The sequence below is a fragment of the Rhodanobacter umsongensis genome (assembly GCF_042654965.1).
Classification (GTDB): domain Bacteria; phylum Pseudomonadota; class Gammaproteobacteria; order Xanthomonadales; family Rhodanobacteraceae; genus Rhodanobacter; species Rhodanobacter umsongensis.
The window spans coordinates 340,720-394,692 of the sequence record NZ_JBHSMK010000002.1 but is presented as its reverse complement, the minus strand read 5'-3'; the positions used below and the strand labels follow the sequence as shown (position 1 = coordinate 394,692).

At 66.3% G+C, this 53,973-nt stretch carries 60 protein-coding genes (2 of these 60 cut by a window edge); 35 read left to right on the top strand and 25 right to left on the bottom strand.

Going from position 1 to position 53,973, the window contains the following annotated elements; genetic code table 11:
- Positions 1-127: the end of a TonB-dependent receptor gene (locus ACFPME_RS01900; RefSeq protein ID WP_377301455.1), read on the top strand. It extends 242 nt beyond the left edge of the window; only the last 127 of its 369 coding nucleotides appear in the window; its start codon lies beyond the left edge, outside the window; it ends in the stop codon at positions 125-127.
- Positions 128-372: 245 nt separating this feature from the next.
- Here ACFPME_RS01900 and ACFPME_RS01895 read toward each other — a convergent pair whose 3' ends face one another.
- The 3 genes from ACFPME_RS01895 to ACFPME_RS01885 form a co-directional block, all read right to left on the bottom strand.
- A complete protein-coding gene (locus ACFPME_RS01895) occupies positions 373-612 on the bottom strand; it encodes a hypothetical protein (RefSeq protein ID WP_377301453.1) in 240 nt (79 codons plus the stop codon).
- Positions 613-923: 311 nt separating this feature from the next.
- A complete protein-coding gene (locus ACFPME_RS01890) occupies positions 924-1,601 on the bottom strand; it encodes a hypothetical protein (protein WP_377301451.1) in 678 nt (225 codons plus the stop codon).
- 493 nt (positions 1,602-2,094) lie between these two features.
- Positions 2,095-3,330, bottom strand: coding sequence for a TolB-like translocation protein (locus ACFPME_RS01885; RefSeq protein WP_377301449.1), 1,236 nt, complete (start codon positions 3,328-3,330; stop codon positions 2,095-2,097).
- Positions 3,331-3,791: 461 nt separating this feature from the next.
- On the opposite strand from ACFPME_RS01885, the gene ACFPME_RS01880 reads away from it, so the two are divergent.
- Together ACFPME_RS01880 and ACFPME_RS01875 are read left to right on the top strand one after the other, a co-directional pair.
- Positions 3,792-5,186, top strand: coding sequence for a cytochrome C (locus tag ACFPME_RS01880; protein WP_377301447.1), 1,395 nt, complete (start codon positions 3,792-3,794; stop codon positions 5,184-5,186).
- A 230-nt stretch (positions 5,187-5,416) separates the two neighbouring features.
- Positions 5,417-5,650, top strand: a complete 234-nt coding sequence (locus ACFPME_RS01875) for a DUF2188 domain-containing protein (RefSeq protein ID WP_377301445.1) — start codon at positions 5,417-5,419, stop codon at positions 5,648-5,650.
- Positions 5,651-5,717: 67 nt separating this feature from the next.
- Here ACFPME_RS01875 and ACFPME_RS01870 read toward each other — a convergent pair whose 3' ends face one another.
- Together ACFPME_RS01870 and ACFPME_RS01865 are read right to left on the bottom strand one after the other, a co-directional pair.
- A complete protein-coding gene (locus ACFPME_RS01870) occupies positions 5,718-7,532 on the bottom strand; it encodes a peptide-N4-asparagine amidase (protein WP_377301443.1) in 1,815 nt (604 codons plus the stop codon).
- Between the two features lie 189 nt (positions 7,533-7,721).
- Positions 7,722-8,741 carry a zinc-dependent alcohol dehydrogenase family protein gene (locus ACFPME_RS01865; RefSeq protein ID WP_377301441.1) on the bottom strand — a complete coding sequence of 340 codons (1,020 nt, stop codon included), beginning with the start codon at positions 8,739-8,741 and terminating at the stop codon, positions 7,722-7,724.
- 106 nt (positions 8,742-8,847) lie between these two features.
- On the opposite strand from ACFPME_RS01865, the gene ACFPME_RS01860 reads away from it, so the two are divergent.
- Positions 8,848-9,708, top strand: a complete 861-nt coding sequence (locus tag ACFPME_RS01860; protein ID WP_377301439.1) for a LysR family transcriptional regulator — start codon at positions 8,848-8,850, stop codon at positions 9,706-9,708.
- A 155-nt stretch (positions 9,709-9,863) separates the two neighbouring features.
- Here the strand turns inward: ACFPME_RS01860 and ACFPME_RS01855 are convergent, their stop codons facing one another.
- The 7 genes from ACFPME_RS01855 to ACFPME_RS01825 all read right to left on the bottom strand — a co-directional run bounded on the left by ACFPME_RS01855 (position 9,864) and on the right by ACFPME_RS01825 (position 14,183).
- A complete protein-coding gene (locus tag ACFPME_RS01855; RefSeq protein ID WP_377301437.1) occupies positions 9,864-10,004 on the bottom strand; it encodes a hypothetical protein in 141 nt (46 codons plus the stop codon).
- Positions 10,005-10,033: 29 nt separating this feature from the next.
- Complete coding sequence (locus ACFPME_RS01850; RefSeq protein ID WP_377301435.1) at positions 10,034-10,378, bottom strand: hypothetical protein; 345 nt, start codon at positions 10,376-10,378, stop codon at positions 10,034-10,036.
- Between the two features lie 77 nt (positions 10,379-10,455).
- Entirely contained in the window at positions 10,456-11,109 is a 654-nt protein-coding gene (locus ACFPME_RS01845; protein WP_377301433.1) for a glutathione S-transferase family protein, read from the bottom strand.
- Between the two features lie 90 nt (positions 11,110-11,199).
- A complete protein-coding gene (locus ACFPME_RS01840) occupies positions 11,200-11,862 on the bottom strand; it encodes a VOC family protein (protein ID WP_377301431.1) in 663 nt (220 codons plus the stop codon).
- A 146-nt stretch (positions 11,863-12,008) separates the two neighbouring features.
- Positions 12,009-12,488 carry a VOC family protein gene (locus tag ACFPME_RS01835; protein WP_377301429.1) on the bottom strand — a complete coding sequence of 160 codons (480 nt, stop codon included), beginning with the start codon at positions 12,486-12,488 and terminating at the stop codon, positions 12,009-12,011.
- Positions 12,489-12,706: 218 nt separating this feature from the next.
- Entirely contained in the window at positions 12,707-13,273 is a 567-nt protein-coding gene (locus ACFPME_RS01830; RefSeq protein WP_377301426.1) for a DUF1579 family protein, read from the bottom strand.
- An 82-nt stretch (positions 13,274-13,355) separates the two neighbouring features.
- Positions 13,356-14,183 (bottom strand): helix-turn-helix domain-containing protein, encoded by an 828-nt coding sequence (locus ACFPME_RS01825; RefSeq protein ID WP_377301424.1) that lies wholly within the window; start codon positions 14,181-14,183, stop codon positions 13,356-13,358.
- A gap of 362 nt (positions 14,184-14,545) precedes the next feature.
- On the opposite strand from ACFPME_RS01825, the gene ACFPME_RS01820 reads away from it, so the two are divergent.
- From ACFPME_RS01820 to ACFPME_RS01810, 3 genes are all read left to right on the top strand, one after another.
- Positions 14,546-14,971, top strand: coding sequence for a hypothetical protein (locus ACFPME_RS01820; protein ID WP_377301422.1), 426 nt, complete (start codon positions 14,546-14,548; stop codon positions 14,969-14,971).
- Positions 14,972-15,051: 80 nt separating this feature from the next.
- Positions 15,052-15,507, top strand: coding sequence for a nuclear transport factor 2 family protein (locus ACFPME_RS01815; protein WP_377301420.1), 456 nt, complete (start codon positions 15,052-15,054; stop codon positions 15,505-15,507).
- Positions 15,468-15,743, top strand: coding sequence for a type 2 periplasmic-binding domain-containing protein (locus ACFPME_RS01810; protein WP_377302864.1), 276 nt, complete (start codon positions 15,468-15,470; stop codon positions 15,741-15,743). The genes ACFPME_RS01815 and ACFPME_RS01810 overlap by 40 nt, the downstream gene beginning before the upstream one ends.
- 104 nt (positions 15,744-15,847) lie before the next feature.
- Here the strand turns inward: ACFPME_RS01810 and ACFPME_RS01805 are convergent, their stop codons facing one another.
- The 3 genes from ACFPME_RS01805 to ACFPME_RS01795 form a co-directional block, all read right to left on the bottom strand.
- Positions 15,848-16,693: a diguanylate cyclase domain-containing protein gene (locus ACFPME_RS01805; RefSeq protein ID WP_377301418.1), complete on the bottom strand. Its 846-nt coding sequence runs from the start codon at positions 16,691-16,693 to the stop codon at positions 15,848-15,850.
- 212 nt (positions 16,694-16,905) lie between these two features.
- Positions 16,906-17,538 (bottom strand): Vgb family protein, encoded by a 633-nt coding sequence (locus tag ACFPME_RS01800; RefSeq protein ID WP_377301416.1) that lies wholly within the window; start codon positions 17,536-17,538, stop codon positions 16,906-16,908.
- A 10-nt stretch (positions 17,539-17,548) separates the two neighbouring features.
- Positions 17,549-18,769 (bottom strand): helix-turn-helix domain-containing protein, encoded by a 1,221-nt coding sequence (locus ACFPME_RS01795; protein ID WP_377301414.1) that lies wholly within the window; start codon positions 18,767-18,769, stop codon positions 17,549-17,551.
- Between the two features lie 113 nt (positions 18,770-18,882).
- Between ACFPME_RS01795 and ACFPME_RS01790 the strand changes: the two genes are divergently transcribed.
- Together ACFPME_RS01790 and ACFPME_RS01785 are read left to right on the top strand one after the other, a co-directional pair.
- Complete coding sequence (locus ACFPME_RS01790) at positions 18,883-19,647, top strand: DUF899 domain-containing protein (protein WP_377301412.1); 765 nt, start codon at positions 18,883-18,885, stop codon at positions 19,645-19,647.
- Between the two features lie 38 nt (positions 19,648-19,685).
- Positions 19,686-19,994 (top strand): hypothetical protein, encoded by a 309-nt coding sequence (locus ACFPME_RS01785; protein ID WP_377301410.1) that lies wholly within the window; start codon positions 19,686-19,688, stop codon positions 19,992-19,994.
- Positions 19,995-20,031: 37 nt separating this feature from the next.
- Here the strand turns inward: ACFPME_RS01785 and ACFPME_RS01780 are convergent, their stop codons facing one another.
- The 3 genes from ACFPME_RS01780 to msrA form a co-directional block, all read right to left on the bottom strand.
- Positions 20,032-20,190, bottom strand: a complete 159-nt coding sequence (locus ACFPME_RS01780) for a VOC family protein (protein ID WP_377301408.1) — start codon at positions 20,188-20,190, stop codon at positions 20,032-20,034.
- Between the two features lie 231 nt (positions 20,191-20,421).
- A complete protein-coding gene (locus tag ACFPME_RS01775; RefSeq protein WP_377301406.1) occupies positions 20,422-21,219 on the bottom strand; it encodes an NAD-dependent protein deacetylase in 798 nt (265 codons plus the stop codon).
- A 163-nt stretch (positions 21,220-21,382) separates the two neighbouring features.
- Positions 21,383-21,889, bottom strand: coding sequence for a peptide-methionine (S)-S-oxide reductase MsrA (gene msrA / locus ACFPME_RS01770; protein WP_377301404.1), 507 nt, complete (start codon positions 21,887-21,889; stop codon positions 21,383-21,385).
- A gap of 208 nt (positions 21,890-22,097) precedes the next feature.
- Here msrA and ACFPME_RS01765 point away from each other — a divergent pair, with 208 nt between their 5' ends.
- The 3 genes from ACFPME_RS01765 (at position 22,098) to ACFPME_RS01755 (ending at position 23,737) form a co-directional block, all read left to right on the top strand.
- Positions 22,098-22,574 (top strand): YybH family protein, encoded by a 477-nt coding sequence (locus ACFPME_RS01765; RefSeq protein ID WP_377301402.1) that lies wholly within the window; start codon positions 22,098-22,100, stop codon positions 22,572-22,574.
- Positions 22,575-22,726: 152 nt separating this feature from the next.
- Positions 22,727-23,302, top strand: a complete 576-nt coding sequence (locus ACFPME_RS01760; RefSeq protein WP_377301400.1) for a TMEM175 family protein — start codon at positions 22,727-22,729, stop codon at positions 23,300-23,302.
- A 207-nt stretch (positions 23,303-23,509) separates the two neighbouring features.
- A complete protein-coding gene (locus ACFPME_RS01755; RefSeq protein WP_377301398.1) occupies positions 23,510-23,737 on the top strand; it encodes a tautomerase family protein in 228 nt (75 codons plus the stop codon).
- 8 nt (positions 23,738-23,745) lie between these two features.
- Here ACFPME_RS01755 and ACFPME_RS01750 read toward each other — a convergent pair whose 3' ends face one another.
- Positions 23,746-24,762, bottom strand: a complete 1,017-nt coding sequence (locus ACFPME_RS01750) for an AraC family transcriptional regulator (protein ID WP_377301396.1) — start codon at positions 24,760-24,762, stop codon at positions 23,746-23,748.
- Between the two features lie 315 nt (positions 24,763-25,077).
- Between ACFPME_RS01750 and ACFPME_RS01745 the strand changes: the two genes are divergently transcribed.
- Positions 25,078-25,242, top strand: a complete 165-nt coding sequence (locus tag ACFPME_RS01745; protein ID WP_377301394.1) for a hypothetical protein — start codon at positions 25,078-25,080, stop codon at positions 25,240-25,242.
- Positions 25,243-25,566: 324 nt separating this feature from the next.
- A complete protein-coding gene (locus ACFPME_RS01740) occupies positions 25,567-26,667 on the top strand; it encodes a DUF1615 domain-containing protein (protein ID WP_377301392.1) in 1,101 nt (366 codons plus the stop codon).
- Positions 26,668-26,728: 61 nt separating this feature from the next.
- Here the strand turns inward: ACFPME_RS01740 and ACFPME_RS01735 are convergent, their stop codons facing one another.
- Positions 26,729-28,132, bottom strand: a complete 1,404-nt coding sequence (locus tag ACFPME_RS01735) for a cation:proton antiporter domain-containing protein (protein ID WP_377301390.1) — start codon at positions 28,130-28,132, stop codon at positions 26,729-26,731.
- 294 nt (positions 28,133-28,426) lie between these two features.
- Between ACFPME_RS01735 and ACFPME_RS01730 the strand changes: the two genes are divergently transcribed.
- The 3 genes from ACFPME_RS01730 to ACFPME_RS01720 all read left to right on the top strand — a co-directional run bounded on the left by ACFPME_RS01730 (position 28,427) and on the right by ACFPME_RS01720 (position 30,352).
- Entirely contained in the window at positions 28,427-29,131 is a 705-nt protein-coding gene (locus tag ACFPME_RS01730) for a glutathione S-transferase N-terminal domain-containing protein (RefSeq protein ID WP_377301388.1), read from the top strand.
- A 126-nt stretch (positions 29,132-29,257) separates the two neighbouring features.
- Positions 29,258-30,133 carry a class A beta-lactamase gene (bla, locus tag ACFPME_RS01725; protein ID WP_377301386.1) on the top strand — a complete coding sequence of 292 codons (876 nt, stop codon included), beginning with the start codon at positions 29,258-29,260 and terminating at the stop codon, positions 30,131-30,133.
- Positions 30,134-30,202: 69 nt separating this feature from the next.
- Positions 30,203-30,352: a hypothetical protein gene (locus ACFPME_RS01720; protein ID WP_214557193.1), complete on the top strand. Its 150-nt coding sequence runs from the start codon at positions 30,203-30,205 to the stop codon at positions 30,350-30,352.
- 105 nt (positions 30,353-30,457) lie between these two features.
- Here ACFPME_RS01720 and ACFPME_RS01715 read toward each other — a convergent pair whose 3' ends face one another.
- A complete protein-coding gene (locus tag ACFPME_RS01715; RefSeq protein WP_377301383.1) occupies positions 30,458-32,698 on the bottom strand; it encodes a penicillin acylase family protein in 2,241 nt (746 codons plus the stop codon).
- 289 nt (positions 32,699-32,987) lie between these two features.
- Here ACFPME_RS01715 and ACFPME_RS01710 point away from each other — a divergent pair, with 289 nt between their 5' ends.
- The 5 genes from ACFPME_RS01710 to ACFPME_RS01690 all read left to right on the top strand — a co-directional run bounded on the left by ACFPME_RS01710 (position 32,988) and on the right by ACFPME_RS01690 (position 39,099).
- Positions 32,988-33,683, top strand: a complete 696-nt coding sequence (locus ACFPME_RS01710; RefSeq protein ID WP_377301381.1) for a VIT1/CCC1 transporter family protein — start codon at positions 32,988-32,990, stop codon at positions 33,681-33,683.
- Positions 33,684-33,959: 276 nt separating this feature from the next.
- Positions 33,960-34,760, top strand: a complete 801-nt coding sequence (locus tag ACFPME_RS01705; protein WP_377301379.1) for a TenA family transcriptional regulator — start codon at positions 33,960-33,962, stop codon at positions 34,758-34,760.
- Positions 34,761-34,824: 64 nt separating this feature from the next.
- Positions 34,825-37,581 (top strand): putative bifunctional diguanylate cyclase/phosphodiesterase, encoded by a 2,757-nt coding sequence (locus ACFPME_RS01700; RefSeq protein WP_377301377.1) that lies wholly within the window; start codon positions 34,825-34,827, stop codon positions 37,579-37,581.
- A gap of 224 nt (positions 37,582-37,805) precedes the next feature.
- Positions 37,806-38,147 (top strand): carboxymuconolactone decarboxylase family protein, encoded by a 342-nt coding sequence (locus tag ACFPME_RS01695; RefSeq protein ID WP_377301375.1) that lies wholly within the window; start codon positions 37,806-37,808, stop codon positions 38,145-38,147.
- 1 nt (position 38,148) lies between these two features.
- Positions 38,149-39,099 (top strand): PLP-dependent cysteine synthase family protein, encoded by a 951-nt coding sequence (locus ACFPME_RS01690; RefSeq protein WP_377301373.1) that lies wholly within the window; start codon positions 38,149-38,151, stop codon positions 39,097-39,099.
- A gap of 9 nt (positions 39,100-39,108) precedes the next feature.
- On the opposite strand, the gene ACFPME_RS01685 is transcribed toward ACFPME_RS01690, so the two are convergent.
- Positions 39,109-40,908 carry a M24 family metallopeptidase gene (locus ACFPME_RS01685; protein WP_377301371.1) on the bottom strand — a complete coding sequence of 600 codons (1,800 nt, stop codon included), beginning with the start codon at positions 40,906-40,908 and terminating at the stop codon, positions 39,109-39,111.
- 161 nt (positions 40,909-41,069) lie between these two features.
- Between ACFPME_RS01685 and ACFPME_RS01680 the strand changes: the two genes are divergently transcribed.
- The 8 genes from ACFPME_RS01680 (at position 41,070) to truD (ending at position 48,965) form a co-directional block, all read left to right on the top strand.
- The gene (locus tag ACFPME_RS01680; RefSeq protein ID WP_377301369.1) at positions 41,070-42,740 is read left to right on the top strand and encodes a CTP synthase; all 1,671 of its coding nucleotides are present in this window, start codon (positions 41,070-41,072) and stop codon (positions 42,738-42,740) included.
- Positions 42,737-43,576: a 3-deoxy-8-phosphooctulonate synthase gene (gene kdsA, locus ACFPME_RS01675; protein ID WP_377301367.1), complete on the top strand. Its 840-nt coding sequence runs from the start codon at positions 42,737-42,739 to the stop codon at positions 43,574-43,576. The genes ACFPME_RS01680 and kdsA overlap by 4 nt, the downstream gene beginning before the upstream one ends.
- Before the next feature lie 101 nt (positions 43,577-43,677).
- Positions 43,678-44,976, top strand: coding sequence for a phosphopyruvate hydratase (gene eno / locus ACFPME_RS01670; protein ID WP_377301365.1), 1,299 nt, complete (start codon positions 43,678-43,680; stop codon positions 44,974-44,976).
- Positions 44,977-44,994: 18 nt separating this feature from the next.
- Positions 44,995-45,327 carry a cell division protein FtsB gene (gene ftsB, locus ACFPME_RS01665; RefSeq protein WP_377301363.1) on the top strand — a complete coding sequence of 111 codons (333 nt, stop codon included), beginning with the start codon at positions 44,995-44,997 and terminating at the stop codon, positions 45,325-45,327.
- A complete protein-coding gene (ispD, locus tag ACFPME_RS01660; protein WP_377301361.1) occupies positions 45,324-46,022 on the top strand; it encodes a 2-C-methyl-D-erythritol 4-phosphate cytidylyltransferase in 699 nt (232 codons plus the stop codon). The genes ftsB and ispD overlap by 4 nt, the downstream gene beginning before the upstream one ends.
- The gene (gene ispF / locus ACFPME_RS01655) at positions 46,019-46,492 is read left to right on the top strand and encodes a 2-C-methyl-D-erythritol 2,4-cyclodiphosphate synthase (protein WP_377301359.1); all 474 of its coding nucleotides are present in this window, start codon (positions 46,019-46,021) and stop codon (positions 46,490-46,492) included. The genes ispD and ispF overlap by 4 nt, the downstream gene beginning before the upstream one ends.
- Positions 46,489-47,883 carry a magnesium transporter gene (gene mgtE, locus ACFPME_RS01650; protein WP_377301357.1) on the top strand — a complete coding sequence of 465 codons (1,395 nt, stop codon included), beginning with the start codon at positions 46,489-46,491 and terminating at the stop codon, positions 47,881-47,883. The genes ispF and mgtE overlap by 4 nt, the downstream gene beginning before the upstream one ends.
- 53 nt (positions 47,884-47,936) lie before the next feature.
- Complete coding sequence (gene truD, locus ACFPME_RS01645; protein ID WP_377301355.1) at positions 47,937-48,965, top strand: tRNA pseudouridine(13) synthase TruD; 1,029 nt, start codon at positions 47,937-47,939, stop codon at positions 48,963-48,965.
- A gap of 29 nt (positions 48,966-48,994) precedes the next feature.
- Here truD and ACFPME_RS01640 read toward each other — a convergent pair whose 3' ends face one another.
- Positions 48,995-49,540 (bottom strand): Smr/MutS family protein, encoded by a 546-nt coding sequence (locus tag ACFPME_RS01640; RefSeq protein ID WP_377301353.1) that lies wholly within the window; start codon positions 49,538-49,540, stop codon positions 48,995-48,997.
- A 161-nt stretch (positions 49,541-49,701) separates the two neighbouring features.
- Between ACFPME_RS01640 and surE the strand changes: the two genes are divergently transcribed.
- From surE to ACFPME_RS01620, 4 genes are read left to right on the top strand one after another with little or no spacing between them, the layout of a single operon-like run.
- Entirely contained in the window at positions 49,702-50,499 is a 798-nt protein-coding gene (gene surE, locus ACFPME_RS01635) for a 5'/3'-nucleotidase SurE (RefSeq protein ID WP_377301351.1), read from the top strand.
- 3 nt (positions 50,500-50,502) lie between these two features.
- A complete protein-coding gene (locus ACFPME_RS01630; RefSeq protein ID WP_377301349.1) occupies positions 50,503-51,198 on the top strand; it encodes a protein-L-isoaspartate(D-aspartate) O-methyltransferase in 696 nt (231 codons plus the stop codon).
- Complete coding sequence (locus ACFPME_RS01625; protein ID WP_377301347.1) at positions 51,198-51,806, top strand: YqaA family protein; 609 nt, start codon at positions 51,198-51,200, stop codon at positions 51,804-51,806. Before ACFPME_RS01630 ends, ACFPME_RS01625 begins: the two co-directional genes overlap by 1 nt.
- A 47-nt stretch (positions 51,807-51,853) precedes the next feature.
- Positions 51,854-52,861: a peptidoglycan DD-metalloendopeptidase family protein gene (locus ACFPME_RS01620; RefSeq protein ID WP_377302815.1), complete on the top strand. Its 1,008-nt coding sequence runs from the start codon at positions 51,854-51,856 to the stop codon at positions 52,859-52,861.
- Between the two features lie 15 nt (positions 52,862-52,876).
- Here ACFPME_RS01620 and ACFPME_RS01615 read toward each other — a convergent pair whose 3' ends face one another.
- The gene (locus ACFPME_RS01615; RefSeq protein ID WP_377301344.1) at positions 52,877-53,254 is read right to left on the bottom strand and encodes an Mth938-like domain-containing protein; all 378 of its coding nucleotides are present in this window, start codon (positions 53,252-53,254) and stop codon (positions 52,877-52,879) included.
- A gap of 22 nt (positions 53,255-53,276) precedes the next feature.
- Positions 53,277-53,573: a ribosome assembly RNA-binding protein YhbY gene (gene yhbY, locus ACFPME_RS01610; protein WP_377301342.1), complete on the bottom strand. Its 297-nt coding sequence runs from the start codon at positions 53,571-53,573 to the stop codon at positions 53,277-53,279.
- 82 nt (positions 53,574-53,655) lie between these two features.
- Between yhbY and rlmE the strand changes: the two genes are divergently transcribed.
- On the top strand, positions 53,656-53,973 hold the start of the coding sequence (gene rlmE / locus ACFPME_RS01605; protein ID WP_377302813.1) for a 23S rRNA (uridine(2552)-2'-O)-methyltransferase RlmE. The gene runs 333 nt beyond the window's last position; only the first 318 of its 651 coding nucleotides appear in the window; it begins with the start codon at positions 53,656-53,658; the stop codon falls past the right edge of the window.

Genomic DNA, 53,973 nt, shown 5'->3' with positions numbered 1-53,973 from the left:
GACCGTGGGGCTGGTGCTGCTCTACGCCGGCGTGTTTCCCGAATCGACGCTCGCGCCGCTACTCGGCCCGATGTCCGTGGGCGTGTTGATCGCCGTGGTCTTGATGGCCTGGCTGGTCATCCGGTGAAGGAAGCGCAAGTGCCATGCACGTCAGGGGCCATTCCGAAACGGCCGGGGAAGTAGTCAGTTGCCCCTGAAGACTCATGTCGCCGCCTCCAGCGCTCGCCGGCCGAAGTGCTGTGCGGCGACAACCCCGCGTTGCAGCGCGTGACTGAAATCGCTGGACGCGCATCCGGCAAGCTCTCGCGTACGCTCGCGCAGAGCGCCGCGCTGCATTGACCTGGTCCGGAGCGCCGCGGGCAGGGTTCCGCTTCATCCGGAGCAGCCGCCGCAACATATGGTCGGCAACTGCGCCACCTGTTGCGGCGCCACGGTCCAGCCGGTTTGCCGCAGTATCTCGATCAGGTCCGTGACGGTCACGTAGGAGGATATCCGCATCACCAGGCCGCTCATGTCGAGATCGACCACCGCGTTCGGATCGACATCGAACATGGCGTCCTGGATGACGTCGGGGCCGGGGCAGGCATCGGTGAGCGCGATATGGAATTCCATCGTATGGCCTCGTTTCATGCCTGTCGTGGTGGTGTTGCGATATCGCATGTTTGCCGAGCAGCGCCGGTGCCGTCTTGATCCTGGTCAGGTGAGGGATCGGGGGCCGAGGTTTTCTTGCGTCCATGCAGTCACGATCAGTTGATCCAGCCACGGGCATCAAAGGGGACGTGGCCCATGGAATCCCACCGACACCATCCTCGCCGTGGTGTGGGGGAAGGCCGGGCTCGATGGGCCACGTCCGCTCTTCTTCGGTTCTGGTCGCCATGTTGCGAGTTGCCGTTCGCCGCATGCTGCCTGGCGCAGCACCCCTGTCAGCCGTGCAGCTTGACCACCCGCAGGATGTCCCGGGCGTTTCTGGTGTGCACCTGCGCATAGATCTTCCAACCCCCTCCGCGCCTGACGCCGACGATCGTCACATCCTCGAGGACGTGGTCGTATTCGTTGCCGCCGCCACCGAAGACCAGGCCGTAGTGCGGATGGAGTCCGTTCCGGAGAGCGGCCGAGGTGGTGCCACCCGTCGGCTGGATGTGCCGCACGTGGGGATTGGCGCCGTCGACGATGAACGAGCAGCCATTGAGCAAGGTGGTCACCGCGAAGTTGCAGTTGAGCGCGGTTCCCAGGTCGTCCAGCGCGATGCCCGCGTAGTTGCCGTTGAGTGTCGCGCTGTCGAGCACCGGAATGTTGATCGCCAACGCGGTCACGCTGGTGCCGACGAAAGCCGCCTGGCCTCCGGCACGATCAAACGTGAAAGCGCGGCGGTCGGTGCCGGTCCACGGGCCGAATTTTTTCGCCGTGCCGGGGGAACGGTCGAAGACATTGCCACCCGCCACGCCCACGAGGCCGGCGGCGTCGACGTAGCCCGTGTTGCCGAAATGGGGCTGCTGTGCGGAGAATGTCGCAGGTACGCCGGCATAGGCTTTCAGGTAGTGCTTTTGCAGCCACTTGCGCGGGTGTGCCCGTAGTTCAATCAGTGCCTGAGCTGGTGTCATTTTCTGCTCCTTGATGCCTTGTCGTGTCTCTGCGGCGATGAAGAAACGGCTTCACCCAGGGAGCGGGGCAGGTTCACGCATGCTCCGTTCGGAGCTGAACCTGACCCGGTTCCCGGCACGACAAACGAACCGGGCGGGGGAAGTTGAGCACCGGATGGTACCGGGCCAGAGCCACTTGTGGCCCCAGGCTCCCGAAGTCGATTGATTGATCGGTGGGTTCTGCCAGAACCAGCGCTGGCCCGCTTGCTCCAGAGGAGGTTGACAGATGGCCCGCAGACCGATCATCGACCAGTCGCAGCAAGACCGTGCGCCGATGGCGATCATGATCGCTTTCGAAAAAAAGGGGAGAGTCGATAATGGTCGTTGATACAACGGACACAGGAGCATGCCGGCGCCTGCAACTGGGGGCAACCTGACCGCTGCCGGCGGAAGGGACCAGCACGTGCTTCCTTAGAATTGGGCGCAACTTGGAAAGTCGACGCTGGCCGGTTTTTCAGGGCTGGAACCAGGCGCCGTCGCCGGCTTTGCCTTTGGCGCTCTTGAGAATCTTCGTTGTATGGGTAGCAAGAGTGACTACCTCCAGCAAGGGATGTCCGACATATTCTTCGCCGTTTTCCACGCGACTGGAATCGGATCGGTTGAGCAGGATGCGGGAGTCATCGCTGGACCAATCAGCCACCGTCATGAAAACCACCCGATCCTGCGAAGCCGGCAGGAAGGGTTCCTTGGTGATCAGGCGTACATGACTGCCATCGGCGTCCATCACATAAAGGCCAATGTAGGCGATGTAATCAAGTTTGCCTTTGCAATAATTCAGCTCGACCGTGATGTGCGTGAATGCGATCTGGCGACCATCGTGGGACCACTTCGCTGTGTATGAGGCGCCATCGCCGGCTCCCCTCAGGTCGATGTATTTTTGTTCGCCTGTTGCAAAGTCGGCGAGGAAGATCCGGCCACCCCCTCCGCCCGATTGGGAGTACAGCCCCCTCGTCCCGTTGGGCGAAAACTGCATCGATATCATCCGTTCTTGCGAGAAGTAATCCAACGTGGATTCCCCCAGGTTTGCCAGCAGCGTGACGTGCCCTGTGGCGACGTTTACCCGGTAAACCCGCGAACGCAAATACAACGAGAGGCCTTGCTTGTAGTACTGACTTACTTCGAGGAAGACACTCTTGCCATTCTTTGACCAGTGCGGTGTCGACCATTTGGGTGGGAAGCGCATCTGGTCAAACATCGGGCAGAGAAGAGTGCGCAGGCGCTGTCCATCAGCCTGGACTACGGAGAGACAGTTGGTTGTACCGTCGACAAAAGCGATCGACGCTCCTGGCCCCCAAACGGCTTGTTGATGCAAGCCGAGCACAGGCGTGATTCGACGCATCCGGCCCCCGTCTTGATCCATCGTGTAGAGCTGCGATCGGTCCCGCGTGGCCTCGCTAGCGCGCTCGTAGACGATTCGTTGCCCGCTTGGGGACCATCGGCCATCTCTGTAATGCGTGCCTGCGATCTGTGGAGTCAGCTGGGTCACAAGGCCATTGGCAAGGTTTGCCCGCAATAAGGCTGTGCTTTGCAAGTTTCCGCTCGCATCGAACTGAGCGTGGGTGAACAGTATGGCGGCATTGGCCCAGTACGATTCCGGTATGGGGGCGCTGGCGGGCGCAGCTACCGCGCCCACGCTGAATGCCACAAGCAGAACAACGAACAGGGGGGCAGTGAGTTGGCGCTGGTCCATGGGAATGCTCCACGATTGTCCGCGAGTTACAGCCGGGTATGGTCAAAGCGCATTTACGCCCGTGCACGGAACGCTCTGGTACAGGGTCCGTGAAACGGCAACTCACGTACCGCAACGCCAAACCGAAACGGAAGATCACATAACGGCCGTCGGCACGCATGCGCGGCTTGGGCTGAGTTGGATTAAGCGGTTACAGCGCAGCGGTGCTGGCGCTGCAGATGCACGCGGATCGTCACGATACAAGCCGGGGCAATGTGCGCTCTGGGCCGATTCGTGCGGGAGGTTTTCCCGGCAGGGGCGACGGGCAGCGGCAAGATCGAAAGTATTTGCGCGGTAGTGCCCCGCCGGCATCGAGGTGCCGCAAAGAATGCGGCAACGCTGGTGGCTTGATCGAAATCAACATGCCGCGCACGCATCGGCTCAGGCTGGCCGCATGACTGGCAGCCAGGGAGCGCATACACATGAGCCGTTACTGCAAGAGCCCCGAAGCGGGCCGGTCCACCTTCATGCCTCGGCCTCGGCAGTGGCGCTGGCTGCTGCTGATGCTGGTGACCTTGCTGGGCGCGATGCCCTCGCTGGCGCTGGCGCTGCCTTCGTACGCCCGACAAACCAAGCTTGCCTGTGTGGCCTGCCACGTTGGCGCCTTCGGTCCGCAGCTCACCGAGTTCGGGCGGCAGTTCAAGCTGATGGGCTACACCATGAAGGTCGGCGACGCGAAGGAGTTGCCGCTGTCGGCGATGCTGGTGGAGTCGTTCACGCACACGCAGAAAGCCCAGGCCGACATTCCTGCCAAGGGCTTCGGCCGCAACGACAACGTCGAGCTGCAACAGGCCTCGGTGTTTCTGGCCGGGCGGCTGAGCGAGCACATGGGCGTGTTTGCCCAGGCCACCTATTCGGAGAACGGCGGCCTGCTTGGCTGGGACAACATCGACGTGCGCTACGCGCGCATGTTCAGCCGCGGCAAGCACACCGGCATATGGGGCATTTCGGTCAACAACAATCCCACCGTCAGCGACGTATTCAACACCGCACCGGCCTGGATGTATCCCTTCCTGTCGGCGGATCTGGCGCCAGGCGCACCGGCGCAACCGATGCTGTTTGGTGGCCTCGGTGGCCAGTCCATCGGTGCCAGTGCCTACGTGCAACTGGATGGCGCCTGGTACCTGGAGGCGGGCGGCTATCGCTCGCTGTCACCATCGTTCCTGCGTCATGTCAACGCCGACTACGACGGACGCGTGAGCGGCATCGCGCCGTATGCGCGTGCAACCTATACGTGGCATATGCCCACCGGCGATTTCTCCGTTGGCGGCTTCCTGCTGAGCGTGCGCCGGGGCCTGGTCGGCACAAACGCCGCTGGCGATGCGGTGGCTGTGGCCGGCCCCTCCGACCGCTTTCGCGATATCGGGCTGGATTCCAGCTACCTGTACACCAGGGGCGATCACAGCGTCACCGTGGAGGCGTTGTACGTGCGTGAGCAGCAACGCCTGGACGCCACCTACGCCGACGGCGGCGCCGATCACCTGCACAACAACCTGCAGGCGTTCAACCTCAGGGGCAGCTACTGGTATCGCAATACCTATGGCGTGACCCTCGCGGCGTTCGCCGACAACGGCAGCAACGACGTCACGCTGTACGGCAACGACGGCTCGCCGGATACCCGCGGCGAATCCATCGAGCTCAACTACAACCCGTTCGGCCAGTCCACCTCGTGGCGCCAGCCATGGGCCAATATGCGGCTGGGCTTGCAGTACACCTATTTCAACCGTTTCAGCGGGCGGGTGCACAACATCGACGGGGCGGGGCGCAACGCCAGCGCCAACAACACGCTGTACTTCTACGTGTGGCTGGCGATCTGAGCACGCGGCCGTCATGGCCGGCACGGCCTGCGCAGGGGTCGCCAAAGGTGCAGGCCGCGACGACGGGCTGCACGTCCGAAGGTCGGCTGGGGCGCTGGTTGCACTTCATCACCGATCACGCGCAGGCGTGCCGCGGGCGATCGCCCGCATGAGCCGGCCATCCGACCTTCCACCCATTGTTCACAAGCAGGCACCTAACGTGCAGTCGTGCCGAACGCGCGGGTGAGCCTGTGAAACTGATCGAAGTTCCGTTCCGGCCAGACCAGGATAACGGCTGGACGATCCCGATACCGGGCGGTGGCGAGAAGCAGTTCAAGTCCCGCGACGAAGCGTTGGCGTTTGCGCTCAAGCTCGCCAAACAGCAGCAGCGAGGCACGAACGCCACGTCCAGGTATTTGTGCGTGGAGGGCGCCGATGGCCAGTGGCGGTTGTTCACGTCGGACCTGCTTCCGGTAAGAGTCTGATCGAGGGTCAGGCCCACTGTCGCACGCGACGGAAGTAAACCTGACCCTCCCTTGGTTCGGCCGCCGCTCAGCGCCACCAGCCGAGCGTGTCCGGCGAACCGTCGGGATGCGTGAACCAGCGCACCCAATTACGCCCCTCCGGGCAGGTCGTACCCTTCGCCAGGTGCACTATCGCGCCGTTGCTCGCACCCAGTTCACCGTGATGGCAGCTGCCGAAGTTGTCCCGGTAGTCGCTCGTGGTGTAGCTCGCCCAGCGCGGGACCGGCTGTTGACTGCCACCTTTATTCACCGAATAGAAGCGGCTAACGGCATGCGTCGTGAAGTGGCCGAGGCCGGGTCGGTAGTGGTCGCCGTCCACCACGCGGCTCTGCAGCACCGTGACGTTGGTGCGCTTGAAGTCGATGATCCATCCGGCATCAACGGTGACATGCGTGGCGATGCTGTAGATCATCTGCAGCGGATAGCTGGTGCTCGTGCGGTCCCAGGCGATCAGGCGCTTGCCCAGGACACGGCTGCTGGTCTGCTGCACCGTGTTGCTCAGCTCGATATTCTGGTCGTAGAGCTTGTCGGCATCGTCAAAAAACACGTCGGATGATGGACCCTCCAGGTGAAACGCCTGCACGTTATGGAACTGGCTGGTCTGGTGCACGCACGAGTCGATGCGCCCGTGCGAGGTGGTGGCGCAACCGCATATCTTGAAATCGCGGTGTTGCCCCGTCTTGATATGGCCACGTGTGGTGAGGCCGGCCCGCTTCAGGGTGTTGGTTTCGGAGGGAGTACCCTTTTCCGTGGCCAGCGTGTTGAGGGTCACGGTGCCGGTTACCTGGTTTCGGCCCCGGTCCAGATACAGCAGCAAGGTTTCGGCGCCGCCGGGGCCTTCCTCGGGGGAAGGGGGGGGATTGTCCGCCGTGACGCTATGCGGGCCGGCCGCGCTGAGGATGGCCGCGAACGGCGTGAGATCGACCCGGTAGGGCCGGAAATTGAGCATCTCCAGCGTCGGGATCGGCAGGTCGGCGCTATTGCGGTGATACCACCAATTGAGATCGGCGACGACGCGCGGGAATGCCGGCGCGATGCCGGCCGCGGTCCCATCCACCGCGATCTTGATTTCACGAAAGCTGCCGCCGCCGCAGCCTTGGACGGGTGCATTGATCGTTTCCTTTGGGAGCCCACCAGGCGCTAAGACGTCTCCGAGCGGAATGTTCCCCACGTTTCCGACGCAGGTGTACCAGAACGGATTGTCCAGATAGTCGGCCTCGACGTCGAGGTAAGCGCGCACGATGTTGTGGGGCAGAGCGACCGGCGCGTTCGAATCAATCCCGACGACGGCATCGGGCACCCGTGGTGCGGGCGTGGCGGCGCTGGCCGGATAGAACAGCAGTTGCGCATCGGCGTTGTAAATGGGCTGGAGCTGGTCCCAGCCCCAGTCGATGGCCTCCGAGTTCTGCGCGCTCCAGATGCTCCCGGCGTGCGGTTCCCTGAACAGCGCGCTGTAATCGGTCAGGTCGCGTTCGACGTGCCAGCGGGAAAGGCCGTTGTAATGTGGCGCGGCGCTGCGGAACAACCGCACGCCGGCGAGGTCCATGCCCAGCGTTTCCACCACTGAACGCTGGGTGGTACGCATGTCAATCTTCAGGATGATCTTGGCCCATGGCGGCGGGCAGGACGCCGGCGGCATGTAGGTGATGTTCGGGTCGATGTCCATTTGAATGCTTTGTTGCGGCCAGGGGCGCTGGTGCAACAGTTCGACCACGCATGGCTGCCCGGCCGCGCGTGGCACGCGCGGGTCGACCGATACGACCGGGTTGGTCGGCGCCACCTGCGGGTTGACGGCGGCCGGGCCTTGCGCCTGCGCACTTGCGGCGAAGACGAACGGCAGCATGACCTTGGCACCAACGAGAGCTCGGCAAGGAATGTCGTTTCGGATTGTCATGGGGAATCTCCGCACATGCGGCCAATCCCGGCTTCCCCGCCAACCTTTTACCCGCGCGTCGCCCGATGGAGTTGACGCAGGTCAATAGCCAGCCGCGGCATCCGCGCAACCCGGATCACGACAATGACGCTGCTTGCGCTACGCCTGCGTTGCAGCCGCCACGTCCACCACGACCTTGCCGGTGGCGGTAGCGTTCTCGATCAGCTGGTAAGCCTGCTCCGCCTCGGCCAGCGAAAAACGGCGCGGGTCGAGATGGGTGCGCAGCAGGCCAAGGTCGGCCAGCCGGGTCGCCTCGCGCAGGATCTCGCCGTGATGTGCCCGGCCTTGCCCGGTCAGCAGCGGACGCAGGGTGAACACGCCGGAGTAAGTCGCGGCGCGGAACGACAGCGGCGCCAGCGCGTGGGTGCCCCAGCCCAGCGCACTGACCACGTGGCCGTGGTACGGCCGCACCGCTTCGAACGAAGCATCCAGCGTGGCGCCGCCCACGGTGTCGTAGATGACGTCGAAGCCCTCGCCGCCGGTGTGCACCTGCACGTAGTCCGCCACCGGGGTGCTGCCATAGTCGATCGCGGCGGCGCCGTAGTTTTCGATCATCGTTTTCTGCCTGGCGCTGCCGGTGGCGAATACCTGGGCGCCATGGGCACGGGCGAGCTGCACGGCGAGATGCCCGACGCCGCCGGCGCCGCCGTGCACCAGCACGCGCTGCCCCGCATGCACGTGCGCCCGATCGACCAGCCCTTCGTACGCCGTGATGAAACCCAGCGGCAGCGCGGCTGCCTCGAGCATCGACAGATCCTTCGGCTTCGGCGCCAGCAGGGCGGCGTCCACCGCCGCGTATTCGGCCAGCGAACCCTGCACGCCGCCGACGCCGCCGGTCATGCCGTACACGGCGTCGCCGATGCGCAAATCGTCCACGTCAGGTCCCAGTGCCACCACGGTGCCGGTCAGGTCGATGCCCAGCACCGCCGGCAGCGGGTGGCGCGCGTGGCCGGCGCTGCCGGCGCGGATCTTGGTGTCCAGCGGATTGAGGCCGGCCGCAGCCACGCGCACCAGCACCTGGCCCGGGCCGGGTACCGGCAGCGGGAGTTCGCTGAGGCGAAGCGGCGCGCCGATCTGTTCCAGCACGGCAGCTTTCATGGTGGCGGGAAGCGTGTTCATGGCGAGGTGTCCGGCAGGGAAGGTGCGTCCACGGTAGACCCGGTTGCGATGCATGGAAATCGACGTTTTCGTTTTACTTCCATGCAAAAATGCATGAACCGGAACCATGGAGCAGATCGTGGAGTGGAGCGACGTACGCATCTTTCTTGCCATCGCGCGCGAGGGTTCGCTTGGCGCCGCCGCGCGCGTGATCGGGCAGACCCAGCCGACGATGGGCCGGCGTTTGCGCGCGCTGGAGGCCGCACTTGGCCAGGCCCTGTTCCAGCGCACGGCCGACGGCTTCGTGCTCACCGACGAAGGCGCAGCCGTGATGGCCAGCGCCGAACGCATGGAGGAAGAGGCGCTCGCCTTCGAGCGCCGGCTCGCCGGCCGCGAGAGCATGCTCGGCGGCCAGCTGCGGCTGGCCGCCTCGGACTGGTTCGGCAGCTACGTGCTCACGCCGGTGCTGGCCGAGTTCTCGCGCAGGCATCCTTCGGTCACCGTGGAACTGCTCACCGACGCGCGCCTCTACAGCCTGGCGCGTCGCGAGGCCGATCTGGCGTTCCGCATCAAGGCGTTCGACGAACCGGACGTGATCTCGCGCCGCCTGCTGCGCATGCCTTACGCGCTCTACGCCCGCCGCGGCCTGCCACGCCCGCGCAAGGACGGTCGCGGCGCCCGCCTGGTCACCATGAACGCTGCCTTCGGCGGCATGCCCGATGTGACCTGGCTGAAAAAGCACTTGCCCCAGGCCACCGTCGCCTTCACCAGCAACAACCGCGAAGCGCAGGCCCGGATGTGTGCCGAAGGCATCGGCGTGGCCGTGCTGCCGACGGCACTCGGCGACGCCTTTGCCGAGCTCAGGCGGATCGACCTCGGCGACCCGCCACCGTCACGCGACACCTGGCTCGGGTATCACAAGGATCTGAAGCGACTGAATCGACTGCGCAGCCTGCTCGAACTGCTCGCCGATCGATTCCCGACCTGATTCCGCCTCTCCGGCCTGCCAAGGCGTGGCGCTGCCTTCCATCGACTGCCTCACCGCAAAATCGAACGGGTTCGCCTGGATCGACGTCCTTCATTCCGGCGATCCGGAAGAGTCCGGCGCCCGGGTCGCACCGGCTTTCGGCCCGCACTCGGACCCTACGGGCCGGTAACGTCAATGACGATCTTCCCGCCGGGGGAGGGCTTGCGTCCGCCCTCCAGCCAATCGTGGCCGCTAATCGCCTCGGTCATCGGCAACACCAGCTCGATACGTGGCTTCAACTCCGCGGTGTCGATCAACCGGGTGACTTCGGTGAGCGTGGAAGTATTTACCCTGACCAGAAAGAATGAGGTTCGAACGCCGCGGCACTCGGCTTCCTCGTTGTCGGTCGGCTCACCGTGGAGACCAGGATGCCGCCTGGCTTCAGCACGTTCATCGCGAGGGACTGCGACGGACCACCGATCGTGTCGATGACGGCGTCCACCGGCGCGATCCGGATCAGCCCGTCGTGCAGTAAGTCTTCGCTACCGACGTGGCAAACCATGCCCGCAACGGCATCGCCGACCGTTTGATTCCGGGAGGACAGATCCGAATCATGAAAGCCCGTGGCGGACGCGTCGTTGATGTCGACATCGGCGAGCTTGATGCGTCCTCCACGGCCGCTCTTGCCCAAACGTGCCGCGGATTGGCGAAATGGGGTGTCTTCCGGGCGGCGCGCACTCTCCGGGTTTCCGGCCGGACGAGTGCTTGTCAGCCGGTCGGGGCCTTGCCCGTGAACACCGCCAGCTGCGCGGCGAAGGCACGCTTGAAGGCGGGCCGCGCCTCGCCGCGGGCGACATAGGCGGCGAGGCTCGGGTATTCGTCCAGCATGCCCGACGGCTTCAGCCGGAGCAGCGCGTGCACCATCATGAGGTCGCCCGCGCTGAACGCGCCATCGAGCCAGTCGGCCTCGCCAAGGCGGTCCGAAAGTTCGCCCAGCCGGGTACGGATGCGATCCTTGACGAGCGGCAGGCGTTGCTCGGACCAGGGCTTGTCGCCCTCCACAAACCGGGCAATGACGAGTTCAAGGATCGGCGGCTCCACCGTGCTGACCGCGGCAAACATCCACGCGATCGCGCGCGCCCGGGCATTCGCATCGACCGGCAGCAGGCCCGCGTGGCGCTCGGCGACATGCAACACGATGGCCCCCGACTCAAACAGGACGAGGTCGCCGTCTTCATAGGTGGGAATCTGCCCGAACGGATGCAGCGCCCGATGCGCGGGCTGCTTCATCGCGCTGAACGACACCAGGCGAACCTCGTAAGGCTGACCTGCTTCTTCGAGCGCCCAGCGCACGCGCATGTCGCGCGCGAGCCCCATGCCGCGGTCGGGCGAACTCTCGAACGCGGTGATGGTGAGGGTCATGGGACGGCTCCAGGTGATTGGACAGAAAACATGGATGGGAACGGATCCAGACCGGGGTTTTCGCTTCCGCAGGTCTGCGCGTTGATTCGCTCAGCCCGGCTGATCGCCCGAGGGAATGGCGGCCGGGTCCATCCACAGGGCCTCCCAGACATGCCCGTCGGGATCGGCCAGGCTGCGGCTGTACAGGAAACCCAGATCCTGCGCGGGATTGATGTCGGCGGTTCCGCCGTTGGCCGCCGCTGCCTCGCTCATGACGTCGACGGCTTCGCGCCCGGGGAGCGAGATCGCCAGCATGACTTCGCTTGAGCCGGGCGGCGGGATCGGGCGATTCGTGAAGGTACGCCACTTGGCATGCGTGAGAAGCATGACGTGGATGGCCTCGCTCCACACCATGCAGGCGGCCGTGGCGTCGGTGAAGTGCGGGTTGTTCTCGAAGCCGATGGACTTGTAGAAGTCCATGGACGCGTCGAGATCGCCAACAGGAAGGTTCACGAAGATCATTCGAGGCACGGGGATATCCTTCAGCTTGGTTGAAAGGGAGTGGGACAGGGATGCTGCTTCCATCCGACGAACGGCACGCGGTGTTTTCGACATGGGCGCACGGCCATGCCGAAATCCGCTGAACGGCGCCGCGCGCTTGTACCGGATGCCGCCGATGATGGGCGCAGTGCCGCCCGCCAAGGCCCTGGGAATGGTGCCGTCGTCACCGGCGATACCGATCCGTTGCGCCGTGATGCGATCGCGGTCCACCATCTCCTCGTTCGGGACGGTGGTCGACGATGCTTCTGTCCAGCGCCTCGATGGTTGGGCACGGCAGCGGATCGAACGGCAAGCTGGCTCGCCGCCAGCGGCCTGCCGGCGAGAGGGGCCCCCTGCCAGGATGGCTGCCGGTGCCATCGTCAGCCACGCCGGGCGGCGTCGATCGCGGCGATGTCGATCTTCGTCATTCCCATCATCGCGTTGAACGCGCGCTTGGCGGCGGCTGGATCAGGGTCGGTGACGGCCGCCGTGAGGACGCGCGGGGTGATCTGCCAAGACAGCCCCCACCGATCCTTGCACCAGCCGCAGACGCTGGCCTGGCCGCCATTACCGATGATCGCGTCCCACAGGCGGTCGGTTTCGGCCTGGTCGTCGGTGGCCACCTGGAACGAGAACGCGTCGGTGTGCGCAACCCCGGGGCCGCCGTTCAACCCCAGGCACGGGATGCCCATGACGGTGAACTCGACCGTCAGCACGTCGCCCTGCTTGCCCGCCGGATAGTCGCCCGGTGCACGATGGACCGGGCCTACGGCGCTGTCCGGGAATGTCTTGGCGTAGAACGTGGCGGCGTCCAGCGCGGTACCGTCGTACCAGAGGCAAATCGTGTTCTTGCTGACCATGTCGGTTCTCCTGGTTCAGGGCGGCGGAAGCGCCCTTCAAGTTCCTCGACGAACGAGGAGCTCGCAGATCGACACCCGAGAGAGGGGGGGACAGGGTGACATGCCACGGCTGGGACCGCAGTGTTCACGCGCGTGCCGGATTCGAACGGGACCACGCCATGCTGCCCCCATGGCGCGCCGGCACGGGCGCCATGGATGGCGGGGAAACGGATTTTCCTTCAGTCCACCCGCGTGTATTGCAGGCTGACGGCGAGGGCTTCCTTGCCGTTGCGGGTCTCGTAGTATTCGTACACGAAGTGATCGTTGTCGGCGATGCGCATGACTTCGCGCACCGGGATGGGCGCGCCGCCCTTGTTCGCCATCTCCCCGGCGAAGGTATAGCTTCGGCTGCTCGCGTCGTAGTCGCCGCGCACGAGAACGATGCCGGAGAAATGGGTATCCATCCAGCTGCTGTAATACTTGCCGGTGGCGTCTTCGTAACCGATGAAGCCCAGACCTTCGAAGGGCTTGTCCGATGCGATGCGAAGATTCTGTTGCAGGTGGTGGCCGCCGAGCACCATCGCATAGGTGGCGGCGCCATGGTCGATGACAGGCGGTGCGGCCGGGTCGGTCCACATCGATTGCCGCACGGTCCAATGCCCTGACAGGCTGGCGAGCCGCGTGCAGGGTGAATCAGTGCGCGGTGTGGCTGCCGACGTGCCGGCCCTGGCGACGGCCAGCCCGGTGGCGAGTGCCATGGCGGTGGCCAGCACCCAACCCCTCGCCGTTGCGGAACGCTTGTTCATCGTGACCATCCTGACGGTTCAAGTGCATCGAGAATGCGTGACCGATCGCAGGCGCTCAATGACCTGCGAGGTCATGGCCGGGTCAGGCGGAAGCGGCCAGGTCGGCGCAGACCGCGGCCGTGTGGTCGTCGGCAGGAAAGGCGCACTCGATCCGCAGTTCGTCCAGCGTGACGTCGCGTGGCATCGAGAAGGTGGTGATCGTCTCGAAGAAGCGCAGTTCGCCCCGGCGGCTGCGAAACGCCAGCGTGAGCAGCGGCGCGGGCCCGTTCTCCAGGTCGCGGATGCGCCAGTGCCGCGGCACGTCGGGGTAGCCCAGCACGTCGGCCAGCAAGGCCTGCAGCGCGCGATCCGTGGGAACGGCGGCGAGCTGCTCATGGACATGGCGGATGAACTTCTCCGCGACCTCCGGCCAGTTGATGATCACCGGGCGGAAGTCGGCCGGGTCGAACACCTGGTGCAGCAGGTTGGCGTGCCGGCTCTCGCGGCCATCCATCAGCAGGCGATTGACCCTGACCGCGGCCTCGTTGGCCATGAGCACGTTCCATTGCCGATCGATCACGAAGGCCGGGTAGGGCTCCTGGTGCGTGATGATCAGTTCGATCGCCTGCCGCATCCGCTCCATCGCGGGCATGGCCAGCGCGTTCTCCTGGTACTGCGGCGCGTAGCCGCCGGCGAGCAGCAACGCGTTGCGCTCGCGCAACGGCATGCCGAACACATCGGCCAGCCGGCAGATCAGTTCCCGGCTGGCTTGTGCCTTGCCGGTTTCGACGTAGCTCAGGTGCCTGGCGGACATGCCGGCTTCCAGCGCGAGATCGAGCTGGCTCATGCGCCGCACGGTGCGCCACTCGCGCAGCAGCGCGCCGATCGGTGGGTGCGAAAGAAGCGGGTCTGCCTGCGCCGAAGATCGCATGCTGCTGTCTGCTGCAGTGGAGGTCTGCGCATGCTACTTGAGCCGGGACAGGGCCGGGCGTGCCGCCAAGCGGGAGCGGCGACATGAGTCTGCAGTTTCACTTGTCCGCGGATCGCGGTCCGCCGCGGTTACCGATGCGGCGTTTTATCGTGCAGAATCGCACGCGGCGCTCGGCGCAGCCTTCATCCAGCTAACGGCGGAGAACACACAGCATGGGGTCCATCTCATTACGTATGCTTCTGGTGCCTTGCGCGCTGGCCTTCGCAGGCGGCTCGCCGCTGCCTGCTGCTGCGCAAACTGCTGCGGCATCGAGCCAAGCTGCAACGAGTACGCCTGCCGCGAAGCCCGGCGATGTCGCCTCGATGGACGCGATCATGCAGGCGGTCTACGACGTGATCTCCGGCCCCAGGGGTCGGCAGCGCGACTGGAATCGCCTGCGTTCGCTGTTTGTCCCGGGCGCGCGGCTGATTCCCGTGCGTGCCGGCAAGGACGGCACCGTCGAGGCGCACGTCATGAGCGTGGAGGACTTCATCCGCCGCGCCGATCCCGCCATGGCGAAGGAGGGCTTCTTCGAACGCGAGTCGCACCGCACGGTGGACCGCTATGGCGCCATCGCCCAGGTGTTCAGCACCTACGAATCGCGTCACGCCGCAGCCGATGCCAAGCCATTCCAGCGCGGCATCAACAGCTTCCAGTTGATGTTCGACGGCCATCGCTGGTGGGTGGTGACGATCTACTGGCAGAGCGAGGGCCCCGGCGCGCCGATCCCGAAGCAGTACGGCGGTTGATCCCTGTGCCGGATGCGCGCAAACGGATCGGCCCCTTCCGTTTCAACCAACCCTATTGACGTCGAGGAGATATCCACGCCATGCCCAAACTCAACTTGAACGGTGGGAAACACTGGTTGCTGGCATTGCTGATGGTAGCGGCGAGCACTGCGGCGGCGGCCGAACCGAGTCGGCTGACGCGCGACCTGCTGCATGCCGAGGCCGATGTGTGCCAGGCCTTCGAAGCCGGTCATGCCGATGCCCTGCGTCGCGCGCTGACGGCGGATTTCACGCTCGTCGATTCGCACGGCAACGTGACAAACCTCGAGCAGAACCTCGGCGAGGTCGCCACGCGCGAGCCGCACTATGAGGTGTTCCACAACCACGACCAGCAGGTGCGTCTGTACGGCGACACCGCGCTGATCGTCGGCATCACCAGCATCCGTGGCCGTGCCGGCGGGAAACCGTTCGTCGCCGATTTCCGGTACACGGACACATGGATCCGCCGGCGCGGCGCATGGCTTCTGGCGGCAAGCCACGCCAGCCGGTTGCCGTAGCCCGTCATTCCGGGATGTCCGGGTCTACGACGCGCTTTCCCGACAGCACGCTGGCGGTACAGGCCGCCAGCGCCGGCCACCGCATCGCGATCGTCAGCCTGGCGCTCGTCGCGGACACATTGGATGCAGGTCTGCTGGTAGCGCCGTTCGCCCAGGCTCCCGGCGGCGAGGCCTGTCGCGCTGGCGGCGCGCACGATATGGAGGCACGCCCTGATATCGCGGCGTTGAGAGCCTGATCCCCGAGTGCCATGTCGCACCCCCGTTGGCCTATGCCTGGCGTTCGAGCATCGTCCGGAGTGCGGTGGCGGAGCGGCCCGATGTGGCGGATGCCTGGCCGTCGTTACCGTTTGCGCTTGGTGGCATACATCGCGCGGTCGGCTTGCGCCAGCAGCGTCTCCGGATCGCTTCCGTCTGCCGGGAAGCAGGCGATCCCGACGCTGGCGTCCAGTCGAAACAAGCCGTCGGGCAGCGCGAAGGGTGGACTCAGCCGCGAGCGCAAGCCATCGGCGATGGCCCGGGCGGCCTCGGCATCGCGACAGCCGGGGAGCACGGCCACGAACTCGTCGCCACCGACGCGAGCCACCAGGTCACCTTTTCGCAGGCCTTGCTGCAAGCGCTGGGCGACTTCGCACAGCAGACGGTCGCCGGCGTCGTGCCCGCCCCGGTCGTTGACTTCCTTGAAGCCGTCAAGGTCCAGGTAGAGCACGGCCAGGCCGTCGTGGGTCTGCACTGCATGGGCAATGGCGTACTGCAGTTCGTACTGCAGGCGATGCCGGTTGTACAGTCCAGTCAGCGCATCATGGCTGGCGCGGTACTCGAGCTCGCGCTCGGCACGTCGCAGTTCGGTCACCTCATGGGCTACCCCGATGCGCACGCCGTAGTCGGGTACCCAGCGCGCCGACCACTGAATGTCCACGGTGTGGCCGTCCTTGTGCACGTAGCGATTGCGGAAATGGTGCTGCAGAGCGCCACCCGTCACCCGCTCGGCCTGCTCCACGGTCGCCGCACGGTCATCGGGGTGGACCAGATCGAATATTCGCTGGCCCAGCACTTCGTCGGAGGTGTAGCCGAAGATGCGTTCGAAGCTTGCGCTGACATACAGGAAACGCCCCTCGGCACTGACGACGCACACTGCGTCGGGCAGCAGATCGAGTACGTCGGCGAGGGGAGGCAGCTTGGAGATCATGGATGCCGGTTCCTGGTGCCGCTCATGGCGGCACGCGCAGGTAATCCTGGCATGGTAGCGCCTGCAGGAGCAGGACTCAGCCATGGCTGCGGTCACCGCCCTCCGCCAGGGCCTGGTGGGTCTCTCCTGGCGAGCGTGTCGAGCGGCATCTTCCCAGGCGTCACATGGCCGGCAAGTTCCACCCGCACTTCGGCGGGCTCGGTGCGGCTGAGCTATCCGGGTCGGCGGATGGTGACGATCCTGCCGCTGCTTCCGCCGCCGCAGAAGAACCTTCCGCCGCCATCGGATTCGAGGCCCGACACGCCGACACCGGATGGCATCTGCAGGCTCTCGAGAACCTCTCCGGTAACGGGGTCGATGTGTCGAACATCGCTTTCGCCGTCTTCCCAGGTGCCGTGCCAAAGCTCGCCGTCGACCCAGGTGACCCCGGTAACGAAGCGGTCGCAGGCGATGGTGCGGAGAATCGCCCCTGTTTCGGGATCGATCTGATGAATCCTGCGGTCGCGGTACTGCCCGACCCACAGCGCGCCTTCGGCCCATGCGAGCCCGGAGTCGCCCCCGCCGCCCGGCGCCGGGATGGTGGCGAGCACCTGGCCGGTCGCCGGGTCGATCTTCTGGATGCGGCTCTCGGCGATCTGGAAAAGGTGGCGCCCGTCGAACGCCGTACCCGCCTGGGCGGCGACGTCGATGATGCGCTGCACCGCTTCGATCGTCGGGTCGAAGGCGGCCAGCTTGTCGCCGGCGGCGAACCAGATGCGCTCGCCGTCGTAGGTGACGCCGGCCACCTCTTCGACACCCGGGAAGGGACCGTACTCGCAGATGACTTCAGCGTTTGATCGTTTCATGTTGCCCATTCTAGTCGCCGGGGAAGGGCGCCGGGAGTAACAAGCTTGTCGGGAATCCCGGGACGGGCGGATTCATCCAGCGGCAGGCCCGACCGCGGCCGAACGAGTCCACCTTGCCTGCCTTCGCCAGCGCGTCGAGCGTCCGCTGCACGCCGCGCTGGCTGGTACCCAGCGCCAGCGCCAAGGCCGAGCTCGACCACGATTCGCCGTCGGCCAGCAGCGCCAGCACCGCCGCATGGGCGTCGTCGACGGGCCTGGCCAGCACCACTACCGCGCTTGCGTGATGCGGTACCAGCGCGAAGCCGTGCTTCGTCGCGCTGATGCCGGCGACGGTCCGGAGCAGCGCGCGCAGTCGTCCGATTTCCACCCGCAACCGAGCGCGATGCGATTCGTCGGCGTGCTTCGCGCGGAAGGTTCGTGCGATGAGCGTGGCCCGCGATACGTCGCCGGGCCACGCTTCAGCGAGAACCCGCGCGAGCGCGAACAGTACCGGACGACGCTCCAGCGAGATCAGCGAGCCCGCGTCGCGGACCGCGTAGCGGCAGGCATCCACGATGAGTGCCGTGGAGCCCAGCAATGCCTCGACCTCGTCGAGCTTGAGCAGCCGCTCGTCGCCTTGCGCGATCAGGCGTGCGGCGGGCCGGTCCAGCACGAGGAATGTGCTCTGGATCTCCGCCATCAGCGCCGGAATGCGGGCCTGGCGCGCCGCCTGTTCGGCCCGGATCAGGGCTGCGCGCGCCGTTGCCGCGCGCAGCCGGCGCATGGCGATTCCCGCGATGACCAGCTCGCAGGAGGCGCGCGAGGCGGGTGGCAGGGCGGCGGCATCGAGTGGGGCAAGCGCGCGTTCGGCCTCGTCGAGGCGGCCGATCAGCAGCAGGCGCCGGGCCTGCAGATACTGCGCATACGCGGCATTCGCGTGATCACCGTGGGCTTGCAGCACCGCCCGCGCCGCATCGAGCGCCTTCGTGGACCCGCCGAGGTCGCGCGAGAACAGCGCGACTTCGGCCTCGGCGACGGCGCAGCGCGCGCGCGCCATGGCTTCGTCCGGACCGAAGCCGCGCGTGGCTCGGTGCAGCAGCAGCTTCGATCGTGCGAAATCGCCGAGCTGAGCCATCGCGATGCCGCGCAGCGCAAGCGCCGGCGCATCCTCGCGCAGCGCCACCCGCTTCAGCGCGCCGAGCGGATCGCCCGCCGCGAGCGCGAGCGCCGCCGCCGTGATCAGTGCATCCATCCGAATCCCGCCAAACTTGTCACTCCCACCTTCGGTGCCCGGTTCCTAATCTATCGCACAACCACTCACCCACATGGCGTGACCACACAAGGCGGACGACAGGAGACGCAGCGATGACGACACATGAAACCGGGACACGCGACGAATGGCTGGCGGCACGGCTCGCACTGCTGCAGGAAGAAAAGGCCCTGACCCGACGCAGCGATGCGTTGGCACAGCAGCGGCAGGCGCTGCCGTGGGTGCGGGTCGACAAGGACTATCGCTTCGACACCGAGGAAGGCAGCGTACCGCTGGCCGAACTGTTCCGCGGATGCTCCCAACTGCTGATCTACCACTTCATGTTCGGGCCCGACTACGCGGCCGGCTGCCCGTCGTGCTCGGCGATAGCGGACGGCTTCAACGGATCGGTCGTGCATCTGGCCAATCATGATGTCGCGCTGTCCGCGGTATCGCAGGCGCCGCTTGCCAAGCTGCAGGCGTACAAGCGGCGGATGGGGTGGACATTTCCCTGGGCGTCCTCGTTCGGCAGCGATTTCAACTTCGACTTCAATATCTCGTTCACCGAGGAACAACAACGTGCCGGCCTCGTCGAGTACAACTACGTCCGCGGCGGACACGCCATGGATGCGGTGCCCGCCCCGGAACCGGTTGCCCAGCTCGCAGCCACCTGCGGAACCGACGCGCCCACGTATGCTCGCGACCGGCCTGGCATGAGCTCGTTCGTGCTGGAGGACGGCGTGGTCTACCACACCTATTCCACCTATGCCCGCGGCGTCGACGGCATCTGGGGCATGTACCCGTGGCTCGATCGCGCCCCCAGGGGCCGCAACGAGACCGGCATCTGGTGGCGCCGCCACGATGAGTACGGCAAGCAGTGAGCCGGTTGGCGCGGGTGGTCCACGCCAGGAGAAGCGGGGTGCGCATTAGCCATGTCCACGCAGGCACCTGCCACGCGGGCCACGGGAATCGCAGCGCGGCTGGCCGCGGCGTGGCCGGCTGGCTGGCCCTGGCTGCCACTCCCACCTTCGCCCTGATGGCGGTGCTGGCCGGCGCGCACGACGGCGGCCCGATGGACATGCCCTGCTCGGCCGCGCACGGCGCATCGCCGCTGAGCGGGATGATCCCGATGTACGTGTTGATGAGCGTGTTCCACGGCGGACCCTGGCTGAGATGGATCGCGGAACGCCGCCGGCAACGTACCGGCGGCCCTGCCGCCGATGGCTGATCCGATGCCTCGGACACCGGCACCGTGCTGCCGGCTTTCAGGCGACCGAACCGGTCACCGCTGCGAGCTTGTTGCCGTGCGGGTCGCGGACGAAGGCTCCGTCATCGTTGGGGTTGCAGTCCGGCCGCCGGCCTGGCGCACCGTCGCTGCTGCCGCCATGCTCCAACGCCACGCGATGGAACTCGTTCACCATCATGCGGCTGCGGCAGCAAAGGCCAGGTGCTCGCCATTGCGGCGGGTGCGGGGCTGCATGGCGCAACCGTGACCGGATCGGTTCCGATGCCATAGCCCGTGGCCGTGGAAGTGGCGCCGATGCCTTGAACAGTGGACGTATCTTTCCGCTGGCCCACGACGACCCGTGCGTGCGCAGGGCCGATCACCGGCGCCACCCTTGCGCCACTTGCCAGCGGGTCGGCAGGCGCGTCGTTCACAGGAATGCGAGCGCCTCCTGGCATGGCGCGTCGACCTTCAACGTGAGCAGCGGGTCGGCACGGGTGCGCCCCAATGTCACGGCGGCCACCGGCTTGCCGGCGCGCGCGGCGGCGTCGACGAAGCGGTAGCCGGAGTAAACCATCAGCGAAGAACCCACGACGAGCACCGCGTCGGCGGCCTGCCAGGCGCGCGTAGCGATGGTCACGCGGTCGCGCGGCACGGACTCGCCGAAGAACACCACATCGGGTTTCACGATGCCGCCGCAAAGCGGGCAGGGTGGCACCTCGAACTGCGTGAAATCGTGGCCGACCAGATCGGCATCGCCGTCCGGCGCATCGGCGGCGTCGAGCTGTGCCCAGTTCGGGTTGCATTTCACCAGCCACTGCTGGAACGCGCCGCGGGGCAGCCGCCAGTCGCAGCCCATGCAGCGCACTTCGTCGAGGCGGCCATGCAGGTCGACCACCTGTTCGCTGCCGGCGCGCTGATGCAGGCGATCCACGTTTTGCGTCACCAGCAGCTCGACCTGTCCGCGCTGCTCCAGCCGGGCCAGCGCGTGATGCGTGCCGTTCGGCAGCGCGCACCCGAAACGCCGCCAGCCGATCATGCTGCGCGCCCAGTAGCGCCGGCGCGTGGACGCATCGCCCATGAAGACGCCGTAATTCACCGGTGGCGCGCGTTTCCACTGACCGTCGCGATCGCGGTAGTCGGGGATGCCCGAGTCGGTGCTGCAACCGGCGCCGGTCAACACGAACAGGCGGGGATACGCGTCGATGAACTGCTGCAGCGGGGTCATCGGCAGCATATGGGGGCGAAGCGGGACCGGGAGAAGTGGCGACGCAGCCCTGGATCTGCCTGGACGAGCGTTGTCGGCAGCAGATCGTGGCCGCGGTGCCGGGTTCGCGCATGACGCCAACGCCATCGATCCGCAACGGTGACGGGACGACCGGCATCCGCGGCTACGCGCGCCGCGGCAGCTTCCATTCCGGCCGGATGAAGTGGCAGGTGTAGCCGCTGGGGTAGTGCTGCAGGTAATCCTGGTGCTCGGGTTCCGCTTCCCAGAAATCGCCTGCTGGCGCCAGTTCGGTCACTGCCTTGCCGGGCCACAGGCCGGAGGCATCCACGTCGGCGATGGTGTCTTCGGCCATCTGCTTCTGCGCTTCGCTCGTGTAGAAGATGGCCGAACGGTAGCTGGCGCCGCGGTCATTGCCCTGGCGGTTGGGCGTGCTGGGGTCATGGATCTGAAAGAAGAATTCCAGCAGGGTGCGGTAGCTGATCACCTGCGGATCGAACATGATCTCGATGGCCTCGGCATGCGTCCCGTGGTTGCGATACGTGGCGTGGGGTACGTCACCGCCGGCGTAGCCCACGCGGGTGGACAGCACGCCCGCTTGCTGGCGGATCAACTCCTGCATGCCCCAGAAGCAGCCGCCGGCGAGGACGGCACGTTCAGTCGTTGCGGTCATGGTTGTCTCCGAGGTGGTAATGGCTGTCCGTAGATGGGGACGATGCCTGCGTTTGTCGAGGCTGTCGCACTCGGCGCCCGTCGCGGCCATGCAGCCCCGCCATGGCTCGGTCGCTCCTGCCTCAGCCTGGAGAACCGCCGGGCATGCAGCGAGCGGGAACCGCGCAAGTCACTATGATGCGCAATCACGCCTCACCATGGACTATGCGATGACTGCACGGCGGTTTCACCTTCTGCTCGGGACCCTGCTCGCGTTGACCGGGCTTGGGGGCGTCGGTTCGAGCATGGCGGCGGCAGCCGATGACGCCGCCGCGATCCGCCAGGTGCTGCATCGACAGGAGGTCGCCTGGAACCGCGGCGACATCGTGGATTTCATGCATGGCTACAAGGACGCGCCCGACACCACGTTCGTCGGCAGCAACGTGCGCAAAGGCTACCGCGCGATTCTCGACAGCTATCGCAAGCACTACGCCACCCGAGAGCAGATGGGGCAACTGACGTTTTCCGATCTGGATGTGCGCCTGTTGCCAGGCGCAGGCGGCGAACTGCGCTATGCCGTCGTGACCGGACGCTTTCATCTCGACCGGACTGCCCATGGCGAAGCTGCCCAGGACGCTGGCGTGTTCTCGCTACTGTGGGAGAAGACGGCCGAAGGCTGGAGGATCATTCTCGATCACACCAGCTGAGACGTCGGCTGATGCAACGGCCGCGCCATTCCCGCCGACGCGTTGAGGCCAGGCCGGGCGAGCGGGCGAATGGAAAGCGGCCATCGACTGTGCAACCGCGCAAGTTCTGAGTCAAGCTGGCGGCTCGGGCGATCGTCGTCGGGAGGCGGCACATGGGCAAGGGGCGGCTGGAAGCATTCAGCGATGGCGTCATCGCGATCATCATCACCATCATGGTGCTGGAGCTGAAGGTGCCGGGCGAGCACTCGCTCGCCTCGTTGGCTCCGCTGGCGCCGGTGCTGCTCAGTTACGTGCTGAGCTTTGGGTACGTGGGCATTTACTGGAACAACCACCACCACATGCTTTCCACCATCCACAAGGTGTCCGGCGCCGTGTTGTGGGCAAACCTGCACCTGCTTTTCTGGCTGTCGCTGTTTCCGTTCACCACGGCCTGGATGGGCGAAAACCACTTTGCTGCCGTGCCGACGGCCGTGTACGGGCTGGTGCTGCTGATGGCCGCGCTGGCCTACCTGATACTGCAGCAGGCGCTCATCGCGGCGGATGGCCAGGGCTCGGTGCTCCGGCGCGCGGTCGGATCGGATTGGAAAGGCAAGCTCTCGCCGGCGCTTTACCTTGCGGGAATCGCACTGACGCTCTGGCGGTCGTGGGCCGGACAGGTGATCTACGTGCTGGCGGCCTTGCTGTGGCTGATCCCCGATCGCCGTATCGAGAAGGTCGTTCATGACTGAGCGCGGCAGCTACGGAACGATGGCCTGAACCGAGAACGCGGCCGATGGTGGATCGCCCGCGCCGGACACGAGGCGCTGTACCTGCGGCCGCGGTGTTGCGGCGAAGTTTGGCGGCGCCTCGATCATTCCGCGCCTGACTGTGGCTGCGTAGAGTCCATCGCGTGGCCGGCACTCCTGCCGCGCGTCACGCAACCTCGGAGAGACACCATGCCTTTCATCAATGTGAAACTCATCGAAGGCGTCTTCAGCGCCAGCCAGAAGCAGCAGCTCGCCACGCAGCTGACCGACGCCATGGTCAGCGTCGAGGGCGAACACCTGCGCCCGGTAACCACGGTGGTGATCGAGGAAGTGAAGAGTGGCGACTGGGCGATCGGCGGCAATCCGCTATCGACCGAGGATGTGCTCGCGATGGCGGCGCGGCGCGAGGCTGCCTGAAGCGCTACTCAGCTTGCCGGCGCTGCCGGGGCAGTGGCGGGCGACCCCGGCGAGGCGCCCGCCACATCGATCGCCTCGCGTTTGCGCCACGCCGCAGGCGGCAGCTCGAACTCGCGCTTGAATGCGCGCGTGAAGGCCGCCTCGGAGCCGTAGCCCACGTTCGCCGCGATGCTGGCGATGCCATCGCGACCGCTGCGCAATGCCTGCGCAGCCAGCGCCAGCCGGTAGCCGGTGAGGTATTGCATCGGCGATTCGCCGGTGAGGCGCGTGAAGCGCTCGGCGAGCACCGACCTGGACGAGGCCACCGCGCCAGCCAGCGCCTCGACCGTCCACGCATGAGCCGGCTGCCGGTGCAGCAGCGCCAGCGCACGGCCCACGATCGGATCCTGCAGGCCGGCAAGCCAGCCCTGCTGCCCCGGCTGGCAACTCGCGTAGCGCCGCAATGCCTCGGCAAACAGCAATTCGGACAACTTCGCCAGGATCGACTGCGCGCCGGGCCGCTGGGCCGACGACTCGTTGACTCCGTGCAACAGCAGCTCGAACAGCCAGGTACCGGTCAGGTCGTCGCGCAGCGGTATGCGCAACATCTCCGGCAGGGCCGCCAACAGCGCCTTGCTGACCCGCCGATTGCAGGCGAGATAGCCGCACACGAAACGGGTCGCGACGCCGCCACCGCCGTGCCTGAGCTGGATCAGTTCGCCCGCGGCCGCCTTCGGCGTGACGCTGTCCGCATCGACCGGTGGCAACTGCAGATCGCTGCCGAGCAGGTGCCGATGGTCGTGCGGGAACAGGATCAGATCGCCGCTGCGCAGCGACAAGGTCTCCTCGCCATCGACCAGGCGCGCGTTGCATTGGCCTTCGGTGAGGCAATGGAAGAACACGATATGGTCGGCGCCAGCGGTCTGCGCCGTCGCCCTCGGCAGCCCGTAGCTCGCCGCCGCGCACCATGGCGCCGTGAACTCGGCGTTGATGTACATCGCGCCATCGAGCCGTATGGTCTTCAGCACTTCAGAAAGCGCATCCACCGCACGCGTTCCGGGCATGCCGGCAAGGCCGGCGGTACGCGCAGGTTACTCGCATGACTGCAGCTGCGCGGTGGCCGGGCATGCTCCGCAGCATGGTGGGCATGCGCGCTCATCGCATCATTCCCCGTCTGCACCGTGTCCGCCGTCCGCCCGCATTGACCGGACAGATCGCCATCGTCCGCGGACACCTGTCGTCGCGCCATGGCAAACGAAGGGATGGCCGGGGAATGCGGTTTGCCGGTCTATTCGCGGTTGGCACGACGTTTGCCATCCCATTCTCGAAAGCTTCATTCCGACGCCCACGAGAGAACGACCATGAAATTCGAGACCCTGATGCTGCAAACCCTCTTCGGTGCTTCCCTGCTGGTATGCCTGCTGGTGCTGGGCGCCATGCTCACCTCGCGCGCGACCGTGGCCAGCGTCGCCGCCGGCGATGCCCCGACGGCCGTGGCGGCCGTGACGGCAGGCACGGCTGGCTGAAGCCGCGGATCCGCGCGCGTGCCATGGGTGGCCGCCGCAAGTCGCATGCTTCGTCATGCGGCAACATGCGGGCACTTCGCGGTCGAGGCGGCGGCTTTTGTCCGCATGGGAGTGGATACGCGTGCCAACGGAGCGCATCCACCGATGGCGCCATTCGCGCAGCGGCCGCCGCGGCGACCTGGGCGCGGGGCAAAGGCATGATGCCGGGCCGGGCTTGTCAAATGATTTACAAGGCAGCTGGCAGAGTGGTGGCCATGATCTCAAAGGGCAACCGTGACGTGGCTCCGATCCATCTCCTCAAGAAAGGGCGGCGCCGAAGTCTTCATGCGTAGTCGCATCGTTGCGCCGTGGCTGGCCATTGCCGTTCTGCTTGCCGGCTGCGCCGCGCAACGCCCGCAGGAAGCGCCGCTGCGCCGCCCGGCCCAGGTGCGCGCGGAGATCATGCGGCTGATGCCGGCCGGGGCGGACGATCGCGAGGGCTGGGCCACCGACATCCAGGCAGCTTTCGCGGCGCAGGGCATCGCGCCGACACCGGAAAACTTGTGTTCGGTGCTGGCGGTGACCGGGCAGGAATCGGGTTTTCAGGTCGATCCGGCGGTTCCTGGGCTGGGCCGAATCGCCCGCCAGGAGATCGACCGGCGCGCGGCGTCGCGGCATGTGCCGGGTTTGCTGGTGGATGCTGCGCTGTGGCTGAAGTCGCCTGACGGCCGCCGCTACAGCGAGCGCCTGCAGGGTGCACGTACCGAAAGGCAGCTGAGCGAGATCTTCCAGGACTTCATCGGCATGGTGCCGCTGGGCCGGCGCCTGTTCGGCGACCTCAATCCGGTGCACACCGGTGGACCGATGCAGGTGAGCATCGCCTTTGCCGAAGCCCACGCGCGTGGCTATCCCTATCCGGTGCAGGGTTCGATCCGCCACGAGGTCTTCAGCCGGCGCGGCGGCCTGTACTTCGGCGTCATGCATCTGCTGGGTTATCCGGCGAACTATCCGCAGCCGCTCTATCGATTCGCCGACTTCAATGCCGGCTGGTACGCCAGCCGCAATGCTGCGTTCCAGAACGCCGTGAGCCTGGCCTCCGGCATCCCGCTCGCGCTGGACGGCGATCTGGTCCAGCCCGATGCCGGCATGGGCGATCCCGCTGGTGCGACGGAACTGGCGGTACGCGCCCTGGGCCCGCAACTTGGCATGAGCGACGCGGTGATTCACCGCGCACTGGAGCAGAGCCAACGCAGGGAGTTCGACGACAGCCAGCTCCATGCCCGCGTGTTCGCGCTGGCCGAACGGATCGAACGCAAACCCCTGCCGCGCGCGGTGCTTCCAGGGATCGTGCTGAAGAGTCCGAAGATCACGCGCAAGCTCACCACGGCGTGGTTCGCCAGGCGCGTCGACGAGCGCTGGCTGCGCTGCGTGCGGCGGGCCGGCTAGGGGCTTCGCCGGCGCAGGCGCGTCTGCGTGCCGGCGCATCTCATGGTCGATGCCGTCGGCTCTATGGCGGGGTTGGCGTTGTACGGCGATTCGAATCGCCACTGCCCTGCCGGCGTGCAGTCATCCTGGCGCGGCGCCATGCCATCAACGGCTGCGCGGTGATGCCGTGCACCAGGACGCTCAGCACCACAATGGTGATGGCAAGCTGGGCGGCCAGCATCGACTGTGCTTCGTTCATGCCATGGGTGAGCGCGTAGGCCAGATAGTTGAGCGTGCCGATCCCGCGTATGCCGATCCAGCCGATCAGCAGGCGGCGAGCTGGCGGCGCCGCGGAGCCGAGCAGGGCGATCCCTACCGACAGCGGCCGTATCAGCACGAACAGAAGGCCGGCCAGGATCACGCCATCGAGGCTCCAGTAGCGCGCGCACACCACGCCCGCCAGCAGCACCAGCGCGAAGGCGATGAGCCGCTCCAGCGTGTCGCCGAAGGAGAGGGCGTCCGAAACCATCAGTCCCACCGACGCGGCCGGCTGCTCGACGTCACGGTGTTCGCGCCGGTTGGGATTGACCAGCATCTCGGCGGGCGGATGTGTCTGCTCGATCTCGCCTTTGCCGGGAGCATCGGTGAAGTGCGGATGCGGATGGTGCGTGACCACGTACAGCTCGGCGCTGCGCAGGCCGAGGCCGGCGGCGAACGCGGCGAGGAAGCCGGAGGCCGAGAGCAGCCCGGCGCCGGCGTAGGCCAAGGCCATCAGCGCCAGCGCGAGAAAGTCGCCCGGCGCCAGATCCTTCGATGCGGTTCGCAGCCAGGTGCCCAGCAAGCCGACGATCCAGCCCAGGCCAAAACCCAGCGTCAGTCCCGCCGCGAACGACCACAGCACGTCCACCAGCAACCAGTGCATGGTCATGGAGAAATCGAGTGAACCGGGCGACGCCATCAGCATCAAGGCAAGCATCAGAAAGGGCAGGGCGGAGCCGTCATTCAGCCCCGCTTCGCCGGACAAGGCTGCACGCATCTGGTCGGCGTCACGGGCATCGTCCACCGCAACGATGCTGGCCAGTACCGGGTCGGTCGGCGCCACCAGCGCACCGACCAGCAGCGAAAAGCCCCATGGCTGGGCCAGCCAGAAGTGCACCGCCGCGCCGACGCCGGCCACGGTCAGTGCCATCGCGGGGAACGCCAGCCGCACCGCATCGCGCCACGCGGGATTGCGAAAACCCAGCCGCAGCTTGAGACCGGTGATGAACAGCGACACCACCAGCGCCATCTCGGTGACGCGGGAAAGCCAGGCGCCGTGTCCACGCAGATCGATGTACACCAGACCCAGGCCCCAGGGACCCACCGCCATCCCCGCAAGCAGGTAGATGGCGAAATGCGTGATCGGGGTATCGTGGATCCAGCCGGACAGCAGCGAGGTGAGCAGCAGCAGGCCGCCGATGGCTCCGATCCAGGCAAGGTAATCCATGAGTCGCCATGTCCTCGATGCGCAGGCCGTGCCTGCGGTGGTGGGATGCCGGGACGACGGTGGGCATCGGCCAGGCCAGCGAGTGCCAGCGTGACCCGGCGCGGGTGAATGCCAGGTTGATCGGACGCGGGTCATCCCCGTTCAGGCGCGGGCCGCGGGATCGCCGCCTGCATGCGCGCGGCGTGGTGAGCGCGCCACGTTGCAATGCCCGGGTCGTCCCTCCATATGGCTGTCATGCGAGGTCGAGACAGGCCGGCATCATTCGCCATCACCCCTGACAGACAGGAGCAAGACGTGTCCCAGCTTTCCCGTTTTCCCATCGCCACCCGCTGGCCGCCCCGGCATCCCGATCGCATCCAGCTCTATTCGCTCAACACGCCCAACGGAGTGAAGGCATCGATCATGCTGGAGGAGACCGGGCTTGCGTACGAGCCGCACCTCGTCGACATCATGAAGGACGAGAGCCACACGCCGGAGTTCCTGTCGCTCAATCCGAACGGCAAGATCCCCGCGATCATCGATCCGGATGGCCCGGGCGGCGAGCCGCTGGCGCTGTTCGAATCCGGTGCGATCCTGCTGTACCTGGCGGACAAGACGGGGCAGTTCATCCCGGCGGACGCCGCGCGGCGCTGGGAGACTATCCAGTGGGTGTTCTTCCAGATGGCGTCGATCGGTCCGATGTTTGGCCAGCTGGGCTACTTCAACAAGTTTGCCGGCAAGGACATCGCCGACAAGCGGCCGCTGGAGCGGTATGTCAACGAATCCAGGCGCCTTCTCGGCGTGCTGGATGGCCGTCTGGACGGCCGTGACTGGATCATGGGCGACGACTACAGCATCGCCGACATCGCCACCCTCGGCTGGGTCAACAACCTCATCACGTTCTACGAGGCTCGCGACATCGTGCAGTACGACAGCTTCGGCAACGTCGTCGCCTGGCTGGAGCGAGGGCTGGCGCGCCCGGCGGTGCAGCGCGGGTTGATGATTCCGCGACGCGGCTGAGCCGCCTCGATGGGCGGTTGCCACGGCATAGCCCTGTCCGCCGCTGCGAAAAGTCATCGATGATGGATAGGCTGGGAGGGCTGGCGCAGTCGTGCGCCAGTCTCCCCCGGCCACACGCGGTGACCCATGAATCGTCGAGATCTTCTGAAGGGCGCCTTGTTGGGCGCCTCCGCCATGGCTCTTCAACCCTTGCCATCGCTCGCCGTCGATAGCGGTGGCGATGCGCCGGCGCGGCTCGCTGCGCTGGAGCGCCGCCACGGCGGGCGATTGGGCGTGGCCGTCCTCGACACCGGCAACGGGCGCCGAACCGTGCATCGCGCCCATGAACGCTTTCTGATGTGCAGCACGTGCAAGCTGCTGATCGTGGCTGCGGTGCTGGCATGTGTCGATCGCGGTGCAGAACAACTGGAGCGGCGCATCGTTTTCGACAAAGGTGCGCTGCTGTCCTACGCGCCGATATGCGAAACCCGTGCAGGCGCGCCAGGCATGACCGTGGCCGAACTGTGCCAGGCGGCGATCACGGTGAGCGACAACACCGCCGCCAACCTGCTGCTGGCCAGCCTGGGCGGGCCCGCCGCTGTGACGGCCTACGCGCGCAGCCTCGGCGATGACATGACCCGGCTCGACCGGATCGAGCCCGGGCTCAACCTGGCCAGCCCCGGCGGCCTGTTCGATACCACGACGCCAAGCGCGATGCTGGCCGATCTGCAAACGCTGTTGCTGGGCCACTCGCTCTCCGAGGCGTCGCGCCAGCAACTGCTCGCATGGCTGCGTGCCACCACGACCGGCAACAGCCTGCTGCGCGCCGGCATCCCGCACGCCTGGCGTGTGGGCGACAAGACCGGCCGCGGCCCGCGGTTCGAAACCAATGACATCGCCATCGTCTGGCCGCCGCGACGCAAGCCGCTGCTGGTGACGGCGTACTACGCAGAGTCCACCGCGACCGACGACGAGCGCGATGCCGTGCTCGCCGAGGTGGGTCGCATCGCTGCCGCGATCTGACCGGCGTCCAGCCGTCCATCACTTTCTCGCGACCCACGCGCTGCGAGTCTGTGCATGGAGGTTGCCCGCATGATCCGAAAACTGAAATCTGGCGAATACCGGCTCTACTCGCGCAAGAAGGATCCCGACACCGGCAAGCGGCGCAACCTCGGTACGTTCAAGACGCGCGAGGCCGCCGAGAAGCATGAACGCGAGGTGCAGTACTTCAAGCGGCATTGAAGGCCGGGCGGTGCGCCGACGACGGAGGCCAGCCGCCTCTCGTCGCCTGAAGGGCTTCGGGAGCATCGGCGCGGCATCCCCGGCGCGCCGATGAAGCGCATGGCGTCACGGGCCGGGGTGATAGGCGCGCTCGGTGTGCCCCTTCAGTTGCTCGGGCCAGAAGTAGACCTCACGCAGATTGCCGGTGGTATAGCGCTCGGCCTCGTCGTTGAAGTGCGGCGAATCCGGGTGACCGCTTTCGCCGCCCGCGGTGATCGCCCGGGCGCGTACCTTCGGGCCGAACTCGACGACCGCCACGAAACTGTTGCCGCCGGTGCCGTAATAGCGCTTCGTGCCCGGCCAGCGATGCGCGCCGAATGACGCGAGCGAGCCCCAGCGCGACGACACGAACGGCACCGGGATGCTTGGTTTTGCATCGTCGAACGGTTGCACGATATCGCCGTTGAGGCGCTGGAACCGATTGATCTCGCCCCATGGCACGCCCCAGCTGCCGAAGTCCTTCGTCAGCCGGTCGGAGGCTTCGACGAGCGCTCCCAGGCGTGCCTTCGCACCGGCCTTGCGGGCCATGATGTCGTAGACCGAAAGGCTTTCGGAGGTATCGGCCTTGTCGACCTCGTCCCACAAGGTGTCGCCCCAGAACACCGCCAGCGAGGTCGGCATCGAGGCGATGCCCCAGTGATAGTCCCAGTTGCGCAACATCGCGATCTGGCCTTTCAGCCTGGGCCTGAGCGGATCGTCGGCGGGCAGGGCGTCGTAGTCGGCGATCAGAATCGGCAACTGCCGCGCGAACGCGGGCAGGTACGAGTCGAATGCCTTGGTGATCAGCCCGGCCATGCTGAGGTCGTGCGCGCCAGTCAGCAGGCCGGTGGCATGGATGCCGCGGGGGTTCTCGCCGAAGGTGTCCATGTAGCGCGGATAGTCCGCCCGCTTCGGGCTGTATTTGCCGGCCGCGGAATAGGGCCAGTCGTTGGTGTTCATTGCCCAGCCGTTCGGCGGGTTCAGCACGTGCGGCGCCTTGTCCAGCGGCAACAGGCCCTGCCAGTCGGTGGCCGGGTCGCTGCCATCGACGGGCTTGGTATAGTCGAAGCGGTCGTCGCGCCCGGGAATGAACTGGGGATGCAGATAGGCGATCTCGCCCTTGTCGTCGGCAAACAGGGTGTTGTTGGACGAGTTGGCCTTGAGCTCCGCCACCTTCATGTAGCTGGCATAGTCGTTGGCCTTGGTGCGCAGCCAACTCTGTTCGAGCGCTTCCATCGGCTTGTTCATCAGCGCGGTGGCGATCCACTTGCCGTCCTTCTCGCGCACGACCGGACCGTGGTGAGTGAAGAAGGCGGTGAAGCGGCGCGTGGCCATCGAGCCGTCCTTCGCGCGATAGGGCACGTCGATGCTCCGCGTAGTGACCGGTCGCAGTGCCTTGCCGTAGCGATAGAACGGCTTGCCGTCCTTGTGCACGATGGTTTCGGCGAACTCGTCGACCACGTCGGCGCCGGTGGAGGTATGCATCCAGCCGATGTGGTGGTTGAAACCCTGATAGATGAAGAACTGGCCCCAGGTGACGGCGCCGTAGGCGTCGAGCCCGGCGTCGCTGGTCATCTGCAGCTCGGAGCGGAAGAAGAATGACGTGTGCGGGTTGATCAGCAGCAGGGCGTGGCCGTCGGCGGTCAGCTGGGGCGCAATGGCGATGCCGTTCGATCCGGTCGGTTCGGTCCAGCTCGATGGCGGCTCGACGCGTGCGAGGGCCGGACGGCCATGTCCGTAGAACGCTTCGAGCTGGTCGAGCGAAACGCGCTCGATATCGCCGCCGATGCTGCCTTCGGAGAAGCTCAACGCCATCCACGGCTCGAAATGCCTGATGACGCGCGGGTGCACGTCGGGATGCGTGGCCAGGTAGTAGTTGAGGCCGTCGGCCCAGCTGTTCATCAAGGTCTGCAGCCAGGCTGGGCTCTTCGCGTAAAGCGATTCCAGCACGACTGGATCGATGAACAGCTTCTGGCGCAGATCCTGCCAGATCGCGGCCTCGCCCTCGGTCTCGGCGAGCCGGCCAATCGAATTGAGGTAGTTGGTCTCGACCCGGTTGAAATCATCCTCGGCCTGCGCGTAGGCCATGCCGAAGACGGCATCGGCGTCGGTTTTGCCGTGCACGTGCGCGATGCCCCAGTCGTCTCGGGTGATCGTGACCGCCTGCGCTTGCCGCTGCCAGCGCGCCTGATCGGACGTGCTGGCCCCGGCGCGGGCGCTGGCGCAGATCAGCAGCAACGCGACGGCCTGCAGCAAAGCGGGCAGGCGCACGCGCTGCAGGGAGGCGCGGATCGGCCAACGGATTTGTCTTGCTGCATGTGCCTGCATCAGTCGTTCCCTTTCGCGTTCATGGCGGTGCGATGCTGCTTCGGGCGCCAGCGGGTCAGCCCGTCGGGCGCATGGCGTACCCGCCAACACTAGCAGGACCGTCCCCTGCACCGCAGGCCAGCGCTCAGTGCGGGCCGACCACGCCCGGGTCGGAAAGCATTTGCGCGGTGCGGGCAGCCGGCGTACACATTGTCGCCGCGGCTGCGCTCGCCGCTACGCTTCGTATTGCCGGAAGCGCAACGCGGTCAGCGATTGCGCAATTTCCTCCAACCTATCGGGAAGATGGCCCATGCGCCGACGTCACCATGAAAGACACCGCACCAGCAACGTCGCATGGCTGCGCGCAGCCGTGCTGGGTGCGAACGACGGCATCGTCTCGACCGCCAGCCTGGTGATGGGCGTGGCCGCGGCGCATGTCAGCGGACAGAGCGTCCTGGTCGCCGGAGTTGCCTCGCTGGTGGCCGGTTCCATGTCGATGGCAGCTGGCGAGTACGTGTCCGTGCATTCGCAGGCCGACAGCGAGCGCGCCGAGCTTGAACGCGAACACCACGAGCTGCAGACCGACACCGAGGGCGAGCATAAGGAGCTGGCCGCGATCTATGTGGGCCGGGGGCTGGATTCGGCGCTGGCCGGGCAAGTCGCCAAGCAGTTGATGGCGCACGACGCGCTCGATGCGCATGCGCGCGACGAGCTGGGCATCACCGAGACGTTCAAAGCCAGGCCGCTGCAGGCTGCCGGGGCATCGGCATTGAGTTTTGCGGTGGGCTCGGCCCTGCCGCTGGCGGTGGTGGCGTTGAGTCCAGAGGCCGTCCTGTTGCCGCTGGTGTTCAGTACTTCGCTGCTGTTCCTCGCCGCACTGGGCGCGCTCTCGGCGCGCACCGGTGGCGCGAAGGTGGGCACGGCAACCCTGCGCGTCACGTTCTGGGGCGCGCTGGCGATGGCGGTCACCGCGGGCGTCGGCATGCTGTTCGGGGTGAGTGGCTGAGCCGCCCCGAATCGTGGCGCATCTGACTGCCGACACAGGGTTACCCTTGCTGGGCAGAGCGTGACCCGTCTGGCCATCGTTGCATGTGGGTGCAAATAGCAGGAGCGCGCGGCCCTTACAGGCGCGGGCGCCACTGCGGCTATCGGTAACGGGCACGATTTCAGGGATTCCGGCATCGCATCGCGGTACCGGACAGGGCCGGTAGCGGGCTATGGCTGCGCGCCGGCAACGCGAAAGCAGCAATCAACTGAAGCGCCCAACTCCGAGGAAAATCCCATGAACCATTCCAACCATTCCAGTCATTCCAATCATTTCGAGCGCAGCGGCCCGCTGACCGAACTGACCAGCTATCCGCAATGGGCCCAGCAAATGGTGGCCGATTGCGAAAGCGCCAAACGAGGCGTCGTGGAGCACGAGCTGTGGGACCTGATGGGCTCAGCCAGCCTGGATCGTGTCTCCACCGCCAATTTCATGATGGGCATCTGGCCGGTCATCGAGCGCTTTCCCGCCTATATGGCATTGAGCCTGCTGAAAACCCGCTTCGGCCGCAGCCCGGGCGACAATCTCGCGCGGCGCTGGCTGGTGCGCAACATCCGCGTGGAGCAGAACCATGCCGAGTACTGGCTGGCGTGGGCCGAAGGCGAAGGCGTGGAACGCGACGTCGTGCTGCACGGCCGGGCGCCGCACGGCACGGGAACGCTGGCCAGCTGGTGCGAGGAGATCTGCACCACTGGCTCGCTTGCCGCCAGCATTGCCGCCACCAATTACGCCGTCGAGGGGGCCACCGGCGAGTGGTCGCAGAAGGTGTACGAGAGCAAGGCCTATGCCGAAAGCTTTCCGTCCCAGGTCAGGGTGGGCAGCTTGAGGTGGCTACAGTTGCATGCCGCGTATGACGATACCCACCCATGGGAGGCCCTGGAAATCGTCTGCACCTTGATGGGAACCGCGCCGGCCGCGGAGGAGGTGGCACATGTGGGCGACTGCATCAAGCGCAGTTACGTCAGCATGCGCATAAGCATGGACCGCTGCATGGAAGCCCGTCACGAAATGGAGGTCATGAGCGAAGCTGCTGCATGAAGAAACGGGACACGGTCGCGGCAAAGTGCGACGATAGCTTCACGACGCAGTCGCGAGAGGGATGATGCGTATCGCCACAACCACCTTGCAACGGCCGTTGTCCCGACGCTTGATGCCGTTGGCCTATGCATTGATCGCCATGATAGGGCTGATTCTTGCCCTGACGTGGGGCACGCTGCAGGTCCAGATCACTCTCGCCGGTTTCTTGAACGGCGAGAGCCTCTGGTCGAAGGCACAGAAGCAGTCGGTCATCGACCTTGAAGCTTACGCGACCGGCGGCCACGCCGCGGACCTCGCCAGTTTCAAGCAGCACTACGCGGTGCTGGAGTCCGACCGCTGGGCCCGGGACGCCGTGGCGTCAGGCAACTTCGACCGGGGAAAAGTGGCGCAGGCGTTCGGTCGCGGCAGCGTGATACCGGGCGCCATTCCCGGAATGATCTTCATCCTTCAACATTTTCCGTCCGCGCCACACATCAGCGCGGCGTTGCAGGCGTGGTACTCGACCGACGATTCGATCGCCGAGCTCGGCGATATCGCCGGCGAGCTGCAGGATGCGCGTGCGGGCGGCAGGTTGTCCGACGCGGAAATCGGTCGGCAGCGGGGGCGGATCCATGCACTCAGCCAATACATCGAGCCGCGCACCAACGTATTTTCGCTGGAGATCGCCCACGGTGCGGCCTGGGTCGGCAGGATACTGTTCGGAAGCGTGCTGGGCGTCGCCTGCATCGCGATGCTGATGTGGCTGAGCATGGCCCGCCGCATCCTGGCCGGTGTGCGCGGCACCGAGGAGCGCTACCGCCTGCTGTTCGACAGCGCTGCCGATGCGATCGTGATGATCGACGAAACCAGCGGGCGGATCGTCGACGCCAATCGCACCGCGTCGGTGTGGACCGGCCGCGAGGTGCAGGGGCTGATCGGCGACCGCTTCGTGCACTTGTTCATGCAATCGCTGTCCCGCCAGGAGGCCGGCCGGGCTGCCACCAACACCCTGCTGGGCGCCAACGGTGGCACGCGGCCGGTGGAGACGCAGACCAGCCTCGTCAACTGGGGCGATCAACCGGTGCGGCAGGCGATCATCCGCGACATTTCCGAACGGCTGGCGATGGAGCAGGAGCGCCGCGTCGCTGCCGAGGCGCTGGCCAGCATCGCCGAGGGTGTGATCATCGCCGATGCCGACCGTCGCGTGATCTCGACCAATGCCGCGCATGTCGAACTTACCGGCTTCACGATCCATGCCTTGCAGGGCAAGCGCCTGGACGAGACTCGTCGCCTGCCGGATGGAAGGCCGCTGCCGCAATCGATATGGAACGATGTCGCGGCGGGCCACAACTGGCTTGGCGAGGTGCAGAGCGGCCGCAGCGATGGCACCAGCTATCCCGAACAGCTGAGCATCAGCGCGATCCGCAATGCGGGCAATCAGGTGGTCTATTACGTGGCGGTGTTCACCGACATCCACGAGGCGAAGACCAACCAACGCCGGCTGGAGCACCTGGCGCGGCATGATCCGCTGACCGGCCTGGTCAACCGGGCGGAGTTCGAACGGTATTGTACGGAGGCGCTCGCGGTTGCCGAGCGCGAACGGCTGGCGGTGGCAGTGCTGTTCATCGATCTGGATGCATTCAAGATCGTCAACGACAGCTACAGCCATGCCATCGGCGACCGGTTGCTGATCAAGGTGGGCGAACGCATCCGCCGGCAACTGTCCGAGGGCGACGTGGCCGGCCGCATCGGCGGCGACGAGTTCACGGTGCTGATTCCGCGGCTGATCCTGCGCGAGGATGCCCGGGCCATCGTCAGCCGCCTGCTGGCCGCGCTGTCCGAACCGCTGCTGGTGGACGATTACGAAATCGTGCTCAGCGCCAGCATCGGCGTGTCCGGCTATCCGCTCGATGGCGACAACGCAGCGACCCTGATAGCGAACGCCGACGCCGCCATGTACGCCGCGAAGACCGAGGAGCGCAACGCGTTCCGGTTCTACACGCCGATGATGCACGCCGATACCCGCCAGCGGATGCAACTGGCCACCGAATTGCGGCAGGCGCTGGCGCGCAACGAGTTTCAGCTGGTGTTCCAGCCGAGCGTCGAGCTCCGCACCGGGCGGATCGTGGCGGTCGAAGCCTTGCTGCGCTGGCAGCACCCGGAACGCGGCGAAGTGTTTCCCGCAGAGTTCATTCCGGTGGCCGAAGGATTGGGCCTGATCCGGCGCATCGACGAATGGGTGATGCAGGCGACCTGCGCGCAGATCCAGGCGTGGGACCTCGCTGGCGTGCCACCGATCCGGGTGGCGGTGAACATTTCCGCGCGCTGGTTCGGCCATCCGGCCTTCGTCGAAGAGGTCAGCCGAACCCTGCAGTCGCGGCAGTTGCCTGCCCAGCGGCTGCTGCTGGAGATCACCGAAAGCGCGATGCTGCAGCTGGGCGACGACACCGAGCGCACCATGCGAACCCTGCATACGCTGGGCATCGCGGTGGCGATCGACGATTTCGGTACCGGCTATTCCTCGATGGCTTACCTCAAGCTGCCGGCGGTGGCCTATCTGAAGATTGATCGATCTTTCATCACCGGCCTGCCCGGCGACACCAACGATGCCGCCATCACCGCCGCCATGCTGGCGATGTCCCGCAGCCTCGGCCTGATCCCGATCGCCGAGGGCATCGAAACCGAGGCGCAGCACGACTTTCTGGTGCGTGCCGGTTGCATCGAAGGGCAGGGTTACCTGTACTCCTATCCGCTCAGGCCGGAAGAGGTCCAGCATCTGCTGTGCCCGAGCCAACCCCAGGCGGCGCCCAGGCTCAAGCTGGTACCGCCCAACCGGGGGTGAGCGCGATATGGGCCGAGCCCGCTGCGCTTGATATGCATCAGTGCAGGCCGCAGACCGGGGATACAGACTGGGAGCCACGTTGTCCATCCTCATGCCGCATGTCGAACCGCGGCTGCGTCGGGGCCTGCCTGCCGCGACAGGCCGATGCCACGATCCGACCCGCAGAAGGCTGCGCGGCCAAATGTCGAGATGGTCACGCAGTGCCCTTTCCGAGGAGTCGCGCCATGGATACTTCCCTTTACCCGCAAGCCACTGCGGAGCTGGCGCGCAAGCGCCGTGAACTGGCACCGGAACCGCTGAAGGCGTTCAAGGCGTTCAGCGCCGCAGTGTTCGCCGATGGTGCCTTGCCGGGCGTCACCAAGCAGCTGATCGCCGTGGCGGTGGCGCACGTCACCCAATGCCCGTATTGCATCAAGGGGCACACCGCCGAGGCGTTGAAGTGCGGTGCCAGCGAGCCGCAGATCATGGAAGCGATATGGGTCGCCGCGGAGATGCGGGCTGGCGGCGCCTATGCGCATTCCACGCTGGCACTGGATGTGATGCAGCACGCGCACGAGGCCGTTTGAGATGGCTCCGCGCTACACCACGGTATCAGGCAGCATTCTCGAGGCAGTGGGCGATACCCCGCTGCTGGAGATCGAGGGCATCTACGCCAAGATCGAGTTCCTCAATCCCTCTGGATCAATCAAGGCACGCATCGCGAAATACATGATCGAGCGGGCCGAGCAGGAGGGTCTGCTCAAGCCGGGCGACACCATCGTGGAGGCGACCAGCGGCAATACCGGCAACGCGCTGTCGATGGTGGCCGCGGTGAAAGGCTATCGCATGCTGGTGGTGATGCCCGAAGGCATGTCCAGCGAACGTGTGGCGATTTCGCGCGCGTTCGGCGCGGACGTCGTGTTCTGCGGCAAATTCCACGTCAACGATGCATTGCAGCGGGCGCGGGAGCTGGGCCAGCAGCCGCACCATTTCGCCCCGAGCCAGTTCGAATCGGAATGGAACGTGGAGGAGAACCGGTTGATCCTAGGGCCTGAAATTCTGTCGCAGTTGCCGTCCGGGCGCGTCCCCGATGCGCTGGTGCTGGGCGTGGGCACCGGCGGCACGCTGATCGGCGTGGGCCAGGCCTTCCGTGCGGTCAATCCGGACGTGCGGCTGTTCGCGATGGAGCCGTCCGAATCGTGCACGATCCTGTGCGGCGAAATCGCCACGCACAACATCGAGGGTATTTCGGATGGTTTCGTGCCGGGCATCTTTGAACGCCATGCCGGCCTGGTCAATGACGTGCTGAGCGTCTCCAGCGCGGACGCCATAAGCGAGATGAAGCGGCTGGCGCGCAGCCATGGCCTGTTCTGCGGCCCCAGTTCCGGCGCCCACATGCTGGCGGCCAAGCGCATCCGCCAGAATTTTCCCGGGTTGAAAACCGTCGTCACGGCCTTCTGCGACGAAGGCGAAAAATATCTGCACGAGTATTTCATGCAGGTCGACGCAACCGGCGTGGATGCCACGCACTTCCGTTGAGGCCGTTGCCTAAAGCGGCGCGCAATGGCGGTGCAGCCACTCCAGGTCGGCGTCTTCGAGCAAGGGGCTGAGGGCCGCGCGCACGCTGGCGTGGTAATCGTCCAGCCAGGCGCGCTCTTCCGGATTGAGCAGGTCCGCTTGCAGCGCGCGGCGGTCGAACGGGCACATCGTCAAGGTTTCGAAGGCGAGGAATTCACCGAACTCGGTGCGATCTGCCTCGACCACCACCGCCAGGTTCTCATGGCGGATGCCGTGCCGGCCGGGCTTGTACAGGCCTGGCTCGATCGAGCTGATCATGCCCGGTTCCAGCGCCACCAGCGCGCCTCCGGTGACCGGTGCGCGGATCGCGTGGGGGCCTTCATGGACGTTGAGGAAATAGCCCACGCCATGGCCCGTGCCGTGGCCGTAATCCATGCCGTTGGCCCACAGCGGCGCCCGCGCCAGAGCGTCCAGTTGCGGACCGCTGGCGCCTTTGGGGAAACGTGCGCGGGACAGCGCGATCATCCCCTTCATCACAAGCGTCGCGTCAAGGCGCTGCTCCGACGTGGTCTCGCCCAGGGCCAGCACGCGGGTGATGTCGGTGGTGCCGCCGAGATACTGACCGCCCGAATCGATCAGCAGCAGGCCCTTGGCCTGCAGTGTGCTGTGCGATTGCGGCGTGGCGCGGTAATGCGGCAACGCACCGTTCGCCTGATAGCCGGCGATGGTGGCGAAGCTCTCGCCGACATAACCGGGCTGGGCCGAGCGCTCCTCGTAGAGCAGCGCATCGACATCCAGCTCGGTCAGGGTCATGCCGGCGGCGAGGCGCTGCTCCAGCCGGCGGAATCCGCGGACCAGGGCGGCGCCATCGCGGCGCATCACCTCGCGGATATGGTCGAGTTCGGCAGCATTCTTGATCGCCTTGAACGCGGTGCTCGGATTGGCCGCCTCGACCCGCTGAACCGTCGGCGCAATGGCTGCGGCGATCGCACTGACCACCCGCCCGCTGTCCAGCAGCAGGCGGTCGGCGGCGCCCAGCTCCTGCAGGGCCGAGGTGATCGAGGCGTAGTCGGCGATGGCGATGCCGTCGGCGGCAAGCATGGCCACCAGGGCGTCGCTGAGCTTGCCGCGATGGACGAACAAGGTGGCGCGGCTGTCCGCCTGCACCAGCAGGTGGGCGAGAAACACGGGATTGCACTCGACGTCGCTGCCGCGCAGGTTGGTCAGCCAGGCGATGTCGTCGAGGCTGGACAGCAGATGATGGGTGGCGCCGAGCTTGTGCATCGCTTTGCGCAGGCGGCTGAACTTCTCGGCGCGCGTGACGCTGGCGTAGGCCGGGGCGTGTTCTATCACCGGCGCCTGCGGCAACGCCGGACGGTTCGTCCAGACCATGCCGGGCAGGTCCAGGTCAGTGCGCAGGGTGACGCCACCATCGCCCAGCCAGCGCTCGATCTGGCGCTGGGTGGTCAGTGCCACGCTGTCGCCCGCCACGGCCAGCACATCGCCTTCGTGCAGGTGCTGCCGCAGCCATTCCAGATGTTCCGGCGTATGCGGCACGCGCAGCTTCATCAGCGTGACGCCACTGTCGGCGAGTTGCTGCTCGGCTTGCGAGAAGTAACGCGAGTCCGTCCACAGCCCGGCGTGTTCGCGGCTGACGATCAGCGTGCCGGCCGAACCATCGAAACCCGACAACCAGGCGCGCGCCTGCCAGTGCCCGGGAAGATATTCGGACAGATGCGGGTCGGCACTGGGAACGAGCACGGCGGCGATGCCGTGCTGTTGCATGGCCGCGCGCAGGGCGGCAAGGCGGGCGGGGATGGGGTTGTTCATGGAAGGAAATGCTAGCAGAGGGCGGCACCGGCCCCGGGGCCATGGACCAAGCGCCGACTTTGGGGCCGGGAAATGAACCAAAACAGGAAAATCCCCTTCGCCATCTCGCAGCGGGACGCTTCTGCAGCTAAAATGCCTAATTTCCAGCACGGCTGCTTTCCATGACCCCCCTGATTTTCGTCACCGGCGGTGTGGTGTCCTCGCTTGGCAAGGGCATTGCTGCGGCGTCGCTCGCTTCCATCCTCGAAGCGCGCGGGCTCTCGGTCACCATGATGAAGCTCGATCCCTACATCAATGTGGATCCGGGCACGATGAGTCCGTTCCAGCACGGCGAGGTCTACGTGACCGACGACGGTGCCGAGACCGACCTCGACCTGGGACACTACGAGCGCTTCGTGCACACCCGCCTGACCGGCAAGAACTCGATCACCACCGGCAAGATATACGAAAGCGTGATCCGCAAGGAACGCCGCGGCGACTACCTCGGCGCGACCGTGCAGGTGATCCCGCACATCACCGACGAGATCAAGCACTGCATCCATGAGGCCACCCGCGGTTTCGACGTGGCACTGGTGGAGATCGGCGGCACCGTGGGCGATATCGAATCGCTGCCGTTTCTGGAAGCGACCCGCCAGCTGCGCATCGAGCATGGTCCGGAGAAGGTGCTGTTCATGCACCTCACCCTGGTGCCGTACATCAAGGCCGCCGGCGAGATCAAGACCAAGCCGACCCAGCATTCGGTGAAAGAGCTGCGTTCGATCGGCATCCAGCCGGACATCCTGCTGTGCCGTTGCGAAGAACCGCTGCCGGAGGCCGAGCGCCGCAAGATCGCGCTGTTCACCAACGTGCCGGAGCAGGCGGTGATCAGCGCCACCGACGTGGACATCATCTACAAGCAGCCGCTATGGCTGCACGCGCAGGGGCTGGACGACATTGTGGTCAAGCGCCTCGGGCTCGATGCCGGCCCGGCCGACCTGTCCAGCTGGCAGCGCACGGTCGACGCGATGGAGCACCCCAAGGACGAGGTCACCGTGGCCATCGTCGGCAAGTACGTCGAACACAAGGATGCCTACAAGTCGCTGGGTGAGGCGCTGCGCCATGGCGGCATCAAGCAGCAGGCGCGGGTCAACCTCAACTGGGTCGACTCCGAGCAGGTCGAGGCCGAAGGCGCGGCCAAGGTGCTGGGCCAGGTCGACGCGATCCTGGTTCCCGGCGGCTTCGGCAAGCGCGGTTTCGAAGGGAAGATCCTGGCAGCGAAGTACGCGCGCGAGCACGGCGTGCCGTACTTCGGCATCTGCTACGGCATGCATGCGGCGGTGGTCGATTTCGCCCGCCACATTGCCGGGCTGACGGAGGCCGATTCCAGCGAGAACGACCGCAACACGCCGGACCCGGTGATCGGCCTGATCACCGAATGGACCACCGCCAGCGGGGATGTCGAACAGCGCAGCGACCGTTCCGACATGGGCGGCACCATGCGCCTCGGTGCGCAGGAATGCCGCCTCAAGGCTGGAACGCTGGCGCGTGAGCTGTATGGCCAGGACGTGGTGCGCGAGCGTCATCGTCATCGCTACGAATTCAACAATCGCTATCGCCAGTCGTTCGAGGATCTGGGCCTGGTGATCTCCGGCAAGTCGATGGACGACCTGTTGGTGGAGATGATCGAACTGCCGCAACAGCAGCATCCATGGTTTCTCGCCTGCCAGGCGCATCCGGAGTTCACCTCGACCCCGCGTGACGGCCATCCGCTGTTCAGCGGCTTCGTCCGCGCGGCGCGCGAGTACAAGGCCGTCCGCGAGGGCGCACGGCTGGCGCGGGAGTCGGTGGCATGAAGCTCTGCGGATTCGAGATCGGGCTGAACCGGCCGCTGTTCCTGATCGCCGGCCCCTGCGTGGTCGAGTCGGAGCAGTTGCAGATCGACACCGCCGGCACGCTGAAGGAGATCACCGACCGGCTCGGCATCCACTTCATCTTCAAGTCCAGCTTCGACAAGGCGAACCGCTCATCGGGCGAGAGCTTCCGCGGGCCTGGCCTGGAAGAGGGGCTGCGCATCCTCGCCGAGGTGAAGCGCCAGCTCGGCGTGCCGGTGCTCACCGACGTGCACGAATACACGCCGATGGATGAAGTGGCATCGGTGGTCGACGTGCTGCAGACGCCGGCGTTCCTGTGCCGCCAGACCGACTTCATCCAGAAGGTGGCGCGCGCCGGCAAGCCGGTGAACATCAAGAAGGGCCAGTTCCTGGCGCCATGGGACATGAAGCACGTGGTGGCCAAGGCCAAGGCCGTCGGCAACGACGACATCATGGTGTGCGAGCGCGGCGCCAGCTTCGGCTACAACAACCTGGTGTCGGACATGCGCTCGCTGAGCGTGATGCGCGATACGAACTGCCCGGTCGTGTTCGACGCCACCCATTCGGTGCAGTTGCCGGGCGGCCAGGGCGCCACCTCGGGCGGCCAGCGCGAATTCGTGCCGGTACTGGCGCGCGCCGCGGTGGCGGTCGGCGTGGCCGGCCTGTTCGCCGAGACGCATCCCGACCCCAGCAAGGCGCTGTCCGACGGCCCCAACGCGTGGCCGCTGGGCAAAATGGAGGCGCTGCTGGAAACCCTGCTGGAGCTGGATGCCGTGACCAAGCGGCACGGTTTCCTCGAACAGGACCTACCGTTGTAGGAGCCCGCTCGCGGGCGATGCTTTTCTTGCCATCCCAATCAGGAGCATCGCCCGCCAGCGGGCTCCTACAAGAACGCCAACACTCGACTGACGGACACCGCATGAGCACCCTGATCACCCGCATCCACGCCCGTGAGATCCTCGACTCGCGCGGCAACCCCACGCTGGAAGCCGAAGTCACCCTGGCCGACGGCGGTTTCGGCCGCGCCGCGGTGCCCAGTGGCGCCTCCACCGGCTCGCGCGAGGCGGTCGAGCTGCGCGACGGCGACAGATCGCGTTACGGCGGCAAGGGTGTGAAGGAAGCGGTGGCGAACGTCAACGCCACCATCGCCGATGCGCTGAAGGGTTTCGATGCGGCCGACCAGAAGGGTCTGGACACCAACCTGATCGCGCTGGACGGCACCCCGAACAAGGGCCGGCTGGGCGCGAACGCCCTGCTCGGCGTGTCGATGGCGGCCGCGCACGCAGTGGCTGCGTCGCGCGGCGAGCCGCTGTGGCAGTACTTGTCGAACGGCAAGCCCGGCGCCTTGCCGGTGCCGATGATGAACATCATCAACGGCGGTGCGCATGCCGACAACAACGTCGACGTGCAGGAGTTCATGATCCTGCCGGTGGGCCTGCCGAACTTCGCCGAGGCGCTGCGCGCCGGCGCGGAAATCTTCCATGCGCTGAAGAGCGTGCTGCATGGCCGCGGCCTCAGCACCGCGGTGGGTGACGAGGGCGGCTTTGCGCCGAATCTGCGCTCCAACGTCGAGGCGATCGACACCATCCTGGAAGCGGTCGGCAAGACCGGCTACAAGATCGGCAGCGAGATCCTGCTCGGTCTCGACGCGGCCAGCTCGGAGTTCTACAAGAACGGCAAGTACGACCTGGCCGGCGAAGGCAAGCAGTACACCTCGGCGCAGTTCGCTGACCTGCTCGCCGGCTGGGCGAGGCAGTACCCGATCGTCACCATCGAGGACGGCATGGCCGAAGGCGACTGGGACGGCTGGAAGCTGCTCACCGATGCGATCGGCGAGCGCGTGCAGGTGGTCGGCGACGACCTGTTCGTGACCAACCCGGCGATCTTCCGCGAGGGCATCGAGAAGCACATCGCCAACGCGATCCTGATCAAGGTGAACCAGATCGGCACGCTGTCCGAGACGCTGGAAGCGATCGCGATGGCCGATGCGGCGAAGTACGCGGCGGTGATCTCGCATCGCTCCGGCGAGACCGAGGACACCACCATTGCCGACATCGCGGTGGCCACCACGGCGACCCAAATCAAGACCGGCTCGCTGTGCCGCAGCGACCGCGTGGCGAAGTACAACCAGCTGCTGCGCATCGAGGAACAGCTCGGCGCCGCGGCTCGCTATGCCGGCCGCGACGCGTTTCCCAACCTGACCCGTCTACCGGGCTGAGCGGAAGACTGCCGCCCCATGCTGCGCTGGATCGCCCTGGTTCTGATCCTTGTCCTGATCGGATTGCAGCTGAAGCTGTGGTCCGGCAACGGCAGCATGCGCGAGGTGGATGCCTTGCGCGTGTCGGTCAGGAAGCAGACCGACGAGAACGCCAAGCTGCTGCAGCGCAACCAGGCGGTCGGCGCCGACGTGCTGGACCTCAAGCACGGTGACCAGGCGGTCGAGGCGCGTGCGCGCACCGAACTGGGTCTGATCAAGCCGGGCGAAGTGTTCTACCAGGTGGTCGAGCCACCGGCCCGCGCCGCCAGCTCGCTGCCACCGCCCTCCGCCACGCCTGCCGGATCGCCATGAGCGCGCAGCTGCTGTGGTGCGTGGTGCCGGCCGCAGGGCGCGGCACCCGGGTCGGCGGCGACTGTCCGAAACAATACCTGCCGCTGGCCGGGCGGCCGCTGATGGCCCACACATTGGAGCGGCTGGCCGCGCATCCGCGGATCGGCGGCCTGATGGTCACGCTGGCGGCGGCCGATGCTCATTGGTCCGGCATCGACACGCTCGACGGCAAGCCGGTGTTGACCGCAATCGGCGGGGCCGAGCGCAGCGATTCGGTGCTGGCCGGGATCGACGCCTTGCCCGCATCGGTAGGCGCGGAAGATTTCGTGCTGGTGCACGACGCCGCGCGACCGTGCGTGCGGCTGGCCGATATCGGCAAGTTGATCGAACTGGCCGGTGCGGCTGACGGCGGCCTGCTGGGCGCGCCGCTGCGCGACACGCTGAAGCACGCGAATGCTGCCGGCCGCAGCGAGTCGACCGAGCCGCGCGACCTGCGCTGGCGCGCCTTCACGCCACAGATGTTCCGCCGTGGTCAACTGGCGGCAGCGCTGCGCGACACGGCACGGCGCAGCGTGAACGTCAGCGACGAGGCGATGGCGATGGAGCTGGCTGGCTTCGCGCCGCTGCTGGTCGAAGGCGCCGAGGACAACATCAAGGTAACCACGGCCGCGGATTTCGCGCTGGCCGAGTTCCTGCTGGCGAGGACATCGACATGAGGATCGGACAGGGTTTCGACGTGCATGCATTCGGCGAGGGCGACCAGGTCATCATCGGTGGCGTACGCGTGCCGCATCACCGAGGCGTGGTGGCGCATTCGGACGGCGACGTGGTGATCCACGCGCTGTGCGACGCGATCTTCGGCGCGCTGGCGCTGGGCGACATCGGCCAGCATTTTCCGCCGTCGGACGAGCGCTGGCGTGATGCCGACAGCCGCCAGTTCCTGCGCCACGCAGCGATGCTGATGGCGCAGCATGGCTACACACTGGGCAATGCCGACATCACCGTGATCGGCGAGGCGCCGAAGGTCGGCCCGCACGCGCAGGCGATGCGCGAGAACCTCGCCGCGGACCTGGACAGCGAGGTCGGCCGCATCAGTGTCAAGGCCACCACCACCGAAAAACTCGGCTTCTGCGGACGAGGCGAGGGGATCGCCGCGCAGGCGTGCGTCCTGCTGGAGCGCGCGTGAGCGAAATAGAAGCCCGCAGCGCCACAAGCCGGCTGCACGACCAGCTCGAAGCCATCGTCGAGGTGCTGCGCCGGCACGAGGACGAGAGCCTGCTGCCGGCCGAATCGCAGGCCGAATTGCGCCGGCAGCTGGATGAGCTGCACCCGGCCGACATCGCGTTCATCCTCGAATCGCTGCCGCTGGACGACCGCCTGGCGGTCTGGCAGCTGGTCAAGGCCGACCGCGACGGCGAGATCCTGCTGGAAGTATCCGATGCGGTGCGCGAATCGCTGATCGCGGACATGGATCGCCACGAGATCCTCGCGGCAGCCGAAACGCTGGACGCCGACGAGCTGGCCGACCTGGTCGAGGACCTGCCGACCGCCATGCTGCCGGAGCTGATGGCGAGCCTGGACACGCAGCAGCGCGAACAGGTGCAGTCGGCGCTGTCCTACGAGGACGACCAGGTCGGCGCGCTGATGGACTTCGAGATGGTCACCATCCGCGAGGACGTGAGCCTGGAAGTGGTGCTGCGCTACCTGCGCCGCTGGGACGAGCTGCCGGCGCAGACCGACAAGCTGTTCGTGATCAACCACGACAACCTGCTCACCGGCGTGCTGCCGCTGCACTGGCTGCTGGTGAACCCGCCGGAAAAAATGGTCAGCGCGGTGATGGCGCCGGACGTCAACACCTTCCACCCCACCGATGACGCGTACGACGTGGCGCAGGCGTTCGAGCGCTACGACCTGGTGACCGCGCCGGTGGTCGACGAGCGCGGCCACCTGATCGGCCGCATCACCATCGACGCGATGGTCGACGTGATCCGCGAGGAAGGCGAGAGCGAAGCGCTCAGCCGCGGCGGCCTGCGCGAAGAGGAGGACATCTTCGCCTCGGTGTGGGCCTCGCTGAAGAACCGCTGGGCGTGGCTGGCGATCAACCTGGTCACCGCGTTCATCGCCTCGCGCGTGATCGGCCTGTTCGAGGGCTCGATCGAGCGGCTGGTGGCGCTGGCCGCGCTGATGCCGATCGTGGCCGGCATCGGCGGCAACTCCGGCAACCAGACCATCACCATGATCGTGCGCGCGCTGGCGCTGAACCAGATCACCGCCGAAAGCGCGAAGCGGCTGTGGCGCAAGGAGCTGACCGTGTCGCTGCTGAACGGGCTGATCTGGGGTGGGGTGATCGGCCTCGTGGCGTGGCTGCTGTACGACAACCTCTCGCTGGGCCTGGTGATGACCGCGGCGATGACGCTGAACCTGCTGCTGGCCGCATTCGCCGGCGTCGGCATCCCGGTGCTGATGACGAAGTTCGGCCGCGATCCGGCGCTGGGCTCCAGCGTGCTGATCACCGCGATGACCGACAGTGGCGGTTTCTTCATCTTTCTCGGCCTGGCGACCATCTTCCTGGTGTGACGCTGGCCCCGGGTTTCAACCATTCTGAATGCCGGTGCGACCGGCGGAGTGCCATGTCCGAATCCGAAACCGTCCATGTGCCGTTGCCGTGGGCCTACGGCACACCGCCGTTGCATGCGCGCCTGCGCGCCACGCCGGAAGATTTTCTCGTTGAGGAGATCCTCGGTTACGACGCCGAAGGCGCTGGCGAGCATGCCTTGCTGTGGGTGGAGAAACGCGGTGCGAACACCGACTGGGTCGCCCGCGAGCTGGCGAAATTCGCCGGCGTGTCGCCGGTCGCGGTCGGCTATGCGGGCATGAAGGATCGTCACGCGGTGACCCGCCAGACGTTCTCTGTGCAACTGGCCGGCAAGCCTGATCCGGACTGGTCGGCGTTTCCGCATGCGGAGGCCAAAGTGCTGGCGGCGACACGGCATTCGCGCAAGCTCAAGCGCGGTGCGCTGCGCGGCAACCGCTTCGTGCTGGTGCTGCGCGAAGTGCAGGGTGACCGCGCCAGGGCCGAACAGGTGCTGGTGCAGATCGCGGCGCGTGGCGTGCCGAACTACTACGGCGAGCAGCGCTTCGGCCGCGAGGGCGGCAACGTGGCGCAGGCGCGGGCGATGTTCGGCGGGCGCCGGGTGGATCGCGACAAGCGCTCGTTCCTGCTGTCGGCGGCGCGCTCGCAGATCTTCAACAGCGTGCTGGCGGCACGGGTCGAACGCGGCGCCTGGGACAGCCCGCTGGATGGCGAGATCTGGTCACTGGCCGGCTCGCGCTCGTGGTTCGGGCCGGAACCATTCACCCCGCTGCTGGCCGAACGGCTGGCCCGCGCCGACATCCATCCGTCCGGCCCGTTGTGGGGCCAGGGCGAGCCGCCGACGCAGGGCGAGGCCGGTGCACTGGAGCGCGAGATCGGCACGGCCAACAGCGATCTGGTCGCCGGCCTGGCGTCTGCGCGGATGGATCAGGAGCGTCGCCCGTTGCGACTGATGCCGAAGGACTTGAAGTGGCATTGGCTGGACGATGCTGCTCTGGAGTTGTCGTTCGAGCTGCCGGCCGGCGCCTATGCCACGGTGGTGGTGCGCGAGTTGGCGCAAAGCTAGCCAAACAACGCGACGCACCACGGTCGTTTTCAACCCTTCAGCAACACCACCACCGCCCCGGTGCCGCCGAGCGAGGGTCGCGCCGAGGCGAACGCGACCACGTCGTCGCGCCGGCGCAGCATGCGATCGGTGAGGCCCTTCAGCACCGGCCCGGCGGCTCGCGATCGCAGGCCCTTGCCATGCACGATCCGCACGCAACGCAGCCCGTGGCGTTTCGCCTCGGCCAGAAACTGCACGATGCTTGCCTGCGCTGCGGCGGCGTTCATCTGATGCAAATCGATATCGTCCTGCACGCTGAACTGGCCGCGCTTGAGCTGACGCAGCAACTTCGGCGGGTAGCCGTCGCGCAGGTAGCTCAACTCCTCACCGACTTCGAGCAAGGCCGGGTCGAAGGCCGTGTCCAGCAACTCGCCCGGCACCGCGGCTTCATCCGCCTCCAGCATGCGCGGATGCGGCGCGGGCCGGGCGACGGAGGGCGGCGGCTCTACCGGGCCGAGCGGCCGTACCTCGCCGATCGCCTCGCGAAACAGGCGGCTGTCATCGTTGTTGATCGGGGCGTCGCTGCGGCGCTTCATCCGTCCATGCTAACCAACCGCGCAGGGTTCCGGCGCCAATGCGCGGAATTGGCGCGCATCCATGTGAAACCGGAGGTGTGCTCCGGTAGACTTCAGAGGTATCGAGCACGTGCCACCAGAGGATGGATGGCGCGTCCGCAGTCAGCTTTCGACGGAGCATCATGCGAGTTCTGGTAAGTAACGACGATGGCGTGGATGCCCCGGGCATTCGCGTGCTTGCCGAGCGTCTCGGCGCGGTAGGGCAGGTGACCGTGGTGGCGCCCGACCGCGATCGCTCCGGTGCCAGCAACTCGCTCACTCTCGACGCGCCGCTGCGCGTGCTGTCGATGGGGAACGGTTTCTACCGAGTGGCGGGTACGCCGACCGACTGCGTGCATCTGGCGTTGGCCGGCCTGCTCGAGGATGAACCGGACATCGTGGTGTCAGGCATCAACAATTCGGCGAATCTCGGTGATGACGTGATCTATTCCGGCACCGTGTCGGCGGCGATGGAAGGCCGCTTCCTGGGTTTGCCGGCGATCGCGGTGTCGCTGGTGACGCACGACCACAAGGGCATGCATTACGACTCGGCCGCGAAGGCCGTGCTGTTGCTGATGCGGCGCTTGCTGGTCGATCCGCTGCCGGCCGACACCATCCTCAACGTCAACGTGCCCGATCGTCCGTGGGCCGAGATCGAAGGCTTCGAGGTGACCCGCCTGGGGAGGCGGCATCGCTCCGCGCCGTGCATTGCGCAAACCGACCCGCGCGGCCGGCCGATCTGGTGGATCGGCCCGGCGGGTGAGGTTGACGATGCCGGTCCTGGCACCGATTTCGATGCGGTGCGGCGCGGGTTTGTCTCGGTGACGCCCATCCATGTCGACTTGACCCGGTTCCAGGCGCTGGAGAAAGTCAGCAGTTGGATGCAGGCGCTCGGCGACGACCTGGTCGCGGCCCAAGTCAGCAATGACGAGGCGGCCTGATCGATGAATGTCTACCCTTTGCCACCGGCGGACCTCAAAGGCGAGGGCATGACCTCGCAACGGGCGCGCGATCGCCTGGTGGCGAATCTGAAGGACAGCGGCATCCGCGATCCGCGCGTCATCGATGTCATCCGCAATACGCCGCGACACCATTTCATCGACCAGGCGCTGCATTCGCGCGCCTACGAAAACACCGCATTGCCCATCGGTCACGGCCAGACCATCTCGCAGCCGTGGGTGGTGGCGCGCATGACCGAGGCGTTGCTTGAGCATTTCGACGCGAAGCAGGGCATGCCGCAGAAGGTGCTGGAGATCGGCACGGGCTCGGGTTATCAGGCAGCGATCCTGGCTGCGTTGGTGCCGCAGGTCTTCACGGTGGAACGCATCGAGGAGTTGCTGCGCCAGGCGCGGCGACGCTTCCGTCAGCTCGGCCTGACCAACCTGCGCTCGCGCTATGACGATGGCAAGCTCGGCTGGCCGGACGAGGCGCCGTTCGATGCGATCATCCTCACCGCTGCCGGCGACACCATTCCCTCGCGGATCCTGGATCAGCTCGGCCCCGCTGGCGTGCTGGTAGCGCCGGTCGGCTCGCCCAGCCGGCAGACTCTGATCCGCATGCGCGGCGACGGCCAAGGCGACTTCATCCAGGAGGAGCTGGGCGCGGTCAGTTTCGTACCCCTGCTCGGCGGGATCGGTTGATGCGCCTGTTCGGGGCGCTCTACGCACGCGCACTGGTATGGGCCCGCGAGCCGCGGGCGCTTTATTACCTGTCGGGGTTGAGTTTCGTGGAAGCGTTCATCTTCCCGATCCCGCCGGAGGTGATGCTGGCGCCGATGATGCTGGGCAAGCGGCACAAGGCGTTTCTCTTCGCCAACATCAGCCTGCTGTTTTCGCTGCTCGGCGCGCTGGTCGGTTATGCGCTGGGTCACTGGGCGTTTCATGCGCTGCGGCCGTTGCTGGATGCGTTGCATCTGTCGGCGCCGATCGAGCAGGGCGTGGCGACGCTCAGCACGCAGATGCACGAGCATCGCTGGGGCATGTTCGGCGTGCTGATCCTGGCTGCGCTGCAACCCGTGGTGCCGATGAAGTTCGTTACCTGGGCATGCGGCATCATTGGCGTCCCCATCTTGCCGTTCCTGGCCTGCATCGGGTTGGGCCGCGGCAAGCGTGTGTGGTTGCTGGCGCTGCTGATTCGTCTGTTCGGCGAGCGCGCCGAGCGGATACTGCACAAGTACATCGAATGGATCGGCTGGATCGCGCTGGCGGTGTTGGTCCTTTTGCTGGTGTGGTCGATCTGGTTCCGTTGATCGGCCTGGGGAACTGGTGTCGCATGAAAAACATGTCCCGCCTCGGTATGCTGCCCGGCATGGATCGAAATCTTCGTTGGCTGGCGGCCCTGGGCATGTCCCTCCTGCTGGCGGGCTGCGGCACGATGCGCAGTTCGGTCGTGGTGGAGCCGGCCGCCGGCAGCGTCAACCCGCGCTACGCCCGGGCTGACCGGACAGCGGTGCCGGCCCGCACGCCGATTCCCGGCGGCAGTTACGTGGTGGTGAAGAGCGACACCCTGTACTCGATCGCGTTTCGCAAGGGCGTGGATTTCCGCGACCTGGCGCAATGGAACGGCATCGCCCCGCCGTACACGATCTGGCCGGGTCAGCGGCTGACCCTGTCGCCGTCAGGTCGCGCGGTCACCGCGCAGGCGGTCCATCTTGCGGCGCCATCGAAGGGAGCCGCCCCGGCGGCGCCGAGTCGGTCAGCGCCAACACCTGCAACCGGGTTCGAACCTGTCCCGGCCCCATCGGCAACGACTGCCTCCGCGGGCAGCATGGTGACCACGAATCCGCCGCCAACCAGGCGGCCGCCCGTTTCACCGGCCGTGACCGCCACAACATCCGTGGTGCCCGTAGCCGGAGTGCCCGCTGCGACGCCTGCCGCTGCGCCACCGCCGGCTTCGGTGATCCCTGCCGCGGCAGGCGCTTCACGTTCCGTAAGCGGGGTCAGTTGGCGCTGGCCCGCCGACGGTGCGCTGGTCAGCCGCTTCCAGAGTGGCGATGCGATTCCCGGCATCGAGATCGGCGGCAAGCCGGGCACTCCGGTGCGTGCTGCCGCGGACGGGGTCGTGGTGTACAGCGGCAACGGGCTGGTCGGTTATGGCGAACTGGTGATCATCAAGCACAACGAAAGCTTCCTTTCCGCGTACGGCCATAACCGCAAGCGGTTGGTCAAGGAAGGTCAGCGGGTGAGTGCCGGTCAACAGATTGCCGAGATGGGTTCCACCGGAGCCACCCGCAACGAGCTGGAGTTCCAGATTCGCAAAGACGGCAATCCGGTAGATCCATTGGGTTACCTGCCATCGCGTTGAACGGGGTTTCCGGCGTCACGCCGCAGGCAGGATGAAGCCGGCGACGACGCGGCGCCCTTCGCTGGCCAGCAGGTTGTAGGTGCGTGCAGCGGCGGCGTTGTCCATCACCTCGATACCTACGCCTGCGCGCAGCAAACCGGCCATGAACTCGGCTGCCGGAAAAATCTGGCGTTCGCCGCTGCCCAGAATCACCAGCTCGGGTTGCAGCGCCAGCAGAGCGTCGACGTACCCGGCATTCAGCGCGTTGGCGGTATCGACTGGCCAGTTCTCGACGACCCGATCCGGCGTCAGCAAAAAGCTGGCGGTGAGTTCGCGATCAAGCAGGGTGATCGAATGGGCCGCCGTGCGTCGTACGAGCAGATAGCCTTCGGTGTTGTCGAGCGACAGTTCCATCAGGTTCTCCCGGTACGGCAGCCTAGCGCGGCAAGGCGATCTTCGGTTCGTCGGTGTTGCGGCGGAACAACACGACGACATGCCCGATCTGGTGGACTTTTTCTGCCTGCGTGCCGCCGGTGAGCATGTCGATCTGCGCCTGCCGCTCGTCCTTGTCGCCACCGGACAACTTCACCTTGACCAGTTCGTGGATATCCAGCGCCTGGTTGAGCTCCTTCACCACCGCCTCGGTGGCACCCTTGTTGCCCAGCAGGACGACCGGGCTCAGATCGTGGGCGAGGCTGCGCAAGTAGCGGGTTTGCGAGGAGGAAAGGGCCATGCGGTGGTGCTCGATTCGCGGTAGATGAACGGCAAAGGGTATCATGCAGCCTTCCCATCCCCAATTTGTGACCCCCGACGACATGGCCCGCAGCAAAAGCAGCGCAGTCTGGCTGCGCGAACATTTCAACGACGAATTCGTGAAGAAAGCCCAGGCCGAAGGCCTGCGTTCGCGTGCGGTGTACAAACTCGAGGAATTGATCGAACGCGATCGCCTGCTCAAGCCGGGCATCAACGTGGTGGATCTCGGAGCCGCCCCGGGCAGCTGGTCGCAGCTGGTGCGCAACCGTCTGGGCGATACCGGCAAGGTGTTCGCGCTGGACATCCTGCCGATGCAAAGCATCGCCGGGGTGGATTTTCTGCAGGGCGACTTCCGTGAGGAAGCGGTGCTGCGCGAACTG

Excerpts from the sequence above, each read along its gene's own strand:
- ACFPME_RS01895 (WP_377301453.1), bottom strand. The coding sequence starts at position 612 with ATGGAATTCCATATCGCGCTCACCGATGCCTGCCCCGGCCCCGACGTC.
- ACFPME_RS01890 (WP_377301451.1), bottom strand. The coding sequence starts at position 1,601 with ATGACACCAGCTCAGGCACTGATTGAACTACGGGCACACCCGCGCAAG.
- ACFPME_RS01885 (WP_377301449.1), bottom strand. The coding sequence starts at position 3,330 with ATGGACCAGCGCCAACTCACTGCCCCCCTGTTCGTTGTTCTGCTTGTG.
- ACFPME_RS01880 (WP_377301447.1), top strand. The coding sequence starts at position 3,792 with ATGAGCCGTTACTGCAAGAGCCCCGAAGCGGGCCGGTCCACCTTCATG.
- ACFPME_RS01870 (WP_377301443.1), bottom strand. The coding sequence starts at position 7,532 with ATGCTGCCGTTCGTCTTCGCCGCAAGTGCGCAGGCGCAAGGCCCGGCC.
- ACFPME_RS01865 (WP_377301441.1), bottom strand. The coding sequence starts at position 8,741 with ATGAACACGCTTCCCGCCACCATGAAAGCTGCCGTGCTGGAACAGATC.
- ACFPME_RS01860 (WP_377301439.1), top strand. The coding sequence starts at position 8,848 with ATGGAGCAGATCGTGGAGTGGAGCGACGTACGCATCTTTCTTGCCATC.
- ACFPME_RS01845 (WP_377301433.1), bottom strand. The coding sequence starts at position 11,109 with ATGACCCTCACCATCACCGCGTTCGAGAGTTCGCCCGACCGCGGCATG.
- ACFPME_RS01840 (WP_377301431.1), bottom strand. The coding sequence starts at position 11,862 with ATGGTGGACCGCGATCGCATCACGGCGCAACGGATCGGTATCGCCGGT.
- ACFPME_RS01835 (WP_377301429.1), bottom strand. The coding sequence starts at position 12,488 with ATGGTCAGCAAGAACACGATTTGCCTCTGGTACGACGGTACCGCGCTG.
- ACFPME_RS01830 (WP_377301426.1), bottom strand. The coding sequence starts at position 13,273 with ATGAACAAGCGTTCCGCAACGGCGAGGGGTTGGGTGCTGGCCACCGCC.
- ACFPME_RS01825 (WP_377301424.1), bottom strand. The coding sequence starts at position 14,183 with ATGCGATCTTCGGCGCAGGCAGACCCGCTTCTTTCGCACCCACCGATC.
- ACFPME_RS01820 (WP_377301422.1), top strand. The coding sequence starts at position 14,546 with ATGGACGCGATCATGCAGGCGGTCTACGACGTGATCTCCGGCCCCAGG.
- ACFPME_RS01815 (WP_377301420.1), top strand. The coding sequence starts at position 15,052 with ATGCCCAAACTCAACTTGAACGGTGGGAAACACTGGTTGCTGGCATTG.
- ACFPME_RS01810 (WP_377302864.1), top strand. The coding sequence starts at position 15,468 with ATGGCTTCTGGCGGCAAGCCACGCCAGCCGGTTGCCGTAGCCCGTCAT.
- ACFPME_RS01805 (WP_377301418.1), bottom strand. The coding sequence starts at position 16,693 with ATGATCTCCAAGCTGCCTCCCCTCGCCGACGTACTCGATCTGCTGCCC.
- ACFPME_RS01800 (WP_377301416.1), bottom strand. The coding sequence starts at position 17,538 with ATGAAACGATCAAACGCTGAAGTCATCTGCGAGTACGGTCCCTTCCCG.
- ACFPME_RS01795 (WP_377301414.1), bottom strand. The coding sequence starts at position 18,769 with ATGGATGCACTGATCACGGCGGCGGCGCTCGCGCTCGCGGCGGGCGAT.
- ACFPME_RS01790 (WP_377301412.1), top strand. The coding sequence starts at position 18,883 with ATGACGACACATGAAACCGGGACACGCGACGAATGGCTGGCGGCACGG.
- ACFPME_RS01780 (WP_377301408.1), bottom strand. The coding sequence starts at position 20,190 with ATGATGGTGAACGAGTTCCATCGCGTGGCGTTGGAGCATGGCGGCAGC.
- ACFPME_RS01775 (WP_377301406.1), bottom strand. The coding sequence starts at position 21,219 with ATGACCCCGCTGCAGCAGTTCATCGACGCGTATCCCCGCCTGTTCGTG.
- msrA (WP_377301404.1), bottom strand. The coding sequence starts at position 21,889 with ATGACCGCAACGACTGAACGTGCCGTCCTCGCCGGCGGCTGCTTCTGG.
- ACFPME_RS01765 (WP_377301402.1), top strand. The coding sequence starts at position 22,098 with ATGACTGCACGGCGGTTTCACCTTCTGCTCGGGACCCTGCTCGCGTTG.
- ACFPME_RS01760 (WP_377301400.1), top strand. The coding sequence starts at position 22,727 with ATGGGCAAGGGGCGGCTGGAAGCATTCAGCGATGGCGTCATCGCGATC.
- ACFPME_RS01755 (WP_377301398.1), top strand. The coding sequence starts at position 23,510 with ATGCCTTTCATCAATGTGAAACTCATCGAAGGCGTCTTCAGCGCCAGC.
- ACFPME_RS01745 (WP_377301394.1), top strand. The coding sequence starts at position 25,078 with ATGAAATTCGAGACCCTGATGCTGCAAACCCTCTTCGGTGCTTCCCTG.
- ACFPME_RS01740 (WP_377301392.1), top strand. The coding sequence starts at position 25,567 with ATGCGTAGTCGCATCGTTGCGCCGTGGCTGGCCATTGCCGTTCTGCTT.
- ACFPME_RS01735 (WP_377301390.1), bottom strand. The coding sequence starts at position 28,132 with ATGGATTACCTTGCCTGGATCGGAGCCATCGGCGGCCTGCTGCTGCTC.
- bla (WP_377301386.1), top strand. The coding sequence starts at position 29,258 with ATGAATCGTCGAGATCTTCTGAAGGGCGCCTTGTTGGGCGCCTCCGCC.
- ACFPME_RS01720 (WP_214557193.1), top strand. The coding sequence starts at position 30,203 with ATGATCCGAAAACTGAAATCTGGCGAATACCGGCTCTACTCGCGCAAG.
- ACFPME_RS01715 (WP_377301383.1), bottom strand. The coding sequence starts at position 32,698 with ATGCAGGCACATGCAGCAAGACAAATCCGTTGGCCGATCCGCGCCTCC.
- ACFPME_RS01710 (WP_377301381.1), top strand. The coding sequence starts at position 32,988 with ATGCGCCGACGTCACCATGAAAGACACCGCACCAGCAACGTCGCATGG.
- ACFPME_RS01705 (WP_377301379.1), top strand. The coding sequence starts at position 33,960 with ATGAACCATTCCAACCATTCCAGTCATTCCAATCATTTCGAGCGCAGC.
- ACFPME_RS01700 (WP_377301377.1), top strand. The coding sequence starts at position 34,825 with ATGCGTATCGCCACAACCACCTTGCAACGGCCGTTGTCCCGACGCTTG.
- ACFPME_RS01695 (WP_377301375.1), top strand. The coding sequence starts at position 37,806 with ATGGATACTTCCCTTTACCCGCAAGCCACTGCGGAGCTGGCGCGCAAG.
- ACFPME_RS01690 (WP_377301373.1), top strand. The coding sequence starts at position 38,149 with ATGGCTCCGCGCTACACCACGGTATCAGGCAGCATTCTCGAGGCAGTG.
- ACFPME_RS01685 (WP_377301371.1), bottom strand. The coding sequence starts at position 40,908 with ATGAACAACCCCATCCCCGCCCGCCTTGCCGCCCTGCGCGCGGCCATG.
- ACFPME_RS01680 (WP_377301369.1), top strand. The coding sequence starts at position 41,070 with ATGACCCCCCTGATTTTCGTCACCGGCGGTGTGGTGTCCTCGCTTGGC.
- kdsA (WP_377301367.1), top strand. The coding sequence starts at position 42,737 with ATGAAGCTCTGCGGATTCGAGATCGGGCTGAACCGGCCGCTGTTCCTG.
- eno (WP_377301365.1), top strand. The coding sequence starts at position 43,678 with ATGAGCACCCTGATCACCCGCATCCACGCCCGTGAGATCCTCGACTCG.
- ftsB (WP_377301363.1), top strand. The coding sequence starts at position 44,995 with ATGCTGCGCTGGATCGCCCTGGTTCTGATCCTTGTCCTGATCGGATTG.
- ispD (WP_377301361.1), top strand. The coding sequence starts at position 45,324 with ATGAGCGCGCAGCTGCTGTGGTGCGTGGTGCCGGCCGCAGGGCGCGGC.
- ispF (WP_377301359.1), top strand. The coding sequence starts at position 46,019 with ATGAGGATCGGACAGGGTTTCGACGTGCATGCATTCGGCGAGGGCGAC.
- truD (WP_377301355.1), top strand. The coding sequence starts at position 47,937 with ATGTCCGAATCCGAAACCGTCCATGTGCCGTTGCCGTGGGCCTACGGC.
- ACFPME_RS01640 (WP_377301353.1), bottom strand. The coding sequence starts at position 49,540 with ATGAAGCGCCGCAGCGACGCCCCGATCAACAACGATGACAGCCGCCTG.
- surE (WP_377301351.1), top strand. The coding sequence starts at position 49,702 with ATGCGAGTTCTGGTAAGTAACGACGATGGCGTGGATGCCCCGGGCATT.
- ACFPME_RS01630 (WP_377301349.1), top strand. The coding sequence starts at position 50,503 with ATGAATGTCTACCCTTTGCCACCGGCGGACCTCAAAGGCGAGGGCATG.
- ACFPME_RS01625 (WP_377301347.1), top strand. The coding sequence starts at position 51,198 with ATGCGCCTGTTCGGGGCGCTCTACGCACGCGCACTGGTATGGGCCCGC.
- ACFPME_RS01620 (WP_377302815.1), top strand. The coding sequence starts at position 51,854 with ATGCTGCCCGGCATGGATCGAAATCTTCGTTGGCTGGCGGCCCTGGGC.
- ACFPME_RS01615 (WP_377301344.1), bottom strand. The coding sequence starts at position 53,254 with ATGGAACTGTCGCTCGACAACACCGAAGGCTATCTGCTCGTACGACGC.
- yhbY (WP_377301342.1), bottom strand. The coding sequence starts at position 53,573 with ATGGCCCTTTCCTCCTCGCAAACCCGCTACTTGCGCAGCCTCGCCCAC.